This is a genomic window from Streptomyces sp. NRRL WC-3626 (assembly GCF_000718785.1).
Lineage (GTDB): Bacteria > Actinomycetota > Actinomycetes > Streptomycetales > Streptomycetaceae > Streptomyces > Streptomyces edwardsiae.
Window position 1 is genome coordinate 57,672 of record NZ_JOCA01000022.1, and the last position, 57,131, is coordinate 114,802.

General features: G+C 71.6%; 51 protein-coding genes (2 of these 51 cut by a window edge). 17 read left to right on the forward strand and 34 right to left on the reverse strand.

The annotated features are described in order from the left end of the window. Positions 1–342, reverse strand: the start of a protein-coding gene (locus IF28_RS0127760) for a non-reducing end alpha-L-arabinofuranosidase family hydrolase (protein ID WP_030225608.1). It extends 1,086 nt beyond the left edge of the window; 342 of the gene's 1,428 nt are visible here — the first part of the coding sequence; its start codon is at positions 340–342; its stop codon lies off the left edge, out of view. A 447-nt stretch (positions 343–789) separates the two neighbouring features. Here IF28_RS0127760 and IF28_RS0127765 point away from each other — a divergent pair, with 447 nt between their 5' ends. Further along, positions 790–2,226 carry an endo-1,4-beta-xylanase gene (locus IF28_RS0127765; protein WP_030225609.1) on the forward strand — a complete coding sequence of 479 codons (1,437 nt, stop codon included), beginning with the start codon at positions 790–792 and terminating at the stop codon, positions 2,224–2,226. 194 nt (positions 2,227–2,420) lie between these two features. Here IF28_RS0127765 and IF28_RS0127775 read toward each other — a convergent pair whose 3' ends face one another. The 11 genes from IF28_RS0127775 to IF28_RS0127825 form a co-directional block, all read right to left on the reverse strand. After that, positions 2,421–2,927: a flavodoxin domain-containing protein gene (locus IF28_RS0127775; protein WP_030225610.1), complete on the reverse strand. Its 507-nt coding sequence runs from the start codon at positions 2,925–2,927 to the stop codon at positions 2,421–2,423. 58 nt (positions 2,928–2,985) lie between these two features. Then, positions 2,986–3,879 (reverse strand): universal stress protein, encoded by an 894-nt coding sequence (locus tag IF28_RS0127780; RefSeq protein WP_051713908.1) that lies wholly within the window; start codon positions 3,877–3,879, stop codon positions 2,986–2,988. A 39-nt stretch (positions 3,880–3,918) separates the two neighbouring features. Next, positions 3,919–4,824, reverse strand: a complete 906-nt coding sequence (locus tag IF28_RS0127785; protein ID WP_030225616.1) for a universal stress protein — start codon at positions 4,822–4,824, stop codon at positions 3,919–3,921. A 262-nt stretch (positions 4,825–5,086) separates the two neighbouring features. Further along, on the reverse strand, positions 5,087–7,471 hold the full coding sequence (locus tag IF28_RS0127790) for a phosphoketolase (protein ID WP_030225619.1): 2,385 nt from the start codon (positions 7,469–7,471) through the stop codon (positions 5,087–5,089). 216 nt (positions 7,472–7,687) lie between these two features. Then, entirely contained in the window at positions 7,688–8,446 is a 759-nt protein-coding gene (locus IF28_RS0127795; RefSeq protein WP_030225621.1) for a GntR family transcriptional regulator, read from the reverse strand. Positions 8,447–8,552: 106 nt separating this feature from the next. Continuing rightward, positions 8,553–9,266, reverse strand: a complete 714-nt coding sequence (deoC, locus tag IF28_RS0127800) for a deoxyribose-phosphate aldolase (RefSeq protein WP_030225623.1) — start codon at positions 9,264–9,266, stop codon at positions 8,553–8,555. A 116-nt stretch (positions 9,267–9,382) separates the two neighbouring features. Then, positions 9,383–9,838, reverse strand: a complete 456-nt coding sequence (gene rbsD, locus IF28_RS0127805) for a D-ribose pyranase (protein WP_030225626.1) — start codon at positions 9,836–9,838, stop codon at positions 9,383–9,385. Positions 9,839–9,915: 77 nt separating this feature from the next. Then, on the reverse strand, positions 9,916–11,466 hold the full coding sequence (locus IF28_RS0127810) for a sugar ABC transporter ATP-binding protein (RefSeq protein ID WP_030225628.1): 1,551 nt from the start codon (positions 11,464–11,466) through the stop codon (positions 9,916–9,918). Beyond that, on the reverse strand, positions 11,466–12,497 hold the full coding sequence (locus IF28_RS0127815; protein ID WP_030225632.1) for a sugar ABC transporter substrate-binding protein: 1,032 nt from the start codon (positions 12,495–12,497) through the stop codon (positions 11,466–11,468). Before IF28_RS0127815 ends, IF28_RS0127810 begins: the two co-directional genes overlap by 1 nt. Before the next feature lie 117 nt (positions 12,498–12,614). Next, positions 12,615–13,652, reverse strand: a complete 1,038-nt coding sequence (locus IF28_RS0127820) for an ABC transporter permease (RefSeq protein ID WP_030225634.1) — start codon at positions 13,650–13,652, stop codon at positions 12,615–12,617. Continuing rightward, positions 13,649–14,566, reverse strand: a complete 918-nt coding sequence (locus IF28_RS0127825; RefSeq protein WP_030225636.1) for a ribokinase — start codon at positions 14,564–14,566, stop codon at positions 13,649–13,651. Before IF28_RS0127825 ends, IF28_RS0127820 begins: the two co-directional genes overlap by 4 nt. A gap of 442 nt (positions 14,567–15,008) precedes the next feature. Between IF28_RS0127825 and IF28_RS0127830 the strand changes: the two genes are divergently transcribed. The 6 genes from IF28_RS0127830 (at position 15,009) to IF28_RS0127855 (ending at position 20,614) form a co-directional block, all read left to right on the forward strand. Then, the gene (locus tag IF28_RS0127830; RefSeq protein WP_030225637.1) at positions 15,009–16,547 is read left to right on the forward strand and encodes an ATP-binding protein; all 1,539 of its coding nucleotides are present in this window, start codon (positions 15,009–15,011) and stop codon (positions 16,545–16,547) included. Continuing rightward, a complete protein-coding gene (locus IF28_RS0127835) occupies positions 16,544–16,990 on the forward strand; it encodes a roadblock/LC7 domain-containing protein (protein ID WP_030225640.1) in 447 nt (148 codons plus the stop codon). Before IF28_RS0127830 ends, IF28_RS0127835 begins: the two co-directional genes overlap by 4 nt. Further along, positions 16,987–17,346 (forward strand): DUF742 domain-containing protein, encoded by a 360-nt coding sequence (locus IF28_RS0127840; RefSeq protein ID WP_030225648.1) that lies wholly within the window; start codon positions 16,987–16,989, stop codon positions 17,344–17,346. Before IF28_RS0127835 ends, IF28_RS0127840 begins: the two co-directional genes overlap by 4 nt. A gap of 58 nt (positions 17,347–17,404) precedes the next feature. Further along, on the forward strand, positions 17,405–17,956 hold the full coding sequence (locus IF28_RS0127845; protein ID WP_030225651.1) for a GTP-binding protein: 552 nt from the start codon (positions 17,405–17,407) through the stop codon (positions 17,954–17,956). Beyond that, the gene (locus IF28_RS0127850) at positions 17,953–19,302 is read left to right on the forward strand and encodes a cytochrome P450 (protein WP_030225654.1); all 1,350 of its coding nucleotides are present in this window, start codon (positions 17,953–17,955) and stop codon (positions 19,300–19,302) included. The genes IF28_RS0127845 and IF28_RS0127850 overlap by 4 nt, the downstream gene beginning before the upstream one ends. 109 nt (positions 19,303–19,411) lie before the next feature. Next, complete coding sequence (locus tag IF28_RS0127855) at positions 19,412–20,614, forward strand: cytochrome P450 family protein (RefSeq protein ID WP_106982156.1); 1,203 nt, start codon at positions 19,412–19,414, stop codon at positions 20,612–20,614. 128 nt (positions 20,615–20,742) lie between these two features. Here the strand turns inward: IF28_RS0127855 and IF28_RS0127860 are convergent, their stop codons facing one another. The 4 genes from IF28_RS0127860 to IF28_RS0127875 form a co-directional block, all read right to left on the reverse strand. Beyond that, positions 20,743–22,428, reverse strand: a complete 1,686-nt coding sequence (locus IF28_RS0127860; protein ID WP_030225658.1) for a ribonuclease J — start codon at positions 22,426–22,428, stop codon at positions 20,743–20,745. A 464-nt stretch (positions 22,429–22,892) separates the two neighbouring features. Continuing rightward, positions 22,893–27,194, reverse strand: a complete 4,302-nt coding sequence (locus IF28_RS0127865) for a trypsin-like peptidase domain-containing protein (RefSeq protein ID WP_030225661.1) — start codon at positions 27,192–27,194, stop codon at positions 22,893–22,895. Between the two features lie 7 nt (positions 27,195–27,201). Beyond that, a complete protein-coding gene (locus tag IF28_RS0127870) occupies positions 27,202–27,573 on the reverse strand; it encodes a CU044_2847 family protein (protein WP_037894148.1) in 372 nt (123 codons plus the stop codon). A 351-nt stretch (positions 27,574–27,924) separates the two neighbouring features. After that, on the reverse strand, positions 27,925–28,299 hold the full coding sequence (locus tag IF28_RS0127875) for a DUF6223 family protein (RefSeq protein WP_030225666.1): 375 nt from the start codon (positions 28,297–28,299) through the stop codon (positions 27,925–27,927). 235 nt (positions 28,300–28,534) lie between these two features. Here IF28_RS0127875 and IF28_RS0127880 point away from each other — a divergent pair, with 235 nt between their 5' ends. Both IF28_RS0127880 and IF28_RS0127885 read left to right on the forward strand, forming a co-directional pair. Continuing rightward, complete coding sequence (locus tag IF28_RS0127880; protein WP_030225668.1) at positions 28,535–29,662, forward strand: sensor histidine kinase; 1,128 nt, start codon at positions 28,535–28,537, stop codon at positions 29,660–29,662. Continuing rightward, a complete protein-coding gene (locus IF28_RS0127885) occupies positions 29,659–30,321 on the forward strand; it encodes a response regulator (RefSeq protein ID WP_030225670.1) in 663 nt (220 codons plus the stop codon). Before IF28_RS0127880 ends, IF28_RS0127885 begins: the two co-directional genes overlap by 4 nt. A gap of 95 nt (positions 30,322–30,416) precedes the next feature. Here IF28_RS0127885 and IF28_RS0127890 read toward each other — a convergent pair whose 3' ends face one another. Together IF28_RS0127890 and IF28_RS0127895 are read right to left on the reverse strand one after the other, a co-directional pair. After that, positions 30,417–31,745 (reverse strand): class I SAM-dependent RNA methyltransferase, encoded by a 1,329-nt coding sequence (locus tag IF28_RS0127890; protein WP_078621470.1) that lies wholly within the window; start codon positions 31,743–31,745, stop codon positions 30,417–30,419. A 66-nt stretch (positions 31,746–31,811) separates the two neighbouring features. Next, entirely contained in the window at positions 31,812–33,857 is a 2,046-nt protein-coding gene (locus tag IF28_RS0127895) for an APC family permease (RefSeq protein ID WP_030225674.1), read from the reverse strand. 471 nt (positions 33,858–34,328) lie between these two features. On the opposite strand from IF28_RS0127895, the gene IF28_RS0127905 reads away from it, so the two are divergent. Then, entirely contained in the window at positions 34,329–35,000 is a 672-nt protein-coding gene (locus tag IF28_RS0127905; RefSeq protein WP_030225678.1) for a potassium channel family protein, read from the forward strand. Next, positions 35,000–35,668, forward strand: a complete 669-nt coding sequence (locus tag IF28_RS0127910) for a potassium channel family protein (protein ID WP_030225680.1) — start codon at positions 35,000–35,002, stop codon at positions 35,666–35,668. Before IF28_RS0127905 ends, IF28_RS0127910 begins: the two co-directional genes overlap by 1 nt. A gap of 47 nt (positions 35,669–35,715) precedes the next feature. On the opposite strand, the gene IF28_RS0127915 is transcribed toward IF28_RS0127910, so the two are convergent. The 9 genes from IF28_RS0127915 to IF28_RS0127955 all read right to left on the reverse strand — a co-directional run bounded on the left by IF28_RS0127915 (position 35,716) and on the right by IF28_RS0127955 (position 44,386). After that, a complete protein-coding gene (locus IF28_RS0127915; RefSeq protein WP_030225682.1) occupies positions 35,716–36,480 on the reverse strand; it encodes a DUF3159 domain-containing protein in 765 nt (254 codons plus the stop codon). Between the two features lie 3 nt (positions 36,481–36,483). Beyond that, positions 36,484–36,882, reverse strand: a complete 399-nt coding sequence (locus IF28_RS0127920) for an OB-fold nucleic acid binding domain-containing protein (RefSeq protein ID WP_073930701.1) — start codon at positions 36,880–36,882, stop codon at positions 36,484–36,486. Positions 36,883–36,970: 88 nt separating this feature from the next. Beyond that, entirely contained in the window at positions 36,971–37,651 is a 681-nt protein-coding gene (locus IF28_RS0127925) for a response regulator (protein WP_030225686.1), read from the reverse strand. Next, positions 37,648–40,185, reverse strand: a complete 2,538-nt coding sequence (locus tag IF28_RS0127930) for a sensor histidine kinase (protein ID WP_030225688.1) — start codon at positions 40,183–40,185, stop codon at positions 37,648–37,650. Before IF28_RS0127930 ends, IF28_RS0127925 begins: the two co-directional genes overlap by 4 nt. A 164-nt stretch (positions 40,186–40,349) precedes the next feature. Next, complete coding sequence (locus tag IF28_RS0127935; RefSeq protein WP_030225690.1) at positions 40,350–41,042, reverse strand: ABC transporter ATP-binding protein; 693 nt, start codon at positions 41,040–41,042, stop codon at positions 40,350–40,352. Between the two features lie 64 nt (positions 41,043–41,106). Next, a complete protein-coding gene (locus IF28_RS0127940; RefSeq protein WP_030225693.1) occupies positions 41,107–42,318 on the reverse strand; it encodes an alginate lyase family protein in 1,212 nt (403 codons plus the stop codon). A 181-nt stretch (positions 42,319–42,499) separates the two neighbouring features. Further along, positions 42,500–43,255 (reverse strand): DUF3710 domain-containing protein, encoded by a 756-nt coding sequence (locus tag IF28_RS0127945; protein ID WP_030225694.1) that lies wholly within the window; start codon positions 43,253–43,255, stop codon positions 42,500–42,502. 1 nt (position 43,256) lies between these two features. Then, positions 43,257–43,805, reverse strand: coding sequence for a dUTP diphosphatase (dut, locus tag IF28_RS0127950; protein ID WP_030225695.1), 549 nt, complete (start codon positions 43,803–43,805; stop codon positions 43,257–43,259). After that, positions 43,802–44,386: a PaaI family thioesterase gene (locus IF28_RS0127955; RefSeq protein WP_030225697.1), complete on the reverse strand. Its 585-nt coding sequence runs from the start codon at positions 44,384–44,386 to the stop codon at positions 43,802–43,804. The genes dut and IF28_RS0127955 overlap by 4 nt, the downstream gene beginning before the upstream one ends. Positions 44,387–44,444: 58 nt before the next feature. On the opposite strand from IF28_RS0127955, the gene IF28_RS0127960 reads away from it, so the two are divergent. Then, a complete protein-coding gene (locus tag IF28_RS0127960) occupies positions 44,445–44,906 on the forward strand; it encodes a DUF3093 domain-containing protein (protein ID WP_030225699.1) in 462 nt (153 codons plus the stop codon). Between the two features lie 119 nt (positions 44,907–45,025). Here IF28_RS0127960 and IF28_RS0127965 read toward each other — a convergent pair whose 3' ends face one another. The 4 genes from IF28_RS0127965 to IF28_RS0127980 all read right to left on the reverse strand — a co-directional run bounded on the left by IF28_RS0127965 (position 45,026) and on the right by IF28_RS0127980 (position 48,561). Next, on the reverse strand, positions 45,026–45,952 hold the full coding sequence (locus tag IF28_RS0127965; protein ID WP_030225701.1) for a hypothetical protein: 927 nt from the start codon (positions 45,950–45,952) through the stop codon (positions 45,026–45,028). Positions 45,953–45,965: 13 nt separating this feature from the next. Beyond that, positions 45,966–46,262: a DUF4193 domain-containing protein gene (locus IF28_RS0127970; protein WP_003993510.1), complete on the reverse strand. Its 297-nt coding sequence runs from the start codon at positions 46,260–46,262 to the stop codon at positions 45,966–45,968. A 394-nt stretch (positions 46,263–46,656) separates the two neighbouring features. Then, positions 46,657–47,901: a sensor histidine kinase gene (locus tag IF28_RS0127975; RefSeq protein ID WP_030225703.1), complete on the reverse strand. Its 1,245-nt coding sequence runs from the start codon at positions 47,899–47,901 to the stop codon at positions 46,657–46,659. A gap of 6 nt (positions 47,902–47,907) precedes the next feature. Then, complete coding sequence (locus IF28_RS0127980; protein WP_007387794.1) at positions 47,908–48,561, reverse strand: response regulator transcription factor; 654 nt, start codon at positions 48,559–48,561, stop codon at positions 47,908–47,910. Positions 48,562–49,027: 466 nt separating this feature from the next. Here IF28_RS0127980 and IF28_RS39520 point away from each other — a divergent pair, with 466 nt between their 5' ends. Next, a complete protein-coding gene (locus IF28_RS39520; RefSeq protein ID WP_199809045.1) occupies positions 49,028–49,204 on the forward strand; it encodes a hypothetical protein in 177 nt (58 codons plus the stop codon). A gap of 102 nt (positions 49,205–49,306) precedes the next feature. On the opposite strand, the gene IF28_RS0127990 is transcribed toward IF28_RS39520, so the two are convergent. Together IF28_RS0127990 and IF28_RS0127995 are read right to left on the reverse strand one after the other, a co-directional pair. Beyond that, a complete protein-coding gene (locus IF28_RS0127990; protein WP_030225708.1) occupies positions 49,307–50,122 on the reverse strand; it encodes an inositol monophosphatase family protein in 816 nt (271 codons plus the stop codon). An 8-nt stretch (positions 50,123–50,130) separates the two neighbouring features. Beyond that, on the reverse strand, positions 50,131–51,258 hold the full coding sequence (locus IF28_RS0127995; protein WP_030225709.1) for a ferrochelatase: 1,128 nt from the start codon (positions 51,256–51,258) through the stop codon (positions 50,131–50,133). 176 nt (positions 51,259–51,434) lie between these two features. Here IF28_RS0127995 and IF28_RS0128000 point away from each other — a divergent pair, with 176 nt between their 5' ends. The 3 genes from IF28_RS0128000 (at position 51,435) to sepH (ending at position 55,308) form a co-directional block, all read left to right on the forward strand. Further along, positions 51,435–52,673: an MFS transporter gene (locus tag IF28_RS0128000; RefSeq protein WP_030225714.1), complete on the forward strand. Its 1,239-nt coding sequence runs from the start codon at positions 51,435–51,437 to the stop codon at positions 52,671–52,673. Continuing rightward, positions 52,633–53,952, forward strand: a complete 1,320-nt coding sequence (locus tag IF28_RS0128005) for a D-arabinono-1,4-lactone oxidase (protein WP_030225717.1) — start codon at positions 52,633–52,635, stop codon at positions 53,950–53,952. Before IF28_RS0128000 ends, IF28_RS0128005 begins: the two co-directional genes overlap by 41 nt. A gap of 306 nt (positions 53,953–54,258) precedes the next feature. Then, positions 54,259–55,308, forward strand: a complete 1,050-nt coding sequence (sepH, locus tag IF28_RS0128010; protein ID WP_030225730.1) for a septation protein SepH — start codon at positions 54,259–54,261, stop codon at positions 55,306–55,308. Between the two features lie 94 nt (positions 55,309–55,402). On the opposite strand, the gene IF28_RS0128015 is transcribed toward sepH, so the two are convergent. Beyond that, on the reverse strand, positions 55,403–56,254 hold the full coding sequence (locus IF28_RS0128015; protein ID WP_030225736.1) for a sulfurtransferase: 852 nt from the start codon (positions 56,252–56,254) through the stop codon (positions 55,403–55,405). 181 nt (positions 56,255–56,435) lie between these two features. On the opposite strand from IF28_RS0128015, the gene IF28_RS0128020 reads away from it, so the two are divergent. Then, positions 56,436–57,131, forward strand: the 5' portion of a protein-coding gene (locus IF28_RS0128020) for a VOC family protein (RefSeq protein ID WP_030225740.1). The gene runs 108 nt beyond the window's last position; 696 of the gene's 804 nt are visible here — the first part of the coding sequence; its start codon is at positions 56,436–56,438; the stop codon falls past the right edge of the window.

The following is a 57,131-nucleotide window of genomic DNA, read 5'->3' on the forward strand; positions in this document are numbered from 1 at the left end:
GGCCCCGCTGCAGCTCCAGATCTGTACCCGGGTACCGGCCGTGGTCGCGTGGTCCGGGACGTCCAGGCACTTGTTGCCGTACACGGTCAGCTGATCGGCGTCCGTCAGCGTCCACTGCTGGTTGGTCCCGCCCCAGCAGTCGTAGATCTGCAGCTGCGTACCGTCGGTCTGTGCGGCGCCCAGCACATCGAGGCACCGGTTCGAACCGGTACCGCGTAAGGCCCCGGTTTCGGCGGCCTGGGCCGGAGTGGCCACGAGCAGCGCCGCCAGCGCGGCCAGGGCAGCGACTACGGCGGCGAGCACCGCGGACGGATACCGGCGGCTGAAACTTCGTCTACGCATGGAGACTTCCCCAAACTCGAGTGGACGGTCGAGGTGACGACACCCGGGGAGAGTGTTCGATATGTCGAACGAGTGTCGCAGTATCGAGCAGCCTGAATGATAGGGAGCCGTTGAACGGCGTCAATACCCCTCGCATGCGTCGCCATTGACTCCGAAACATTCTCGGGACCGCCCCCATGGAGCACCGCACGTCACGGGGGCTATGGGGCGGGTAACCCGAAGTAAGAACACCGATGCGCGAGCGAAGTACGCAAGTAAAGCCTGTCAACGACACCGTCAACAATTGTTCGAAAGTTTCGGAGTGACGACAGAAACTTTTCCCGTCAGGAGTGTTGACGGAGCATCATCAACGCCTCAATCATTCCTGTCTGAGAAACCGGCCTCGGCTCGATATGTCGAACAGGCGCCGGCCTCCGCCCGCCCCCTATGCCCCCTGGAGGCACAGCCATGGGCTCGTACGCCCTCACCGGACCCGCCGTCCGCGGGAAGATCCGCGGCTTACTGCTGGCGCTGACCATCGGCACCCTCGGTGCGGCCACCGCACTGGCCGCACCACCTCCGGCCGCACACGCCGCCGAGAGCACACTCGGCGCCGCGGCCGCGCAGAGCGGACGCTACTTCGGCACCGCCATCGCCTCGGGCAGGCTCGGCGACTCGACGTACACCTCGATCGCGGGCCGCGAGTTCAACATGGTCACGGCCGAGAACGAGATGAAGATCGACGCCACCGAACCCCAGCGGGGCCAGTTCAACTTCAGCTCCGCCGACCGCGTCTACAACTGGGCGGTGCAGAACGGCAAGCAGGTGCGCGGTCACACCCTCGCCTGGCACTCCCAGCAGCCCGGCTGGATGCAGAGCCTCAGCGGCAGTTCGCTGCGCCAGGCGATGATCGACCACATCAACGGCGTGATGGCCCACTACAAGGGCAAGATCGTCCAGTGGGACGTGGTCAACGAGGCGTTCGCCGACGGTAGTTCGGGCGCCCGCCGGGACTCCAACCTGCAACGCAGCGGCAACGACTGGATCGAGGTCGCCTTCCGCACCGCGCGCGCCGCCGACCCGTCCGCCAAGCTCTGCTACAACGACTACAACGTCGAGAACTGGAACTGGGCCAAGACCCAGGCCATGTACTCCATGGTCCGGGACTTCAAGCAGCGCGGCGTGCCGATCGACTGCGTCGGCTTCCAGGCGCACTTCAACAGCGGCAGCCCGTACGACAGCAACTTCCGCACCACGCTGCAGAACTTCGCCGCCCTCGGCGTCGACGTGGCCGTCACCGAACTCGACATCCAGGGCGCCCCGGCCTCGACCTACGCCAATGTGACCAAGGACTGCCTGGCCGTCGAGCGCTGCCTCGGCATCACCGTCTGGGGCGTGCGCGACAGCGACTCGTGGCGCTCGGAGCAGACGCCGCTGCTGTTCGACAACAACGGCAACAAGAAGTCCGCCTACACCGCGGTCCTCGACGCCCTCAACGGCGGCGGCACCACCACGCCTCCCCCGGACGGCGGGCAGATCAAGGGCGTCGGTTCGGGCCGCTGCCTGGACGTGCCCAACGCGAGCACCGCCGACGGCACCCAGCTCCAGCTGTGGGACTGCCACAGCAACAGCAACCAGCAGTGGGCGCCGACCGACGCCGGCGAACTGCGGGTCTACGGCGACAAGTGCCTGGACGCCGCGGGCACCGGCAACGGCGCCAAGGTCCAGATCTACAGCTGCTGGGGCGGCGACAACCAGAAGTGGCGCGTCAACTCCGACGGTTCCATCGTCGGAGTCCAGTCCGGCCTCTGTCTCGACGCCGTCGGGACCGGCACCGCCAACGGCACGCTGATCCAGCTCTACTCCTGCACGAACGGCAGCAACCAGCGCTGGACCCTCACCTGACGGGACCCCCGGCTCACCGCTTCGAGGCCCGGCATCCGGTCACGCCTCCGTCATGACGGACGCGATACCGCGGTGCCGGGCGACGCCGTGGACGAAGTCCGGTACGCCCCGGCCGGCCGGGTGGCCGGACACGACCGTGCCCCCGGCTCCGGGAGACCGGATGCCGGGGGCACGGGGGCACGGGGCCGCACCGCTCAGGGGGAGGTCATGACACCGAGTTCCCTCGCCACGTCCGCCGCCCAGTGCTCGATGGCGGCGAAGTCGCGGAAGTCACCGCCCTTGCCACTGCGGAGGATCATGCCCGCGACACGGCCGTGCGCGCCCTCGGTGAGACAACCGCCGAAGGTGACGTGCTGCCTGACGTCCAGCCTGTCCATGGCCCTCCTGACGCCCGGTACCGGCGGGATGTCCCGCTGCGAGGCCGTCGCGTCGAGCGGCCCCGAGCTGAAGAACCAGACCGGTCGTCGCGACAGTGCTCCGCGGTGCCGTCGTACGAAGCGCCTGGCGTCCTTGTGCCAGCGCCCCGCGTACAGGGCGCCGCCGACCACCACCGCTTCGTAGCGGTCCGCGTCCGTCACGGTCCCGGCGGGCAGCGCCTCGGCCGTGATCCCCGCCGTCCGCAGCACCTCCGCCACGGTCTCGGCGATCCTCTCCGTCGATCCATTGGCCGACCCGTAGGCGACCAGAACCCTCTCGTCCATGGTGATCCGCCTCCTTCCACGGTCGTCCGCGACGCCCGTGCGCCACGGTCCCGGACCGTCAGTCCGTGTCGGGTACGACCGCGACCGGACAGACGGAGTGATGCAGAAGCGTGTGGGCGACCCGGCCGAGGCGGTGCCCGAACTGCCCGGGACGCCGCCGGCCGACGACCAGCAGGTCCGCCTCGTGCGAGGCGGTCAGCAGCACCCGGCGGGCGGGACCCTCGACCGTGTGCCGCCGCAGCCGCGCATCCGCCGGGACGCCGGCGAGCGCGGCCTCCAGTTCCTTGGCCGCCCGTTCCTCGTGCACACGCTCGGGCGTGCCCGCGAGCAGCGCGTGATCGGCCGTGTCGTGCGTGGGGCACCGCCACGCCCGTACGGCGTCCAGGGCGGCCCCGCGCCGCCGGGCCTCCTCGGCGGCGAAGCGCACCGCCGCCGTGGGGGCGTCGGCCACGCCGACGACGATGCCGCCGTGCCGGCCGCCGACGGCCCGGTTGTCGTGGCTGCCCCGGATGACGATCACCGGGCAGCCGGCCGACGTGGCCACGGTCAGGCTGACGGAGCCGAGCAGGAGGTCGGCGACGCCACCGCGCCCGCGGGTGCCCACGACCACCGCGGACGCGTCGCGGGCCGCACGCAGGAGGACGTACTCCGGTTCCTCGGCCACCGCTTCGGCGGTGACGGTGAGGTCCGGGTGGTGCCGGCGGGCGCGGCGGGTGGCGACGAGGACGACGTCGTCGGGCGTCACCCGCGCGGACGGCTCGCCGTGCTCCCGGGCGGGCGCGGCACCCTCGTACCGGTCCCAGCGGTAGGCGTGGACGATCCGCAGCGGCACTCCGTGCAGGGCGGCCTCGTCGGCCGCCCAGTCGACGGCCCGCAGACTCGGCTCGGAGCCGTCGGCGCCGACGACGACGGGCAGGGGTTCCGTGAACTCCCGGACGACCGATGCCTTCATGGTTCCCGCTCCTTTCGTCCCTCTTCCCGATGGACCGCGTCAGCCGTGTGCGACGACGGCGACGGGGGTGGTGGCGTGGTGCAGGACCGCGTGGGCGACGGCACCGATGTGCACGCCGAACGGGCTGCGGCGGATGCGGCGGCCGACGACGACGAGGGAGGCGTCGTGGGCCGCGTCGACGAGGTGACTGGCGGGGCTGCCCAGCCGGGACCGTTCCGTCACCTCGACCTCCGGGTACTTCTCCCGCCAGGGCAGGAGCACTTCGGTGAGGGCGGCGGCCTGCTCGCGGGCGGCCTCCGCGCAGGGGTCGACGCCGGCGGCCAGGCCGTAGACGTAGTAGGGAGGCAGGTTCCAGCCCGTGACGACGGTCAGCGTCGCCCCGCGGCGCCGTGCCTCCTCGAACGCGAAGGTGAGCACCGTGTCGTCGGGGTTGCCGGGGTCCAGGCCCAGGACCACGGGCCGGAAACCGGTGGCGGCGGAGGGTATGCCGACGGGGTCCTTGACGTGTTCGTCGGCGGCCTGTTCACCCGCGCGGACGAGGACCACGGGCACCTCGGCGCGGGCGATCACCGACTGGCCGACGGACCCGATCAGGAAGCCCGCGAGGCCGCTCAGGGCCCGCGAGCCCAGTACCAGCAGTTCCGCGTCGCGTGCGGCGTCCAGCAGTGCGTCCGCCGGGGCTCCGGCCCGCTGTTCGGTGGTCACCTCGACGCCGGGGTGCCGCAGTCCGAGGCCCTCGGCGGCTTCCCTGGGGATCCGCTCGGTCCAGTGCTGATGCGTCTCGGCGCCGAGGAGCGGGGCCTGGGCCATGGGCTCCGGTACCGGCTGCCACACATGCAGCAGCCGTACCGCCGCCTGGCGCAGCGCGGCCTCGCGGGCCGCCCACTCCGCGGCCGCCCGGCTCTCCGGCGAGCCGTCGAGTCCCACGGTGATCACGCGTGCCATGCCGCCCACCTCCTGTGTCCTTCGTCCTGCTCCCAGCGTCCCTCCCGGCGGTCTCACGGGGCAGGGGCCTGTGGTCCCGGAACGGGGCCGACAGTCCCTGCCGGCCCCGTTGCGGGGGCCACGCGCACAAAACCGGCCCGGTATCCGGTCCACCGGCGCCGCGTCGGGGGCCGGGGTGTCGCGCAGCGGGAACGGGATGCCCGGCGCGTCGTTCGGTCGGCCTCGTGGCCGTAGGCCTTCAGCCCGTTCTCCGCAGTGCGGGTCAGCCGTCCCACGACCAGTCGGCGACCTCGGGCAGGTCGACACCGTGCTCGCGGATGTACGCGTGGTGGCGCAGCCGGGTGTCCTCCATTTCCTGGCGTACGGCCGCGGCGCGCACCGCGAGGCCGGGGACGCGGTCGATGACGTCCATGACCAGCCGGTAGCGGTCCAGGTCGTTGCGGACCACCATGTCGAACGGTGTGGTGGTGGTGCCGATCTCCTTGTAGCCGCGCACATGCAGATGCGGGTGGCCGGTGCGGCGGTAGGCCAGCCGGTGGATCAGCCACGGGTAGCCGTGGTAGGCGAAGACGACCGGCTTGTCGGGGGTGAAGAGGCCGTCGTACTCGAAGTCCGTCATCCCGTGCGGGTGTTCGCCGCTCGGCAGCAGCCGGGCGATGTCGACGACGTTCACGACCCGGACCGCGAGTTCCGGCAGGTGGTCACGGAGCAGCTGCGCGGCGGCCAGTACCTCCTGCGTGGGCACGTCACCGGCCGCGGCGAGCACCACGTCCGGTTCCCGCTCGCCGCTCTCGGTGCCGGCCCAGTCCCAGACGCCGGCGCCGCGCGCGCAGTGCGCCCTGGCCTGCTCCATGGTCAGCCAGTCGAAGCAGGGCTGTTTGCCGGCGACGACGACGTTGACGTAGTCCTTGCTGCGCAGGGCGTGGTCGGCGACGGAGAGCAGGGTGTTGGCGTCCGGCGGCAGATAGACCCGTACGACCTCGGGGCTCTTGTTGAGGATGTGGTCGACGAAGCCGGGGTCCTGGTGGGAGAAGCCGTTGTGGTCCTGGCGCCAGACGTGCGAGGTGAGCAGGTAGTTGAGGGAGGCGATGGGGGCGCGCCAGGGCAGGCGGCGGGTCACGCGCAGCCATTTGATGTGCTGGTTGACCATGGAGTCGACGATGTGGACGAACGCCTCGTAGCAGGAGAACAGTCCGTGCCGGCCGGTGAGCAGATAGCCCTCCAGCCAGCCCTGGCAGGTGTGTTCGGAGAGGATCTCCATCACCCGGCCGTGACGGTCCAGGTGTTCGTCCACCTCGAGGGTGCCGGCCTGCCAGGCCTTGCCGCTGGCCGCGTAGACGGCCTGGAGGCGGTTGGACGCCGTCTCGTCGGGGCCGACCAGCCGGAAGTCGCGCCGGTCGGCGGTCCCGCGCATGACGTTCTCCAGCAGGTCGCCGAGGACGCGGGTGGGTTCGTGCAGGGTCGCGCCCGGTTTGTCGACCGGGACGGCGTACCGCTCCAGGGACGGCAGCGGGAGTTCGCGTACCAGCAGGCCGCCGTTGGCGTGCGGGGTCGCCCCCAGCCGGCGGGAGCCGTCGGGGACGCACGCCAGGACGTCGGGACGGGGCGCTCCGTACGCGTCGAACAGTTCCCGCGGCCGGTAGGAGCGCAGCCACTCCTCGAGCTGCCGCAGATGCTCGGGGTTGTCCCGTACGGCGGACAGGGGGACCTGATGGGCTCGCCAGGTCCCTTCCACGGGAAGGCCGTCGACCTCGGCGGGGCCGGTCCAGCCCTTCGGGGTGCGCAGCACGATCACCGGCCAGCGGGGCCGTTCGGTCGCCCCGTCCTCGCGGGCGGCGCGCTGGATGCCGGCGATGCGGTCGGCGGCGGTGTCCATGGCGTGGGCCATGGCGCGGTGCACGGCGGCCGGTTCGTCGCCGGTGACATGGATCGGCTCGTGCCCGTACCCCTTGAGGAGGTCGTCGAGTTCGGATTCCGGCAGCCGGGAGAGCACCGTGGGATTGGCGATCTTGTAGCCGTTGAGGTGCAGGACCGGCAGGACGGCGCCGTCGTGCACCGGGTCCAGGAACTTGTTGGAGTGCCAGGAGGCGGCCAGCGGCCCGGTCTCCGCCTCACCGTCGCCGATGACACAGGCGACCAGCAGGCCGGGGTTGTCGAAGGCGGCGCCGTAGGCGTGCGAGAGGGCGTACCCCAGTTCGCCGCCCTCGTGGATGGAGCCGGGCGTCTCCGGCGCCACATGACTGGGCACACCCCCGGGGAAGGAGAACTGCCGGAACAGCCGTGCCATCCCGGCGGCGTCCCGGGTGACGTCCGGGTAGGTCTGCGTGTACGAGCCCTCCAGCCAGGAATTGGCGACCACGGCGGGTCCCCCGTGGCCGGGGCCCCACACGCAGAGCGCTTCCAGGCCCCGGGAGCGGATGAGCCGGTTGAGGTGCGTGTACACGAGATTCAGGCCGGGCGAGGTACCCCAGTGACCGAGCAGCCGCGGCTTGACGTGCTCCGGGCGCAGCGGTTCGGTGAGCAGGGGGTTCGCCATCAGGTAGATCTGGCCGACGGACAGATAGTTCGCGGCACGCCAATGGGCGTCCAGTGCCCTCGCTTCCTCGTCGGTGAGCGAACCGGGCCTCTGTTGCGGATCGACGGACATGCTGGGTTCCCCTTGCGGATCGATGATTCGGCCGGCGGAGGGTCCTGCGGAGCCTTTCGTCCCACTCTTCCCCGGTTCCCCGGGTACCCGACAGGGCCGACCGGGCCCTTCCGCCCTCACCGTCGGCCGGTTCCGCCGCCCCGGCGGGCCCCAGCGCCGCGGCCCCGCCCTCCCCGGTGCGGCGGGGTGGACGGGGCCGGACGGGCTGCGCCGGGGTCAGCGGCGGAGCAGGAGGGAGGTCACGCGGAGGCGGCCGCTGTGGATCCAGACGTCGGAGTACTCGACGGGCCGGTCGTCGGCGAGGTAGGTGACCTGCTGGAGGTACTGGACCGGGGCGCCCTCGGCGAGGTCGAGGGCGTCGGCGACGTCGGCGCCGGCCGCCTCGGCGCCGAAGGTGCGGCGGGCCGTGGCGATCTTCAGTCCGTAGGTGCCCTCCAGGACGCCGAAGAGACTCGCCGAGGTGAAGTCGACCTCCTCGATACCGGGCGCGAGGTCGGTGCGTACGAAGTTGAACAGCAGGGCGACCGGTCCCTGCTCGGTGCGCCGTACCCGCACCAGACGCAGGACCCGGGTGCCCGGGGTCACGTCCAGGAGGGCCGCTACCGGTTTGGGCGGTGCGATCAGGGCGCACTCGCGCACCGTGGTCGTGGTCACCACGCCCTGGTCGGCGAAGTCCTCGGAGAGGGTGCTGAGTTTCTGGGCGATGGCGGGTTCGATCGTGGTCGAGGTCACGAACGTGCCCCGGCCCCGGACCTGGCGGAGCAGGCCCTCCTCGATCAGCGTGGTCAGCGCCCTGCGCAGCGTGCCGCGGCTGACGCCGAACTCCCTGGCCAGCTCCGGCTCGCTCTTGAGACGGTAGTGCGGCGGCCACTCGCCGCCGGCGATCCGCAGCCGGATGTGCTCCGAGATCTGGACGTGGATCGCCGTGGGGACGTCCCTTCTGATGCCTGGGACTCCGCCTTTGTCGGCCGTCACAGTGGTCGCATCTCCTTCTCCGCTCTCACCGGGGGCGGGTGTCGCTCCGGCGTGGAAGCCGTCCCCCGGCCGCGGTGGGCGGCCCGGGGACGGCGGTGCTGTCCGGTCAGTAGCTGACGGTGGACGCGTCACCGGTGTCGGTGATGATCGCCAGCCCGGCGCTGGTCCCGAGCAGGGAGGCGCCCGCCCGCAGGAGCTCCAGGCCCTGGCGGTAGCTCTTGATCGAGCCGGACGCCTTCACCCGGACGCCTTCCCGCGCCCGGTCAACAAGGTAACGAACACTGGTCGGATTCGCAGTCTCGATCTGGCCGCTGCTGGCGTTCTTCAGGAAGGACGCGCCCGCCTCCATGGCGAGTTCGACCGCGGCCTCCTTTTCGGCATCGGTCAGCAGCGGCAGTTCCAGCATGACCTTGACGGGCAGGCCCGAGGCGCGCACGACGCCCGCGATGTCCTCGCGGAAGTCGTCGTAGCGGCCGCTCTTGAGCCAGCCGACCTGTACGCCGATGTCGAGCTGGTCGGCGCCGAGCCGGGCGATCTCGGCGGCCTCGGCGGCCTTCCCGGCGCTGGTCATGACGCCGACGGTCGGGAAGTCCAGGGCGGACGCCACCTCGACGCCGGTGCCCTTGAGCTCGGCGACGACGAGCGGGAGCCAGGAGGCGGGGACCATCGCCGCGTTGAAGCCGTGGGTGACGGCCTCCTGCGCGTGGGCGATCATCTCGTCGCGCGTCGCGTCCGGGTCGATCTTGGTGTGCTGGATGAACGGCGCCAACTCGGCCGGGGTGAGGCTGAGTTCGGCGAGGTTGACGGTGGTTTCGGACACGGGGTGATCTCCCTTGGGTGGTGGCGGCAGGAGCCCGGCGGATCGGCCGCCGGGTCTTCTCCGTGGGCTGCCGCCGCGAGTTGACGGTGCCGGGCCCGTCTGCCGGGCGGCGCGGCTCAGACCTTGGACGCGTACTGCTCCGGGACGACGACGCCTTCGCCGCCGAACCAGCGGGGCGCGTCGACGCCGCAGTAGAGGCCGATGTTTCCCCAGGGCTCGAAGGCTCCGGTGCGCACCACGGCCTTGGCCTCGCGGGCGAGGTCGCCGAGGACCTCGGCGTGCGGGCGGGTGGTGAACTCGGCGCCGGCGAAGCGCTCGTGCAGCCACGAGTCGAGGCGGGGGTTGTGGCTCGGGACGTCCTCGGCGCGGACCACACCCTCGACGACCAGTTCGTCGGCGATCAGGCCGAGGACGGTGCGCAGATCGGGCAGGTTCTCGGCGAGGGCCAGGTCGATCCGGTGCGCGTCGCGCGGCACGGGGAAGCCGGCGTCGACGACGAGCAGCAGGTCGGTGTGACCGAGGGTGGCGAGGACTCCGCTCAGTTCGGCGTTGAGGATGCCTGAGCGCTTCATGGTGGGTTCCTTTCGGGTGGGGCCCCGAGGAGGGACGGGGCCCACGGGGGTGCTGCGGGCGGACGGGGTCCGCGGGGTCAGGCCGCGGCCGGTGCCGCTCCGGTGGCGAGGGTCATCACGGATTCCTCGGTGGCGTCCGCGGAGTCGACGACGGCCACCAGGCGGCCTTCGCTCATCACCGCGACACGGTCGGTCAGGGTGAGCAGTTCGGGCAGGTCGGAGGAGGAACAGAGGATCGCCAGGCCCTTGTCGGCGAGCGCGGTGAGCCGGTCGTAGATCTCGGCCTTGGCGCCGATGTCGACGCCGCGGGTGGGCTCGTCGAGGATGAGCACGCCCGGGTCGATGGCGAGCCAGCGGCCGAGGACGGCCTTCTGCTGGTTGCCGCCGGACAGGCTGGTGATGGGCTGGGTCATGGTGGCGGTCTTCACCCGCAGCCGCTGGGCCTGTTCGGTGGCGGCCGCGTCGAAGGCCCGGCGGCGGATCAGGCCGAGCCGGCTGAACGCCTTCGTGGTGAGGGCGCCGACGTTCTCGCCGACGCTCATCGTGGTCAGCAGGCCCTGGGCGCGGCGCTCGCCGGGGACGAACGCCAGCCGGCGTTCCACGCTGGCGATCGGGTTGCGCCGCTCGTAGGGCTTTCCGAGCAGTTCCACGGTGCCGCCGGTCGCGGGGTCCGCTCCGAAGATGTTGTGGAGCAGTTCGACTCGGCCGGAGTCGGGGAGTCCGGCGACGCCGAGGATCTCTCCGGGGCGCAGTTCGAAGGAGACGTCCCGGTGCCGCCTGCCGCTCAGCTCCGTGACCTTGAGGGCTGGTTCGGCGGTGGGCTCGGCGGCGCCGGCCCGGCGGGTGAACCGGCCCAATTCACGGCCGACCATGGCGGCGACGGCCTGGTCGGGGGTGGTGTCCTCGCTGCGCCAGGAGGCGACGTGGCCGCCGTCGCGCAGGACCTGGATGTGGTCGGCCAGGCGGAAGACCTCCGGCATGCGGTGGGAGACGTAGAGCATGGTCGTGCCGTTGGCCTTGAGCCTGTCCATGAGGGCGAACAGCCGGTCGGCCTCGGCGGGGGTGAGCATCGCCGTGGGTTCGTCCAGGATCAGGACGCGGCAGCCCCGGGCGATGGAGCGGGCCACCACGATGAGCTGCTGGGTGGCCAGGTCCAGGGTGCGGACGGAGGCGTTCGGGTCCAGGTGGAGGTCGAGTTCGGCGAGGAGTTCGGTGGTGCGCTCCAGCATGCGGCGCCGGGAGGGGAACCAGCGGTTGCCCGGTTCGACGCCGCTGAGCACGTTCTCGGCGACGGTGCGGTCGGGCAGCAGCGACAGTTCCTGGGGGACGATCGCGACGCCGTGCCGGCTGAGCATGGAGGCAGGCTCGAAGGAGGTGACCTCCTCGCCGAACACGGTGACGCCGCCCTCGCTGGGCGGCTGGAGACCGGCCAGGATCTTGAGCAGGGTCGACTTGCCGGCGCCGTTCTCGCCGAGGAGGGCGGTGATGTCACCGGCGGGGACGTCGAAGGAGACGTCGCGCAGGGCGCGGACCGGCCCGAAGTTCCGGGTGAGGCCGCGGACTTGGACGGCCGGTCCGCCGGGGCGGTCCTGGCCCCCCGGGGAGGCGGCGTGGGGTGCGGGGGTCATCAGTCCTCCACGGTCGCGTCGGCGAGGTTGTCCTGGGTGATGAACTGGGCGCCGGTGTCCACACCCTTGATCTCGGTGCCGTCGACGAGGAAGTCGTGCAGCACCTTGACGGCCTGGTAGCCCTGCTCGGACGGGTTCTGGCTGATGCTGAAGTCCAGGACGCCGCGTTCGATGTACTCGGCGGTCTGGGTCAGCAGGTCGAAGCCGCCCATGGTGATGGTGTCGGCCTTGCCGGACTGGCCCACCCACTTGGCGGCGGCCGTGGTGGAGCAGCAGTCGAGGCCTGCGACGGCGACCACGTCGGACTGGCCGGACATGGTCGACTCGACCGTGTTGTAGGCGCTGTTGGGCTCGTTGCCGACGTTGACCGGGCCGACGATCTTCAGCCCGCTGCCGTCCAGGCCCTCCTTGAAGCCGTTGAAGCGGTCGTGCGACCAGCCGGCGCCGGTGTCGACGGAGAAGACCACGACGGACTTGCCGTTGACCTCACCCTTGAGGTCCTTGCGGAGCTGTTCGGCCTGGGCCTTGCCGGAGCCCTTGAGGTCCTGGCCGACGAAGCCCATCTGCTCGGAGTCGGGGTTGTCGGTGTTGAAGGAGATGATCGGGATGCCCGCCTTGTACGCCTGGCTGATCACGGGCTTGAGGGCGTCGCTGGAGGCGGAGGAGACGGCGAGCCCGTCCACGGCCTTCTGCTGGATGAGCGTCTGTATCTCGGAGACCTGCTTGGCCGCGTCGCCGCCGGTGGGGCCGATGAGGGAGACGTCGGCGCCCAGCTCCTTGCCGGCCTTCTTCATCCCGGCGCCGATCGGGGTGGCGAAGGCGAGGGACGGGTCGTGGTAGCTGAGCTTGATGCGCATCGGCTTGTCGTCGTCGATCCGCTGCTGGATGTACGAGGCGAGCTTGAAGGAGCCGTCACCGGATCCGCCGGATCCGCTGTCGGCGGCGGTGACGGCGCCGCAGGCGGTGAGGGAGAGGGCCGCGGCGACGGCGGTGGCGGCCGTGAGGCCTCTGAGGAGGGTGCGCGGGGACATGAGGGCTCCTTCGTCGAGTCCGTGGATCGGGAGGCGTTCGGGGAGGAAGGGCCGGTGGGGCGGCGTTCGGGCGTACGGCGGTGTGCGGGGTGAGGGGGCGCGCCGGGCGGCGCGGGTTCAGGCGCGGGTCTTCCGCTTGCGCTGCCAGGTGTCGGCCGCGACGGCGGCGACGATGACGAGGCCGGTGACGACGGTCTGCCAGAAGGACGAGATGCCCTTGATGTTGAGGATGTTCTGGAGGAGGCCGATGAAGGCGACGCCGATGACGGTGCCCCACATCGTTCCGGAGCCGCCGAAGAGGGCGGCGCCGCCGATGATGACGGCCGAGATGACGGTGAGTTCCAGGCCCTGGCCGGTCACGCCCTGGACGTAGGAGAGGAAGGACAGGCCGAGGACGCCGGCGAGGCCCGCGGTGAAGCCGGAGAGGACGAACGCGGTCAGCTTGACCCGCTTGACGTTGACGCCGACGAGCCGCGCGGCCTCCTGGTTGCCGCCGACCGCGTAGGTGTTGAAGCCGAAGCGGGAGCGGGCCAGCAGGACGACGCCGATGGCGGCGACGACGGCGAAGAAGACGAACTGCATGGGCACGATGCCGAACAGCCGCCCCTGGCCGAGCAGGTTGAACTCGGCGACGCCGGGCTGGGAGGAGCTCAGCGAGATCGGGGCGCCGTCGGAGATGAGCAGGGCGATGCCGCGGAAGACGCTGAGCGTGCCGAGGGTGACGATGAAGGACGGGACGCCGAGGACCACCACGGCCAGACCGTTGAGGAGTCCGGCGAGGACACCGACCGCGAGGCCGACGAACATGGCCGCGGGCCAGCTCCAGCCGTCCGATATGAGCATGCCGGTGGAGATCGCGGAGAGGGCGTAGGTGGAGCCGACCGAGAGGTCGATCTCCCCGTTGAGGATGACGAAGGTCGCCCCTACGGCCATGATGCCGATCTGCGCGATCTGCTGGCCCACCGAGAGAAGGTTGTCGGACTGCGCGAAGGTCGGCGAGAGCACGGTGCCCAGCAGGAAGAGCAGGACGAGCGCGGCGAAGACGCCGGCCTCCCGCGCGTGCAGCAGTCTGCGCAGCGCGAGCGGGAACTGCCGGGTGCTCGCGTCGGACGACGGGGCCGCGGTCGCGGGCGGCTTGGTGGCGGTCGAGGTCACGAGGCACTTCCAATCAGGGCGTTCAGCTGGGCTCTGGTGGGCAGGGCGGGGATGACACCCGCGATCGACACGGTGTGGGCGCCGGCGACGGCGGCGAACTCCACGGCCCGGTCGACGGGCCGGCCCTCGGCCAGGGCGACGGCGAAGGCGGCGGTGAAGGAGTCCCCGGCGCCCGTGGTGTCCACGACCGTCCGGGCCTGGTGCGGGGGCACGGTGGTGACGCCGGTGTCCCGGGCGACCAGCGCGCCGTCGCCGCCCCGGGTGATGACGACGGTGCCGCCGGTGCGCTCGCGCAGCGCGCGGGCCAGTTCCTCGTCGCCGAGTCCGTGCCCGTCGTCGAGGCCGAGGAGGACGGGGGCCTCCGTCTGGTTGGGCGTGAGTACGTCGATGAGGGGCCAGCACGCGTCGGGCAGCGGCCGGGCGGGCGCCGGGTTCAGCAGGGTGCGGGTGCCGCTCTCGCGTCCGGCGCGCAGGGCGGCGGCGACGGCTTCCTCGGGGATCTCCATGGAGACGACGAGGATGTCGGCGGAGGCGATCTCGGCGCGGAAGGCGTCGACGGCGGCGGCGTCCAGCTCGTCCAGGGCGCCGGGGGCGATGGCGATGCGGTTCTCCCCGGACGGCTCGACCAGGATGAACCCGACCATGGTGGGCGCCTGCGCGGTGACCACGTGTTCGGCGCCGACCCCTTCGCGCCGCCACAGCTCACGTGCCGAGCGGCCGAACTCGTCGTCGCCGACGGCGGTCAGCAGCGTGACCTCGGCGCCCAGCCGGGCGGCGGCGACGGCCTGGTTGCTGCCCTTCCCGCCGGCGCCCGAGTCGAAGAGGCCGCCCGAGACGGTCTCACCGGCCGCGGGTGCCTTGGGGACCCGCATGGTGAGGCCGGCGCCATAACTTCCGACAACCGCGATCTTCATCGGCACACCACTTTGTGTATGGACAACCATGGACAAGGCAGAGCGTAGGTACAGGGATGTCCCTAGTCAATGGGTGACCGTGAGGTGAAATTTCGACCACGGGGACACCCGCTCTCACCCGGGTGACCGGAAGGAGCCTTCAGGCCGGTGCCCCGTGGCGGGCCGCGGTCGCCGACGCGCGGTGGTGCGGGGAGGCGCGCGGCACCGCCCGGGGGCACTCCCGGTCCAGGTGCTGTCCGGGGCGAGATCAAGGGCGTCAATGCGCCATATCCGGTGGCCTGGTGTGACTGGAACTGAACGATGTCTCAACAATTCCGACCGGTAGGCCTACGCTCTGCATGCTCCCAACCCCCCAAAAGGTGGGGTTCGACGTGTCGTGAAAGGTTTCGCTTCTCGTGGCTGGCACCGGTGTCTGCAGCGTCGTCGGATCAGGACCGCTGTGGTGAGCGGACCGTTAGGGGAGCCACGCGGCGGCCCCGGTGTGGGCGCCTCCGTCGCCGGAGGGGCCGTCACCCTGTCGGCCGCCGCTGGTGCGGTGTGGGCGGCCGTCACCGCGGACGCCCAGTGGCACCGGGCCGTCGCGGGAGCCTGTGCCGCGGCCGTCGTCCTGCTGGTCGCCGGCGTACTGGTCCTCACCCGGCGGCTGTCCACCGAGCGTGCGCACCGTGCCCGGGAGGCCGCCGTCGCCACCGCCCGGGGCACCGAGGTGGCGCATCTGGCCGCGGTGCGCGTCCCGGCCATCGCCGGGCGGCTGCGCACCGGACAGCGGCTGGAAGGTGTGCCGGGGCCCGTGACGTCGCCGGAGGAGACCGGCGAGGAGTTCGCCCGGGCGCTGGACTCGGTCGTCGTGGCGCTCGGCTCGGACGCCGCCGTGCACCGCGAGCGGTCTCTGCGCGACTCGGTGCAGGCCGCCTTCGAGTCCGTGGCGCGCACCATGCATGTGATGGCGACCGTGCAGCAGCAGGTCCTGGACGAGGTCGAGCGCTCCATCGAAGACCCCCGTCTGATGGCGGACGTGATGAAGGCCGACCACGCGGCCTCGCAGATGACCCGCAAGGCGCAGACACTCCTGGTGATGTGCGGAATCTGGCCCGCTCGCCGGGAGACCCGGCCGGTCTCGCTCTACGACTGCGTACGGGGCGCCCAGTCCAGGATCGTGGAGTTCGGCCGGATCGAGGTGCACGGCGGACAGACCCTGTACGCGGTGCCCCCGGCGGTGGAGGGGCTGATGCACTCCGTCGCCGAACTGCTCGAGAACGCCACGGTGTTCTCACCGTCCAGCTCCCCCGTCGTCGTCGGCGTGCGGGAGGTGGGCGCCGGTGCGGTCATCGAGATCGACGACGCCGGGCTCGGGATGCCGCCGGACGTCCTGCACCAGGCCCTCGGCCAGCTCCGCGACGACCTGGACCTGACCCGCCTGGGTGCGGTGCCCCGGCTCGGCCTGGCGTGTGTCGGGCGCTGGAGCCGGGAGCTGGGCTTCCACGTGGAGCTCAGCGGGGCTTCGGCGTACGGCGGCACACGGGCGGTGATGTTCGTGCCGTTCCGGCTGCTGACCGAACCGCTGCCGAGACCCGCCGCACACCGCCGCCCGGCGGTCGAGCACGCCGGGCCCGTCGTACCCCCGGCAGGCGCGCGCGACGACGCCCCCGTAGTGGCCGGGCACCCCGACGACGCCGCCGAGCCGGCCCGCGCACCCGCCCCGGCGACGGCCGGTCTGCCCCGGCGGCGCAGCCGGCGCGGTGCCGCCCGGGCCGCGGCGTCCGCACGGCACTCGGCGCCCGACCCGCCGCCCGGTGCCGAGCCCGCCGAACCCTGGACGCCGGAAGCGGCACGCGCCTCGATCACCAGTGTGATGTCCGGGACGCTGCGCGGCCGGGCCGCCGTCGACACGGACGGCGACACCGAACCGGTACCGCCCCCGCACGGCGGACAGTCCCTGCCCAGCACCCCGCACGACGAGCACGCCGGAGGCCGACCGTGACCGGAACCATCACCAGACTCCCCGATCTGGGGTGGATGCTCCGCCCACTGACCGAGATTCCCGGCGTCCGGCACGCCGTGGTGGTGTCCGAGGACGGGTTGCGTCTCGGGCACGCCTCCGCCGAGAACCTCTCGGGTCCGGTGGCCTGCCTGAGCGTCGCCGACGCGGAGTCGCTCTCGGCGGCCGGCGCGGCGATGACCATGACGGGCCGGTCCACCGGCGCGCTCCTGTTCGGGCCGGGTGTCGGGACACGCCAGCTGATGCTGGAGACCGACCAGGGGTTCGTGCTGTTCACCCATGCCGGGGTGGGCGCGCACCTGGGGGTCGCCACCGATCCGGACGCCGACGTGGGCCTGGTGGCCCAGCAGATGCAGTTGCTGGTGGCGAAGATCGGCGCGCACCTCAGCAGCCTGCCCCGGGACGAGGCCGCCGCGACGTCATGACGGAGCGGCCCGAGGCGCCGAGGGTCTCGGCGATCCGTCCGTACGTCATCACACGCGGCCGCTCGGAGTCCGAGGGCGAGCCGCTCTCCTGGGAATCCCTGGTGATGACGGCGGAGACGGCGTTCCCCGCCGCCCTCCAGCCGGAGCACCTCGCCATCCTGGAGCACTGCGAGGGGCTCATCTCGGTCGGAGAGGTGGCCGCTCACCTCGGCCAGCCCCCGTCGGTCACACAGGTGCTGCTCTCCGATCTCCTCCGGTGGGGGCTGATCGTGACCCGCCCGCCCATTCCGCCGGCCGAACGCACCGATGTGACCATGCTCAGAAAGGTCCTCCATGGTCTCGAAAGCTGCCTCTGAAACCTTGACCGAGGCCGCCCCGCCGCCCGCCGCCGACGGGAAGTACCTCGACTCGAACGTGTCGGGCGCGGCGAAGATCCTGGTCGTCGGCCCGCTGGGCGTGGGCAAGACGACGCTGATCGGTACGGTGTCGGAGATCCGGCCGCTCTCCACCGAGGCGTCGATGACCCGGGCGGGCGCCCGGGTCGACCCGTACGCCGGGGACAGCGGCAAGAAGACCACCACGGTCGGCCTCGACTTCGGCCGGCTGACCATCGACGGCGACCTGGTCCTGTATCTGTTCGGTACGCCGGGCCAGCAGCGGTTCCTGCCGGCCTGGCAGGACCTGGCCAAGGGGTCGCTCGGCGCGCTCGCGCTGGTGGACGCCCGCGACCTGACGGCGTCCTTCGACGCGCTGGGGAATCTGGAGGACCTGGACCTCCCCTTCGCGGTCGCCGTCAACGTCTTCCCGACCGGCCCCCGGTACGACGCCGACGACGTCCGCACGGCCCTCGATCTGCTGCCCGACACCCCGCTGGTGATCTGCGACGCACGGGACCGGGCCTCGTCGATCCGGGCGCTGATCGCCCTGGCCCGCCACCTCATCGACCTCGCCACGGAGTCCTCATGAGTACGCCGCACCCCTCGGCGGGCCCGGCCGTCGGCTGCCCCGTGACCGGCGCCACCGGCACGGCGGCCGCGCTGTACGGGCCCGGCCTCGACGGCGACACGATGCCCGCGCTGTACGAGGAACTGCGCGGCACACACGGCCCGGTGGCGCCGGTGTCCATCGCCCCCGGCATCGACGCCTGGCTGGTCCTGGGCCACCGCGAACTGCTCCGGCTCACCCGCGAGGAACAGGACTTCTCACACGACCCGCGCCGGTGGAGCCTGCTGCGCGAAGGCCGGGTGCCGGCCGACTCGCCGATCCTGCCGATGGTCGGCTGGCGCCCCGCGCTGCTCTTCGCGGACGGGCAGCAGCACCGCAGGATGCGCAGCGCCGTCTCGGACGCGCTGGCCGGAATCAACGGGCACGAGCTGCGACGCAGTGTCCGGGCCACCGCCGAGGCGCTGATCGCCGGATTCGCGGCGCACGGCGAGGCCGACCTCGTCGCCGCGTACGCGCGCACGCTGCCGATGCGGGTGATCGCCGGGCTGCTCGGCCTGGACGACCGGACCGGCCGGGAGCTGGTGAACGCGGTGGCGGGCCTCGTGTCCGCCACCGGCGGGGCGGGGGACGCCAGCCGCAGGATGGGCGCCATCCTGAAGGGACTGATCGAGGAGAGGCGGCGGGCGAGGGGCGACGACATCGTCTCGGCGCTGCTGCACCACCCGGCGCGGCTCACCGACGAGGAAGTGCTGCACAACCTGGTGGTGATGTTCGTCGCGGGCAACCAGACCACGGTGAACTGGATCGCCACGACGCTGCGCATCCTGCTCTGCGACCCCGCGCTGCGCTCCTCGCTGAGCGGCGGCCACCTCGGCGTGGACGACGCGCTCGACCTGGTCCTGTGGCGCTTCCCGCCCACGCAGAACTTCCCGGCCCGCTACGCCACCCGCGACATGGACTTCGGCGGCCAGGACATCCGGGCGGGCGACATGCTGATCCTGGGCCTGGCGGCGGCCAACGCGGATCCGGAGGTCCTGCCGGCCGACGGCACCCCGGTGGCCGGCAACCGCTCCCATCTGGCGTTCGGCGCGGGCCCGCACATCTGCCCCGCCCAGGACCCGGCCCGGCTGATCACCCGGACCGCGGTCGACACGATCCGGCACCGCCTGCCCGACCTGGAACTGGCCGTCCCGGAAGACGAGTTGGAGTGGATCAAATCGCCGTGGAGCAAGGGACTGGGCACGCTGCCGGTGCGCTTCACCTCGCCGCAGCTGCCTCAGGGCGCGGTGCTCCCTCGGACGGCCGAGGCTCCCGCCCCCGCCTGGGCGCACCGCCACGCGGTACAGCCACAGGCCGGTCCGCACTGACCCGTTCCGAGCCCGCCCCTGCCCGGCTCGTCCCTCCTCCCCCTCCCCGAGAACTGGAGCCCTGTTGAACACGTCACCGGCGAACCCCGCGGCCGACCGTCCGCACCGTCTGGACCCGGGGGGAGGCTGCCCGCACGCGGCCAACGCCCGGCTGCTGGCCCAGGGGGCGGTCACCCCGGTGGTCCTGCCCGGCGAGGTGCGGGCCATGGCGGTGCTGGGCCACGACGCGCTGAAGGAGTTCCTCGCGCACCCCGACGTCGCCAAGAACGCACGGCACTTCACGGCGCTCCAGGCCGGGGAGATAGCCGACGGCTGGCCGCTGAAGACGTTCGCCACGGTGCAGGGGATGACGACCGCGGACGGCGCCGACCACCGGCGGCTGCGGTCGCTGATGGGCAAGGCGTTCACAGCCCGCCGGGTCGAGGAACTCCGCCCGTACATCGTAGAGTTGACGTCCCGTCTGCTGGACGGCCTGGAGACGGCCGCCCTCGAGGACGGTGTCGTCGATCTGCGCACCCACTTCGCGCTGCCGCTGCCGATGGGCGTCATCTGCGAACTGCTGGGCGTGGACGAGGTCCATCACGACCGGCTGCACCACCTCTCCAACCAGATCGTGGCCACGGACATCGGCCCGGCCGAGGCGATGGCGGCCAACCGGGAGATGGTGGAGGTGCTGAGCGAGGTCGCCGCGGCCCGGACGGCCGATCCGGGGGACGACCTCACCAGTGCGATGATCGCGGCCCGTGAGGAGAGCGGCGACCGGTTCAGCCCGCACGAGCTGATCGGCACGCTGATGCTGACCATCATCGCGGGGCACGAGACGACGCTGAATCTGATCACGAACGCCGTACGCGCCCTGTGCGCCCATCGGGACCAGCTCGACCTGGTCCTCTCCGGCCGGGCGAGCTGGTCGGACGTGGTGGAGGAGACCCTGCGCTGGGACAGCCCGGTCAGCTACTTCCCGTTCCGCTACCCGACCCGCGATCTGACCCTGGACGGCACCCTGATCCCCCGGGGCACCCCGGTCCTCGCCGGATACTCGGCCGCCGGCCGCGACACGCGGGCCCACGGCCCGGACGCCGCACGCTTCGACATCACCCGCTCCGGCGAGTCCCGCCATCTCTCTCTGGGACACGGCGCGCACTACTGCATGGGTGCGCCCCTGGCCCGCCTGGAGAGCACCACCGCCCTGGAACAGCTCTTCAGCCGCTTCCCGGCCCTGGACCTCGCGGTCCCGGAGCCGGAACTGCCGCGCCACGCCTCGTTCGTGGGCAACAGCGTGCGGAGGCTTCCGGTGCGGCTGAAGGCCTGAGGGAGCACCTTCCACCTGGCGGACCCGTCAGGTGGCGTACCCTCCCGCGGCCGCCCGGCCTCCCCTCCCTTGGAGGGGAGGCACGAGGGCCGCGATGATGCGTACGGGCCGACCCGGCGGGCCGCGGCTCAGGCGTCGATGATGACGGGGATGATCAGGGGCTTGCGGCGGTGGGTGCGGAACGCCCAGTTCGCCACGGCACGGGCGAGGAGCTGTTCGAGCTGGCGCGCGTCCCCGACGCCTTCCTCCGCCGCGGTGGCCAGGGTCTTCTCGATGACCGGGATGACCGGTTCGAAGGTGGTGTCGTCGTGGACGAAGCCGCGGGCCAGGAAGTCGGGGGCTTCGGTGAGGGCGCCGGTGTCCGCGTCGACGATCGCCACCACCGTGACGACGCCTTCCTCCGCGAGGGTGAGGCGGTCCTTGAGGGACGCCTCCGTGGCGCCGCCCACCTCCATGCCGTCCACGTAGACGTTGCCGGCGGGGACCTTGCCGGTGATGGACGCGCGCCCGTCGACGAGGTCGACGACGACGCCGTCCTCGGCGATGACGACCCGCTCCGGGGCGACGCCGGTACGGATCGCGAGGTCGCCGTTGGCCCGCAGATGGCGCCATTCGCCGTGCACGGGCATGACGTTGCGGGGCTTGACGATGTTGTAGCAGTAGACGAGTTCGCCGGCACTGGCGTGCCCGGAGACGTGCACCTTGGCGTTGCCCTTGTGGACCACGTGGGCGCCCCACCGGGTGAGTCCGTTGATCACCCGGTAGATGGCGTTCTCGTTGCCGGGGATGAGGGAGCTGGCGAGCAGGACGGTGTCACCCTTGCCGATGCGGATCACGTGATCGCGGTTGGCCATCCGTGACAGCGCGGCCATCGGTTCGCCCTGGGAGCCGGTGCACACCAGAGTGACCTTGTGGTCCGGGAGCTTCTCCAGCTCCTTGGTGCTCACGACCAGACCGGACGGGACCTTCAGATAGCCCAGGTCACGGGCGATGCCCATGTTGCGGACCATCGACCGGCCGACGAAGGCGACCTTGCGGCCGTGCTGGTGGGCGGCGTCCAGAACCTGCTGGATGCGGTGCACATGGCTGGCGAAGCTGGAGACGATGACCCGCCGCGGCGCGGTGCGCATCACCTGCTCGATCGCCGGGTTCAGCTCACGCTCGGAGGTGGTGAAGCCGGGCACCTCGGCGTTGGTGGAGTCGGTGAGGAACAGATCCACGCCCTCCTCGCCGAGGCGGGCGAAGGCACGCAGATCGGTGATGCGCTCGTCGAGAGGGAACTGGTCCATCTTGAAGTCGCCGGTGTGCAGCACCATCCCGGCACCGGTTCGGATCGCGACCGCGAGGCTGTCGGGGATGGAGTGGTTGACGGCCACGAACTCGCAGTCGAAGGGCCCGAAGCCTCGCCGGTCGCCCTCACGCACCCGTACCGTGCGCGGCCGGATGCCGTGTTCCTTGAGCTTGGCCTCCAGGAACGCCAGCGTCAGCTTGGAGCCGACGACGGGGATGTCGCGCCGCTCGCGCAGCAGGTACGGCACGCCGCCGATGTGGTCCTCGTGGCCATGGGTGAGGACGATGCCCACGATGTCGTCCAGCCGGTCCCGGATCGAGGTGAAGTCCGGCAGGATCACGTCCACGCCGGGCTGGGTCTCTTCGGGGAACAGCACGCCGCAGTCGACGATGAGCAGCTTGCCCGCGTACTCGAAGACGGTCATGTTGCGGCCGATCTCACCCAGGCCGCCCAGGGCAATGACCCGCAGCCCCCCTTCGGGCAGGGCAGGGGCGGCTTTCAGCTCAGGGTGCGGATGACTCATACCCTGACGGTACCCGGAGAGCCGGACGAGATGATCCACTGCCTGTGTGATCTCTTCCGCCCGACGGAGCGGGGCAGCGGCTGCTCCGGGAAGACCGTGACGCCGCCGGCGCCCGGTCAGGGCGGTACCGCCTCCGGTGGCTCAGCCGTGAGCCCGCCAGTTCGTCGACGGCCGAGAGGACCCGCTGCCGTGGATCGCATCAGGCTGCGGTCGATGGACTCGGCGACCCGGTTTCCGGACTCCCTGACCACGACGGCTTTCGTCTCCGCTGCCAGCCCGCCCCGCCGCAGGGGGCAGAGCGGGGTACCGGGACCGGCGGCATGATCACCATCGGACCGTGACGGACGCCTCCGTCCGTTCGGGTGAAGCGAGAGAGCATGAGCGGCCGGTCGCCTCACCCTGCGGGTTCCGACGCCCCGGTCCGGGGGCGACCCGCCGGAAGCCGGCGGCCCGGACCCGCCGGCTCAGTCAGGACAGATCTCGTCCGGCAGCGGACCCGACAGCGCGCTCCGTTCGTCATGGGTCAGACCGCGGCCGAGGACCTCGCAGAGGTGCCGCTTCCAGAGGGCGGGGGCGAGGCGGGTGAGGGTCAGGGCACCCGCGCCCTCCGCGGGAGCACCGAGGAGCGCTTTGCCGTCCCTGGTGTTGGTGGCGGCGAAGCGCTGGTCGGCACCGAACTTGTAGGTGTCCCGGTACAAGGGATCGTCCGCTTTGAGGAAGACGGCGGTACTGCCATAAGCCACGAAGAAGTCGGCACCCACGGGATTTCCGACCGTGAATCCGCCGAGTTCCAGCGGCCCGAGCGGGCCCACCACTCTTCGTGGCGCCCGCCCCCGCTCAGCGGACCACAGTTCCACGATACGGCCGGTGGTGAGCACGGCCACGTACCGGCTGTCCTCGAGGAAGCTCGCCGTGAGAAGGTCCTCACCGAAAGCGAGCCGGAGGTCCTTTCGCTCCCGGCCGGTCCGCAGGTCGACGGCGTACAGGTTCGGCTCCCCGGATGCGTGAACCGCGATTACTCCCGGGACGCGATGCTCGTCCACGGAATACGCCGGTTCGTCCTGGGAGGTCAGACGGAGGTCCCTCAGGTCGATCGGCGCGCGCAGACGGCGTCCCTCACTGATGCTCCAGTGCTCGATCCGTGTGCCGGAAAGCGTGACGAGCCGGTCGTCGGGCTGGATTACGAGCGATACGGGCTCCCGCTGGTCCTTCCCTTTCTGCAAAGGCGGGCGCGCCACCGTGAATGCGGAGACCTTCTTCAGTGAAGGCAGTCGGCGGACCGTCACCCGGTTCTCGTCCGAGACATCAGCCATGAGCGTCTTCGGCCGGTTCACCATGAGGAGCTGGTCCCTGGCGGGCGGAGTCTCGAACGTACTGGACACCTCGGACAGGACCCGGTTCTCCCCTTCGGTCTCCACCACGACCAGCCTGCTGCCCTCCTTCCCCGTACGGACCAGCATCGTGCTCCCGTCTCCCAGCAGTTGCGGGGCCCCGTACGCGGTGTCGCCCTCGGCGGAGACCAGCTTCTGTCCGGTGATCGCGGTCTCTCCCCGGACAGGCACCACCAGGTCGTGGCCGGTGCCGAGCAAGGAAAAGGGCGCGCCGGCGCGGAAATCGACGACCGGGCCCACGAACTTCCGGGGGCGGGCGTCGCCACTCGTCTCCAGGACCTCCCACTTGGTGTCGTAGCTGCTGCCCCGGGCGAACCGCTTCCCCGACGCGTCGAGGAGCGTGGTTCCGCAGCCCCAGCCGTCGTTCCAGCGGTAGGTGCGCAGGGTGCGCCCGTCAGCCACGCGTATCGCCTTGTAGTGGACGCTCAGCGGCGCATCGTCCTCGTTCCGGACCCGGCAGGAGAGCGCCACGGTTCCGTCGGCGGAAACCCAGCTGCCGCCGTCCGACCTCGTGGACACGGTGTCGGACTCGTCGGTCAGCCGGCGCATCTCTCCGGTCCGGGTGTCGACGGCGATCAACGATCTACTCGCCGACTCCAGCACCAGCGTGTGGTTGTCGGGACCGAACCACGCGGACGTGGCGATGGAGTACTTCTTCGGCAACGCGTACGCGCGTCCCGTATCCAGGTTCCACACCCGCACGGGAAACCCCGGCTGATCGAACACCCCGCTGGTCCAGGCGTCGTTCGCCGACTCGACCAGGAGGCGGGCGTCGCGGGAGAAGGCGGTCGTCTTGAATTGACGCAGGGCACCGCCGCTGTCGTCCGGACCGGGGCCGGCCGGTTCCGGCGTGTCCAGCGGATGTGCCCGCCCCACCAGTCGTTTCGCCGCAGGGGTGACGTCATGCCAGACGATCACTCCATCGTCCTTGCGCACGTAGGAGATGCGCCGTCCGTCGAAGCTCACCCCGGGTGATCTGACGTTGGGGCGAAGCCGGAGACTCTCCTGGCGCACTGTGCCCTGCGCCGAACGTACGAACAGCAGGGCACGCCCGCCGTCGGTCGTCACCAGCGTCACCCCGCCATCCGTACTCATCGCGGCCTCCTCGAACTTTCCCTCCGCCCCCGACAGACTCCACTCCAGGTTCCGGTTCTCGGTGTACCGCCGCAGCAGCGCGTTACGGGCTTCCTGCGTCGGCTCGGTCTCGTAGGCGGCCACCGCGGCCAGGGCGGCGTGGCCGGGGTTGGTGTCGACCAGGTCGTCCGACTGCACCGCCAGCGCCCGGGAGCGGGCTTCGCCGGCCCGCTGGGCGCTGACCCGGGACTCCAGGATGTTGAAGGTGAGCAACGTCGCGACGAGCGCCAGCACCAGGGCGCCGGCCGCCCAGCCGGCCCGTTTCCGCCAGCGGAACCTCCATCGCCGTCGACGTGCCGCGGCCAGGAACTCCCGGTGGTCCTCGCTCAGTTCGCTTTCACGTCCGTGCAGTCGCTTCGTGAGGGAGTCGAGCTGGAAGCCCCCCGGCAGGAGGTCCGGACGACGTCCCATTCGCTCCCATCGGTCCAGGTCGTGCTGGACTTCGGCCCGTGCGTTGAGGAAGTCGGCGTCGACGCGGACCACTTCGGCCAGCTCGGGCCACTGCGTGATCAGTGCCTCGTGCGCCAGCTCGGCACTCTCGGGCCTGCCCTCTCCACCGTGCAGGACGAGCAGCCGCTGGTCCTTCGCGGCCATGGCCTGGGCCAGACGCCAACGCTTCTCGCCCGCCTCCTCCCGCGTCAGCGCGCGCCTCAGCATGGCCTCCCCGCCGGGAACCACACGCACCAGCCCGGCCAGCAGACGCCGTGCCTCCTGTTCCGAGCCGGTCGGCACGCAGCTCTTCCACACCTGTTCGGCGTGCTGGAGCAAGGCGCCCCTGACCCCTCCGATCTCCTGGTACGTCGCGGCACTCAGCCGTCCGCCGTGTTGTCGCTCCCACAGCTGTTCCAGCACGAACCCCAGGAGGGGAAGGACGCCCGGGTCGGTGCCGGCGTCATCCAGGATCCGCAGGTCCAGGCCCGGGTCGTACGTCACCCCGGGCGTCCTTTCGAGAGGGCGTGTGATGACGGTGTGCAGCTGGTCGCGGGTCATCGGCGACAGGGGCAGGGTCACCCCGGCCGTCAGCACGGGGGCCAGACGGGGGTGTTCCAGCGCGGTGTTGATGACGTCGGCACGCAGGGTGGCCAGTACCCGCAAGCCGTTGCGGCGGGGCGGGAACAGCAGGCTCAGTGTTTCGGTGAGGTCCGGCTCGGGCAGGCCGAGGAGCGCTTCCGCCTGGTCGAGGACGACGAGGAGACGTTCCGCGGTACGGCCGGTGGCCCGGTGGAAGGCGTCGATGAGCCCCAACTCCCGCAGCCATGCCTCCACCTGGTCCGCGTGCTTCACCCGCGCGGGACCGGAACCGCCCGCCGCGCGCTCGAAGAGCTCCGTGGCCAAGGCGGCCCGGGGCAGGCCCACGCCGCTGCAGTCGATGACCAGGATTTCCCATCCGGACCGGCGTAACCGGGGCACCACGCCGGCCAGCGCGAGGGAGGACTTGCCGCTGCCCGAAGGGCCGCACACCGTGACCACGGGGTGGTCACCCCTGAGGGCGGCGACCACCCGGTCGATGTCGCCGTCCCGGCCGAAGAACACATGCCTCGAGTCCTCCCCGAACGGCTGGAGACCGAGGAACGGCTTGGCGGGGAGCAGGATCCGTGCAAGACCGGGTACCTCCCCGGACAGCGCCTCCGTGCGCATCACGAACGCCTGCTGCGCCTCCCGCACCGGCTGCGACGCGACGACCATGCCCACCGCCACGCCCAGGGCCTCGTCCCAGACCGGACTCCCGCTGAACCCCGGCCTCACATGGACGGCCTGGCCGTCCGCCCGCGAGAGCTGGACCAGAGAACTCCCCACAGGACCGCGAAAACGCCCCTTCTGCCAGTTGCCGTCGGGCGCGTCGTCGGTGAAGCCGACCGTCCGGGTCTGGTGGTCCCAGACATCCCTGACGTCGGCCATCGGCAAGGGGCGGGCCCCGGGCAGAGGAACGCGCAGACGCAGCACGGCCACGTCACCGCCCTGGTCCTCCCGGACAGGCACCCACTGCACGACCTTCGCCGTCCCACTCGGGTGGCCGGCGGCGAACGGCAGGTCGAGTCCGACCACCGCCCCCGCTTCCACGACGGCGTCCCGGGGCTGTTCCAAGGCGTCGGACACCACATGAGCGCAGGTCAGTACGGTGTCCCCCGCGACGAGGAAGCCCGCGCCCACGATGGCGCCGTCCCTGCCTCTGACCCGTACGACCGACGACGCCATCGCGGGTTCGCGTGCCTCTCCGACCACCGGTCCCCCTTCGGCCATGACTGTCTCAGCCTGCCGGCGTCCGCGACGCGTCCGCTTCGTCGTTGTGCCAGGTGAGGGTGACCGCGAAGTTCGCGGTGGCCGACGATCCGGCGATGAGGATCTTCGCGTCGGCCGACAGCGACATGCCGAACTCGATCGTGGCCTCGTCAGGCTGCCGCGCCATGTCCCGGCAGCGCCCGACGAACGCGTCCGCCACCGGCCGGACCACTTCCAGCATCCGCTCCAGGGACTCGTCGGCACGAGCCGCCGTCCGGCTGCCCCGGCCGACCCGGACCACGGACTCGTCGGTCTCGTCGACCTGTACCCGTACGACGCCTCCCCCTTCGCCCAAGGGCACTTCGACCACGTGGAAGGGACGGCGTTCGTTCAGGGCCATGGGGGTTCCTCGTCTCAGGTCCGGTGCATGGGGTACGGGCAAGCGTATTCATCCCTGTCCGGACGGGAGGCGCAATCTCCTTTTCGGGCGAAGAGCACCCCGTCCTTTGAGGACCGGCTCAACGCCGACGCCCAAGCCGATGGCCTCCTCCGCACCTTCGTACAACCGCACGCGGCTACGGAAGCATCCGCGCCGGGGCTGCCCGAGCCCGCTGAAGATGCGGCAGTGAGCGGGGTCGGCAGCCTCGGTGGTGCCCACCGCGGTCTCCGGAACTGCGGTGCCGGCCCTCGGTGTCACCGCTGACGGGCTCCGGTGCGCGGTGGCCGCAAGCGCACCGTGACCGGGTGGCGCTCAGCCGGTCGTCCGATCGGCGGGCCGGCCGGCGCGGCGGCAGCGGGTCAGAGCCCGGCGGCCGAGGAGTACGGCGCCCAGCCCCAGCGGGACAGCCACAAGGGCGCCGACGAGTCCGTTGCCGGTGCCGGGCCCACCGCTGGCGGTGGCCAGGTGCAGCACCGCGAGAACCGTGCCGACCGCTCCCACCGCGATCGCCGCCACCCCGCCGGTGCGCGCGTTGCCAGTGCTGATCCCGTGGCCGACGCGGGCCAGGGCAAGCCAGCCGATGGCCAGTCCGAACGCCCCTACTGCGAGGGCCAGGTTGGCCCCTGTCCGCCCGTCGCCGATGATCCCGCCCTCGGCGGCCGTCATCAGTGCTGCTGAAGCGCTCATGCCGCTCTCCTCCTTCTTCCTTCGTCGCCACTTCCGGAGTTCGATGTCCCTGGAGAGCATGCGCGCCGGCCTTCCTGCCGGTCGTCCGGCAGATGCGGGCACTTCCCACTGCCGCCGCCGCGGCAGCCGGATACCGCGGCGGCGGCACGCGACGGCCGGCTACCGCACGCGCGGTAGCCAACTGCTCGTCCACGAGCCGGACTCGCCCGCAACCGCATCCGGCTACGGTGCACCCATGGACAAAGGACGGTTCGCTGTCCCGGCCGCGGTCACCGACTGCGCAACCGCCCTGGGCGTGACTGCACTGCTGCTGAGCACCGGGCTGTCCGGGCCACACCCGTCCGGGGAACGCGAGTTGCTCGGCTCCGCGCTGCTGGCGGCCGGCGGGCTGGCACTGGCCGCACGCAGCCGGGCGCCGCTCGTGGTCCTCGTCGTCACCGGGCTGTGCGCGGTGGGATACCTGGGGACCGGGTTCGAGGCCCTCGCCGTCTCCTACCTGGTCGCGGTCTACGGCACGGTACGCGCCGGGCACCGCGCCGCCACGCTGGCTGTCTCCGTGGGTCTGCTGGCCATGCTCCACCTGACGGCCCTGGTCCTTCATGACGGAGCCCCGCGCGAAGTCGTGGCGCAGGCCCGGAGCACCCTCGAGCTCGCCTGGCTGATCGCCGCCTTCGCCGCCGGAGAGGCGGTACGGCAGGCCGAACGGCGGGCGGACGAAGCCGAGCGTACCCGCGAGGAGACCGCGCGCCGCCGGGCGGACGAGGAACGGCTGCGCATCGCGCGGGAGCTGCACGACTCGCTCACCCACCAGATCTCGGTCATCAAGGTGCAGTCCGAGGTTGCCGTCCACGTGGCCAGACGCCGCGGCGAGCAGGTGCCGGAGGCCCTGCTCGCGATCCAGGAAGCCGGCCGGGAGGCAAGTCGGGAACTGCGCGCGACCCTCGAGGCGCTGCGCGACGACGACACCACCCCGCCGCACGGACTCCACCACATCCCCGACCTGGTGGAACGGTTACAGGGGACCGGACTGGCTACGACGCTGACGATCGAAGGACATCCGCACGCCGTACCGGCGGCGGTGAGTCGCACCGCTTACCGGATCGTTCAGGAGTCGCTCACCAACGTCACCCGGCACGCCGCCGCCACCACGGCCTCAGTGCTCATCGACTACCGGCCAAACGCCCTCGCCATCCGCGTCGACGACAACGGGAAGGCCACCTTTCACCCCGCGCCGACGCCCGGACTCGGCCTGCTCGGCATGCGCGAACGCGTCACGGCCCTGGGCGGCCGCCTGCGCACCGAGCCGCGCAGCGCGGGCGGCTTCACCGTCCAGGCCGAACTCCCCACGAACGGAGCCCCGTGATCCGGGTCCTGCTGGTCGATGACCAGCCGCTCATCCGCAGCGGCTTCCGCGCGCTGCTCGACCTCGAGGACGACATCGAGGTGGTGGCCGAGGCCGCCGACGGCCAAGAGGGCCTCGCACTCCTCAAGGAGCGGCTGCCCGACGTCGCTCTCATCGACATCCAGATGCCCGTCATGGACGGCATCGAAGCGACCCGGCGCATCGCCGCGGACCCGGCCCTGGCCGGCGTGCACGTCGTCATGCTGACCAACTACGGCCTGGACGAGTACGTCTTCGACGCGCTGCGTGCCGGCGCCGCCGGCTTCCTGGTCAAGGACATCCTGCCGGAGGACTTCCTGCACGCCGTACGCGTCGCCGCCCGCGGTGACGCCCTGCTCGCCCCCGCCATCACCCGCAAGCTCATCGACCGGTACGTCACCCAGCCGCCGCCCGCCCGCATCGGCAGCGGGCTGGAGGAACTGACCGGCCGCGAACGCGAGGCGGTCGCCCTGGCCGCACACGGTCTGTCCAACGACGAGATCGCCGACCGCCTGGTCATCAGCCCGGCGACCGCCAAAACCCACATCAACCGGGCCATGACCAAGCTCCACGCCCGCGACCGCGCCCAGCTCGTGGTCCTCGCCTACGAATCCGGTCTGGTGACTCCGCGCAGCTCCTGACTCCCGCACACCGCCTGCTTCCCGGCCTCGGTCGCCCCGGTGCACGCGGCGGGTAGGCGTTGCCCCTGCAAGCGCCGCGCTCACTGATCCGCAGGTCAGGACGCCTTGCTCGCCGGCTCAAGAATCGCCACGCACTCCACGTGGTGCGTCATCGGGAACAGGTCGAACACCCGGAGCGTCCGCACCCGGTAGCCGCCGTCGCGGAAGTAGGCCAGGTCCCGGGCCAGGGCCGCCGGGTCGCAGGCGACGTAGGCGATACGGCGGGCGGAGAGGGACGTCAGCTGCCCCACCGTCTTGCGGCCGGCGCCCGCCCGGGGCGGGTCGAGGACGATGAGGTCGACCTCGTCGATGCCCGTACGGGGCAGGACCGTCTCGACCTTGCCCTGTTCGACGCGCACGCGCGGGAAGTCCGCGAGGTTGTGGCGGGCGTCCTCCACCGCGCGCTTGCCGGACTCGATGCCGAGGACCGCGCCCGCCTCGCCGACCCGGTCGGCGAGGGCGCCCGCGAAGAGGCCGACGCCGCAGTACAGGTCGAGGGCCATGTCGCCCTTGCGGGGCAGCAGGCCCTGCATGACGGCGGTGACGAGGGTGTCGGCGGCCTTCGGGTGGACCTGCCAGAAGCCGCCGCCGGCGACGCGGTGGGTGCGGCCGTCGGCGCGTTCGCGGACGAAGGGGCGGCCGTGGACGCGGTGGAGCTGCCCGTTGCGTTCGTCGACGCGCATGACCGAGACGGGACGGTCGAGCTCGACCAGGGGGAGGCGGGCGCCGGGCTTCGGGGTGAGGACGACCTGGCGGTCCTGGGAGCCGGTCGCGGCGATGGCCTCGACCGAGTCCATGCCGGTCCAGTCCCGCTTCTCGACGCCCAGCTCGCTGACCCCCTCCGCGGCGATCATGCAGTGGTCGATCGGCTCGACCTCGTGCGAGCGGTGCCGGCGCAGTCCCGCGCGGCCGTCGGCGGTGACGGCGTACTGCACGCGTGTGCGCCACGCCGGGACCTGCCCGGCGGGGACCTTGTCGCCCTCGGCCGGCATGACCGTGCCGTCCCAGCCGGCCTCCTCCGGGGTGAGTCCGGCGAGGCGCTGGAGCTGCTCGGTGACGACCTCGCCCTTCAGCCGGCGCTGGGCGCCCGGCTTGGCGTGCTGCCAGTCGCAGCCGCCGCAGCGGCCGGGGCCGGCGTACGGGCAGGGGGCGTCGATGCGGTCCTTGGAGGCGTCCAGCACCCGCACGGCGTCCGCGCGCAGGAAGCGGGCCCCCTCCTCGCCCTCCGTGACCTGCGCGACGACGCGTTCGCCGGGCAGCGCGTGCCGGACGAAGAGGACCTGCCCCTCGGAGGTACGGGCGATGCAGTGGCCGCCGTGGGCGACGGGGCCGATCTCGACCTCGTACTCCTCCCCCACCAGTGATTTCCTCGGTTCTGCCTGCATGGCGGGGTGACTCCACAACATCGAGAGCGGAAAGGCCCGTAAGGACCTGGACAACAGCCCACCAGTCTACGTGTGCGAGGACGAGTCCTTCGCCCGCTCCGCCGGACCGCGGCGCACCGAGCCGGGGGCGACCCAGTTCTGCCGCTTGCGGGCGCGCTTCTTGGCCGCCTCGGAGGACTGCAGCTGGTACGGCACCGAGGTCACCATCACACCGGGCGTGAACAGCAGCCGGCCCTTGAGCCGCAGCGCGCTCTGGTTGTGCAACAGGTGCTCGTACCAGTGGCCGACCACGTACTCGGGGATGATCACCGACACGACATCGCGCGGGGACTCCTTGCGCAGGCCCTTGACGTAGTCGATGACCGGTCGCGTGACCTCCCGGTACGGCGAGTCGAGCACCTTCAGGGGTACGTCGATGCCACGCCGTTCCCACTCCTCGCGCAGTGCCCTGGTGTCGGCGGCGTCCACGTTGACGCTGAGCGCCTCCAGGCTGTCGGTGCGCATCAGCTTGGCGTAGCCGAGGGCGCGCAGCGCGGGGCGGTGGATCTTGGAGATCAGGACGACGGAGTGCACCCGAGAGGGCCGCACCATGTCGTCGGCGGACGCGTCCGGGGCGGCGATCTCCTCGGCGACCCGGTCGTAGTGCTTACGGATCGCCGTCATCGTCGCGTAGAAGATGCACATCCCGAGCAGCGCGACCCAGGCGCCGTGGGTGAACTTGGTGACGAGGACGACGACCAGGACCAGGCCGGTGAAGAAGGCGCCGAAGGTGTTGATGCCCCGCGAGCGGACCATGTGCCGGCGCTTGGCCTGGTCCCGCTCGGTGGCCAGCAGCCGGTTCCAGTGCCGGACCATGCCGATCTGGCTGAGCGTGAAGGACACGAACACGCCGACGATGTAGAGCTGGATCAGCCGCGTGGAGTCGGCGCCGTAGATCCCCACCAGCAGTCCGGCGGCGCCCGCGAGCAGCACGATGCCGTTGGAGAAGGCGAGGCGGTCGCCGCGCGTGTGCAGCTGGCGGGGGAGGTAGCGGTCCTGGGCGAGGATCGAGCCGAGCAGCGGGAAGCCGTTGTAGGCGGTGTTCGCGGCGAGGAACAGCACCAGCGCGGTGGCGGCGGCGAGGATGACGAACAGGAAGCTGCCGTGGCCGAAGACGGCCTCGGCGACCTGCGAGATCACCGGGTCCTGGACGTAGCCGGAGCCGAGCGGGACGCCGTCGTGGATCAGGTCCTTGGCGGGGTTCTCGGCCATCCGGACGTCGGTGGCGGCGGCCAGGGCGATGATGCCGCAGAACATGGTGACGGCGAGCAGGCCCATCATGGCGAGCGTGGTCGCCGCGTTGCGCGACTTGGGCTTGCGGAAGGCCGGTACGCCGTTGGAGATCGCCTCGACGCCGGTGAGGGCGGCGCAGCCGGAGGAGAAGGCGCGCAGCAGGAGGAAGACCAGGGCGAAGCCGGCGAGGCCCGGGTGTTCGGGTTTGATCTCGAAGTCCGCTGTCGGTGCCCGCATGTCGTCGCCGAGCACGACCCCGCGGAAGGCGCCCCAGGCGATCATGGTGAAGACGCCCGCGACGAAGACGTAGGTGGGGATCGCGAAGAGTGTGCCCGACTCCTTCACCCCGCGCAGGTTCATCAGCGTCAGCAGCACGATCACACCGATCGCGCAGGCCACCTTGTTCTCGACGACGAACGGGACCGCCGAGCCGAGGTTCTCGATCCCGGAGGAGATCGACACGGCGACGGTGAGGACGTAGTCGACGAGGAGGGCGCTGGCGACGGTCAGACCGGCCTTGGGGCCGAGGTTGGTGGTGGCGACCTCGTAGTCGCCGCCGCCGCTCGGGTACTCCCGGACGTTCTGCCGGTAGGAGGCGACCACGGTGAACATCAGCACGACGACCGCGACGGCGATCCAGGGGCTGAAGTGGTACGCCGAGAGGCCCGCGATCGACAGGACCAGCAGCACCTCGCCGGGGGCGTACGCCACGGAGGACAGCGGGTCGGAGGCGAAGACGGGAAGTGCGACTCGCTTCGGCAGGAGCGTCTCGCCCAGCCGGTCACTGCGGAGTGCGCGCCCGATGAGGATGCGTTTGGGCACGTCGGTCAGTTTGGACACAAGAGTGGATCGTAGGCCGTGGAACAGGGCACGCCCCACCCGCCACCCCACATCCATACGGCATCCATACGGCCGCTGCTCTCCGGGTGAAATCACCGTGGTCCGGGATGCGGATTCCGCAGGTCGCGGAAGTTCCATGCCTATATGACTGATCCGGCCGTAGTCGCCCTGTCACGTGGAGGTCCCATGCACACCACCGCAGAACTGATCGGCGCCGCGGCCTCCCTCGTCGGCCTCGGCATCCTGGCCGTGGCGAGCGTGCGCAGCATCACCCGCCGCTGAGCCGCGCCCCGCGCGGGCGGCGACGGACGGGCCCCGGAGGGCGTCACCGGTGCGTTCCCCCGGCATGATGTTGCCTTGCGTCCCGCACTCGGGCCGCGATGTACGCCTTGTCGCCCGCGAGCCGAAAGAGAGACATGAGCACGAAGGTCATGAAGGCCGTACGGCCTGCAGGAAGCGCGGTGTGACGCGATGCATATTGTCATCATGGGCTGCGGGCGGGTGGGTTCCGCGCTCGCCCAGACCCTGGAGGAACAGGGGCACACGGTCGCCGTGATCGACCGGGACCCCACCGCCTTCCGCCGGCTGGGCTCCTCGTTCGGCGGCCGCCGGGTCACCGGCATCGGCTTCGACCAGGACACGCTGCGCGAGGCGGGCATCGAGGAGGCCGGCGCCTTCGCCGCCGTCTCCAGCGGGGACAACTCCAACATCATCGCCGCGCGGGTCGCCCGCGAGATGTTCGGCATCGAGAACGTCGCCGCCCGCATCTACGACCCCCGCCGCGCGGAGGTCTACCAGCGCCTCGGCATCCCCACGGTGGCGACCGTCCGCTGGACGGCCGACCAGATGCTGCGCCGGCTGCTCCCCTCCGGCGCCGAGCCGCTGTGGCGCGACCCGACCGGCGGGGTACAGCTCGCCGAGGTGCACACCTCCACCGCGTGGGTGGGGCACCGGATCAGCAGGCTGCAGGACGAGACCGGGGTGCGCGTGGCCTTCCTGACCCGGCTCGGCGAGGCGATGCTGCCCAGCTCGCAGACGGTGCTGCAGGAGGGCGACCTCGTGCATGTGATGATGCGCACCGACGAGATCGACCGGGTCGAGGCGGCGTTCGCCAAGGGTCCCGAAGAGGAGGGCGGTCACTGATGAGGGTCGCCATTGCCGGAGCCGGCGCCGTCGGCCGCTCGATCGCGGGCGAGCTGCTGGAGAACGGCCACGAGGTGCTGCTGATCGACAAGGCGCCGACCGCCATCTCGGTCGAGCGCGTCCCGCAGGCGGAGTGGCTGCTGGCCGACGCCTGCGAGATCACCTCCCTGGACGAGGCGGCGCTCCAGCGCTGCAACGTCGTCATCGCCGCGACCGGCGACGACAAGGTCAACCTGGTCGTCTCGCTGCTCGCCAAGACCGAGTACGGCGTCCCGCGCGTCGTCGCCCGGGTGAACAACCCGAAGAACGAGTGGCTGTTCAACGAGTCGTGGGGAGTGGACGTCGCCGTCTCCACCCCGCGTCTGATGTCGGCCCTGGTGGAGGAGGCGGTGAGCGTCGGCGACCTGGTCCGGCTGCTGCGCTTCAGCCACGGCGACGCCAACCTGGTCGAGCTGACCCTGCCGGAGGAGTCGGCGCTGGCCGGGACCCAGGTGGGGGACGTCCAGTGGCCGCAGGACACCTCACTGGTCACCATCATCCGCGGCACACGCGTACTGACGCCGACGCGCGAGGACTCCCTGGAGGCGGGTGACGAACTCCTCTTCGTGGCCGCGCAGGCGCGTGAGCAGCAGTTGGAGGACCTGCTCTCGGTCCGCAAGGAGTCGTGAAAGCGGGGGCGCCCGGAGAAGTCCGGGCGCCCCCGCTTTCGTACGGACTAGGACTCGCGGCGGTGACGGCCGGCCGTCGTGGTCTCGTCGTTCTCCCGCGCGGCGGCGGCCTTGCGTTCCTCTTCCGCGCGCTCCTCCGCCTCCATTTCGGCGAAGACATCGATCGGCGGCGGCGCCTTCGCCAGGAACACCCAGGTCAGATACACCGCGAGCAGGAAGGGCGGGATCTTCAGCGCGATCAGCACCCAGCCCAGCTGGGTCGTGTCCGCCCACCAGTACAGCGGGAACAGGATCGCGCTCTTGGCGAGCAGGATCAGGCCCCACGCCCAGCTGGCCTTGGTGTACGCCTTCTTGCGGCCGGGGTTGCGGGTGCGCCAGGAGAGGTTCTCCTTGAACACCGGGCCCAGCATCAGGCCGATCAGCGGGACGCCCGCGACCGCCGTGACGATGTACGCGAGAGCCAGGCCCAGCGTGTAGAGCATGCCCGGCAGATAGAAGTCCTTGGCGTTGCCCGTCATCATCGCGAAGACCACACCGAAGGCGACGCCGAAGACACCGCTGAAGGCGTGCTTGACGGTGTCCTTCATGGCCAGCCGGACCACGACCATGACCAGCGCCACGGCGAGCGCCGCGATCGCCGACATGTGCAGGTCCTTGTTGACCGTGTAGATGCTGACGAACAGCAGCCCGGGGAGCACCGTCTCGACCATGCCCCGCACCCCGCCGAACGCCTCGAAGAGGGCGGCTTCGGTCACCGCCCGGGCGTCGTCGGCGGATGTGTCTTCGGTTGTCGGCTTGTCGAGTGACGTCACCGGCTACTCCCGTCCGAGGGGTCTCAGTTCGTATTTCGGATTGAACAGCACCCGGCGGCCCCGGCTCATCGAGATCCGGCCCGATGCGATCAGCTTGCGCCCCGGTTCTATGCCCACGATGGAGCGCCTGCCGAGCCACACCACGTCGAGCGCGGCGGAGCCGTCGAACAGCTCGGCCTCCAGGGCCGGCACCCCCGCGCGCGGCCGCAGCGTGACCGTGCGCAAGGTACCAGTAACCGTGACGATCTGCCGGTCACGGCAGTCGCCTATCCGCGTGCAGCCGGCCGTCTCGGCGTCCTCACGCAGCTCCTCGGACTCCAGGTCCTCCTGAGACGAGGAGAGCCGGTCGAGCATGCGCCGGAACCGGCCTGCCGGCTTCTCGGATCGAGGAACAGCACTCATATCTGAAGCGTACCGGGGTGCACTGACGGTTACGTACCCCGTGCTGCCCCGGTCCGAACGGGCCGCTCCCGGCCACCGCCGCCGGCCCTCACCTTTCGAAGCGGTAGCCCATGCCCGGCTCGGTGATCAGGTGCCTCGGGTGTGACGGGTCCGCCTCCAGCTTCCGCCGCAGCTGTGCCATGTACACGCGCAGATAGTTCGTCTCCGTGCCGTACGACGGCCCCCACACCTCCCGCAGCAGCTGCTTCTGCGCCACCAGCCGGCCGCCGCCGCGCACCAGCACCTCCAGGAGATGCCATTCGGTGGGGGTCAGCCGTACGTCCTTGCCGTCGCGGTGGACCTTCTTCGCGGCCAGGTCGACGGTGAACCCGGCGGTCTCCACCACCACGTCCCCCCCGTCGCCCGCGGGCTCCGCGCGGCGTACGGCGGCCCGCAGCCGGGCCAGCAGCTCGTCCATGCCGAAGGGCTTGGTGACGTAGTCGTCGGCGCCCGCGTCCAGTGCCTGGACCTTCTCGCCGGAGGCGTGCCGCGCGGACAGCACCAGGATCGGCACCCGGGTCCAGCCGCGCAGTCCCCTGATCACCTCGACGCCGTCCATGTCGGGCAGGCCCAGGTCGAGGACGACCACGTCGGGGTGGTGCGCGGCGGCCGTACGGAGTGCGCCGGCGCCGTCCTGCGCGGAGTCGACCTCGTACGAGCGTGCTCTGAGGTTGATCACGAGGGCGCGCACTATGGCCGGATCGTCGTCGACCACCAGCACACGGGTCATGAGGGCTGCCTTTCGGGTTCTGCGGCCGCCGCGGCCTGCGGGGGCCCCGGGTGTGCCGCGGCGGCACGCAGGGTGAGCGCCATGGTGAGGCCGCCGCCGGGGGTGTCCTCGGCGTTCAGGGTGCCGCCCATGGCCTCGGCGAAGCCGCGCGCGACCGCCAGGCCGAGGCCGACTCCGGCCCCGCGCGGGGCGTCGCCGTACCGCTGGAAGGGTTCGAAGATGCGGCCCTTGGCCTCGTCGGGGACGCCGGGGCCGCGGTCCACCACCCGTACCTCGACCCGGTCCGCGAGGGCGCTGGCGGCGACGAGGACCCGCAGACCGGCGGGGCTGTACTTGACGGCGTTCTCGATCACGTTGGCCATCGCCCGCTCCAGCAGGCCGGGGTCGACGGCGACCATGGGCAGGGCCTCGGGGATGTCGAGGGTGACGCTGCCCTCGGGCACCCCGCCGAGCGCCATCGGCACCACCTCGTCCAGGTCGATCTCGCGGATCAGGGGGGTGACGGTGCCGGTGTGCAGCCGGGACATGTCCAGCAGGTTGCCCACCAGGTGGTCGAGGCGGTCGGCGCCGTCCTCGATGCCCTCCAGGAGCGCGGCCCGGTCCTCGGGGGACCATTCGACGTCGGCGGAGCGCAGCGAGGAGACGGCGGCCTTGATGCCGGCCAGCGGGGTGCGCAGGTCGTGGCTGACGGCGGCGAGCAGGGCGGTGCGGATGCGGTTGCCCTCGGCGAGGGCGAGGGCCCGGTCGGCCTGTTCGCGCAGCCGCCGGCGGTCCAGGACGACGGCGGCCTGCGCGGCGAAGGCGCCCAGCACCCTGCGGTCCTCGGCGGGCGGCACCCGGCCGGTCAGGGCCAGCGCCATGTGGTCGCCCACCGGGACCTCCACGTCCGCGTCCTCGGGCCGGTCGACCGGCCGTCCGCGGCCGGCCCGGCCGGCGCAGGTCCACGGCTCGACGTCGCCCGCGCGTTCGAGCAGGGCGGCGGACTCCATGCCGAAGGTCTCCCGGACGCGTTCCAGCAGGTCCTCGAGGCCGGTCTCGCCGCGCAGCACGTTGCCCGCGAGGAAGGAGAGGATCTCCGACTCGGCGCGCAGCCGGGCCGCCTGGTGGGTGCGGCGGGCCGCGAGGTCGACCACGGACGCGACGGCCGTGCCCACCGCGACGAAGATCGCGATGGCGACGATGTTCTTCGGGTCGGAGATGGTCCAGGTGTGCAGGGGCGGTGTGTAGAAGTAGTTGAGCAGCAGCGAGCCGACCGCCGCGGAGGCGAGGGCCGGCCAGAGTCCGCCGAGCAGGGCCGCCGCGACCGTCAGGGCCAGGAACAGCAGCATGTCGTTGGCGAGTCCCAGGTCGACGGCGCTGAGCAGCACCGCCACTCCCACCGGGCCGGCCAGGCCGACCGCCCAGCCCCAGGCCCGCCGGGACCGTCCGAGCCGCGCGTCCCGGGCGACGGGCAGTCCGCGCCCCTTGGCGACCTCCTCGTGGGTGACGATGTGCACGTCGAGATCGGGTCCGGAGTCCCGGGCGACGGTGGCGCCGACGCCAGGTCCGAAGACGTACTGCCAGGCCGGGCGGCGGGAGGAGCCGAGCACGATCTGGGTGGCGTTGGCGCCGCGCGCGAAGGCGAGCAGGGCGGCCGGTATGTCGTCGCCGACGACGTGGTGGAAGGTGCCGCCGAGGTCCTCCACCAGGGTGCGCTGTTCGACCAGGGCCCGGGGGGAGGCGGCGGTGAGGCCGTCGCTGCGGGAGATGTAGACGGCGAGCAGTTCGCCGCCGGCGCCCTTCTCCGCGAGCCGCGCGGCCCGCCGCAGCAGGGTGCGGCCCTCGGGGCCGCCGGTCAGGCCGACGACGATCCGCTCGCGCGAGCCCCATATCGCGGAGACCTCGTGCTCGCTGCGGTAGCGCTGGAGGTGGGCGTCGACCCGGTCCGCGACCCAGAGCAGCGCCAGCTCCCTGAGGGCGGTGAGGTTGCCGGGGCGGAAGTAGTTGGAGAGGGCGGCGTCGACCTTGTCCGGCTGGTAGATGTTGCCGTGCGCCATACGGCGGCGCAGCGCCTCGGGGGTCATGTCGACGAGTTCGATCTGCTCGGCCCTCCGTACGACCTCGTCCGGTACGGTGTCCCGCTCCCGTACGCCGGTGATCGACTCCACGACGTCGCCCAGCGACTCCAGGTGCTGGATGTTGACGGTGGAGAGCACGTCGATGCCGGCCGCGAGCAGTTCCTCCACGTCCTGCCGGCGTTTGGCGTTGCGGGAGCCGGGGGCGTTGGTGTGGGCGAGCTCGTCGACCAGGGCGACCTGGGGGCGGCGGGCGAGGACGGCGTCGAGGTCCATCTCCCGGTGCTCGCCCGCCCGGAGCGGCACCTGTTCGAGCCCCTCCAGCAGGGCCTCCGTGCGGGGGCGGCCGTGCGGTTCGGCGAAGGCCACCACGACGTCGGTGCCGCGTCCGGCACGGCGGTGGGCCTCGGAGAGCATCGCGTACGTCTTGCCGACGCCCGGTGCCGCACCGAGGTGAATCCGAAGCTTGCCGCGTCCCATGCCCTCATTGTCTTCCGCTCACCGTCACCACGCGGAATCGACCATACGGCCGCCACCTGCGACGGGAGGCACGGGGCGGGGCAGGGGGCAGGTCCTTGACGGAACTCTGACGCGCGGGCGGCGGGGGCCCGGGACGTCCGCGGCCCCGTGCCGGCGCGTGGACGTCAGTGTTCCGTGATCTCGCCGTCGCCGAGTTCCAGGACGCGGTCGGCGAGGTCGAGGAGGGTGGCGTCGTGGGTGGCGACCAGGGCGGTGACGTTCTCGCTGCGGACGACCGCGCGGAGCAGTTCCATCACGGCGTGTCCGGTTTCCGCGTCCAGCTGGCCGGTCGGCTCGTCGGCGATGAGGAGGGAGGGACTGTTGGCGAGGGCGCGGGCGATGGCGACCCGCTGCTGCTGGCCGCCGGAGAGCTCGCCGGGCCGCTGGGCCGCGTGGTCGGCGAGGCCGACCAGGGAGAGGAGCAGCTCGACGCGTTCCTCGCGCTCGCGCGGGTCGGCGCGGCGCAGCCGCAGCGGGACGCCCACGTTCTCGGCGGCGGTGAGGATGGGGATGAGGCCGAAGGACTGGAAGACGAAGCCGACCTGGTCCCGGCGCAGGGCGAGCAGCCCGTCCTCGTCGAGGTCCGCGAGGTCGCGTCCGTCGACGAGGACCCTCCCCCGGTCGGGGGTGTCGAGGCCGCCGACGATGTTCAGGAGGGTGGTCTTGCCGGATCCGGAGCGGCCCTTGAGGGCGACCAGTTCCCCGCGCGGGACCTCGAAGGAGACACCGCGCAGCGCGTGCACGGCGGCCGCGCCACGGCCGTACGACTTGTGCACGTCCTCGACGCGCACCATGGTCTCGGTGACCACCTGACTCATTGCGACCGCCCTCCCCCGTGAACCGGGCGCCAGTATCCCCGTCCGGCGCCCGGCTGATCAACGGTCAGGCGGGGTTGTCTCCGTGGGTGAGGGTCTCCCAGGCGACGAAGAGGTTGTTGCTGCCGGAGGGGCGGGTGCGCTCGGTGAGGGCCTGGGTGTTGGTCATGGCGTGGCCGAGGCGGTTGTGCAGGGCGTTGTAGCCGACCTCGGTGACCGGTCCGAGGCCGAGGTGCAGGGAGCCCCCGCAGAGCCAGCCCGGGGCGGCCGTGCCCTGCTCGTACTTGGCCTGGAAGCCGAGCGCGTGCCGCAGCCGCTCGCCGACGTCGGTGCCGTAGAGGTCCTGGCCCTGGATGCGGCTGGTCTCGGCGATGTGCGAGATCGAGGAGATGCCGTAGCCGGTGTGGGTGAGGTCGCGGCAGGTCTCCTGGGTGAGGCCGGTGACGAAGGTGGACTGGTTCTGCCAGTACTTGACGATCTTGTCGCGGGTGTTCAGGTTCTGGCTGGGCACCGTCTTCGGCAGGGCCCCGTCGGACTCCAGATAGACGTAGGCGGCGGTGCGGGTGCTGAACGTCGCCATGGCCTTGTCGTAGGAGGACCGGTCCTCCAGGAAGACGGAGATGCCTACGGCGGCCTCCATCATCGTGAGCTCCCAGTTGCCGTTGGAGTTCGAGCCGTTGATGACCTCGGGCAGGTAGACGTCCCGGAGCATGGTGGCGAAGCGGCCGGAGTTGGCCCAGCCGCCGGTGTAGGTGTGCTTGATGATCTCGGCGGCCCTGGGCCAGGAGGAGCCGGCCCAGCCGGTCTGCAGGGGCGCGTTGCTGTTGGTGTGGTCCCGGATCACGGCGGACCAGGCGTCCATCAGCTCGATGGACTTGCGCGCGTAGCGGTCGTCCCGGGTGATGTACCAGGCCAGCGCGTTGGTGTACGCGGCGATCGCGTCCTCGCGCTCGTCGGTGCAGCCGTGGTTCGGGTTGGAGTACGAGCCGCACTCGACGACCGCGCGGGGCTTGGGCGTGCGGTTCGGGTCGGCGTACTTGCTCGCCATCATCCGGTCGAAGGCGTTCTTCCAGGGCTGGGCACCGGCGTCGACCCTGCTCCTCGCGAAGTCGAGCTGGGCCCGGGAGACGGTGACTCCGGGGTGGGCGAAGGCGGCGGGGGCGGCTTCGGCGGGTGCGGCGTCGGGGCGGAGAACGAGGGTGCCGACCAGCGCCGTGGTCAGGAGTGCGAACAGCGCGGTGCGGGCTCTGCGGCGGGGGTGCGAGGGTGCAGAGGACATGTGGGGGGTCCATCCGTTCTCGTATGTGAACGAAGGGCGTCTTTTTGAACGCCTGGATGGCCCGAGACGGTAGGTCCAGACCAATACCGCGTCAAGGGTCCGCGCACGGGAGAGGGCCGCACCCCCCGCGCGGGGACACGGCCCTTCTTGTTCTCGACCGACGTGATCCGCCGGACAGGTCCTAGCGGACCTCGGTGATCTCCGGTCCGCGCTGGAGCTGGCCCATGCCGCCGGCGAAGCGGGAGCCCTCCTCCTCCTGCTGCACGTTCTCCGGCACCATCTGCGCGTCGTTGGGCAGCTTCAGGACGATCGGGTCACGCGGGGCCATCGGGCCCTCGCCGCGCACCACGACCGTGTCCCGGAAGATCTGCTCCAGGAGCCCGGCGGCCTGCGGCTGCACCGCGCCCTGGCCGGAGATCACCCCGCGCAGGAACCAGCGGGGCCCGTCCACGCCGACGAACCGCACGACCTGGAAGCCGCTGGTGCCGTCCGGCAGCTGCACCGGCACCTGCGCCCGCAGCTCCCAGCCCAGCGGGCCCTCGACCTCGTCGATGATGCCGCCCTGCTGGGTGATGCCGGACGCGATCTCCTCGCGCACCTCGCCCCAGATGCCCTCGCGCTTGGGCGCGGCGAAGCCCTGCAGCTGGATGGCGCTGTCCCGCAGGACGACCGTGGCCGCGACGATCGCGTCGCCCGCGACCTCCACCCGCAGCTCCATGCCGTCGACCCCGGGCACGAAAAGGCCGCCCAGGTCGACGCGGCCCTCGCCGGGCTCGCTGACCTCGCTGCCGTCCCAGGGCCCGTCGGGCCTCGGCGCCGGCTCGAGCCTCAGCCGCTCGGCCTCCTCGCCCGCCTCAGCGTCGACACCGTCGACGACCTGCTCGGCCTCGCCGGCCGCACCTTCGGCGGCATCCTTCTTCTTGCGACGTCCGAACACGTCACTGTCCTTCCCGGTCGGATACGACCGAAGCGTATCGATTCCCACCCGCTGTACCGCCCGTGGCGGCCTGAACGCTTGTGCCGCTCTTACCTTCGCCCACCGCGGCGTGACCACCGGTGGACCCGAAGCCCCCCTCGGCCCGGACCGAGGGGGGAAGCTCCGCGACCGACACGAAGCGGACCCTCTCGACCTGCTGGACGACCAGTTGGGCAATCCGGTCGAAGCGCTCGAACCGCACGGTCTCGCGCGGATCGAGATTCACCACGATCACCTTGATCTCCCCACGGTACCCGGCATCAACCGTCCCCGGGGCATTCACCAGGGCGACGCCGCAGCGGGCGGCAAGACCGGATCGCGGGTGCACGAAGGCCGCGTACCCATCGGGCAGCGCCACAGACACCCCGGTGGGCAGTACGGCCCGTTCGCCGGGTGCCAGCGCGCACGCCTCGGTGGTGCGCAGATCGGCGCCCGCGTCCCCGGGGTGCTCGTACGCCGGAAGCGGTACGTCGGGGTCGACACGCCTGATCAGCACCTCGAGGGCGCTCACGGGTTCACCTCGAAGGCGCGCGCACGGCGGACCTGGTCGGGGTCGTCCATGGCGGCGCGGATCTCCTCCTCGCGGCCGTGGTCGACGAAGTGGTCGACCTTGACCTCGATGAACAGGGCGTCGGCGCGGACGGCGACCTGGCCGTCGGGGCCGCCGATGCGTCCGGTGGCCGTGCAGTAGATCTTCCGTCCGGCGACGGCCGTCACCTCGGCCGCCAGGTGCAGCACGGTGCCGACGGGCACGGGGCGGACGAAGTCGGTCTCCAGCCTGCCGGTGACCGCGATCGTGCGCAGCAGCCAGTTGAGCGAGCCCAGCGTCTCGTCCAGGGCGCTGGCGAGCACCCCGCCGTGCGCGAGTCCCGGGGCGCCCTGGTGGGCGGCCTGCACGGTGAACTCGGCGGTGATCGACACGCCTTCGCCGGCGCGGGCCGCCAGATGCAGTCCGTGGGGCTGCTCGCCGCCGCAGCCGAAACACTGGCCGTAGTGCGCGCCCAGGAGTTCGCCGGGGGCGGGGGCGTCCGGGTGGCGCACCGGTCGCACGGCGTCGGCGGGGGGCTGAAGAGCCGGGGAAGTACCACTCACAGGCGCAGACCTTACCCGCGCGTGAGTGCGCTCCCGACACCGTGCCAAGCTTGGATTCATGCAGCTCTCCGCCACCCCGTACGAAGAACGCCTCACCGCGCCCCGCTCCTGGTGGCTCATCTCCCTCCTGGCGGGGGTCTCCCTCGCGCTGATCCTGCTGCCGTTCGGCACGCTGCCGATGCTCGGTGGCCTGGCCTGCGGCACCGCGGCGGCGGCCGTGATGGCGAGCGCCTACGGCTCGGTGCGCATCCGGGTCGTGGGCGGCCATCTGATCGCGGGCGAGGCGAAGATCCCGGTGTCGGCCCTCGGCGAGCCGGAGATCCTCGACGAGGAGGAAGCCCGGGCCTGGCGCACCCACAAGGCCGACGCCCGCTGCTTCATGCTCCTGCGGGCCTACATCCCCGGCGCCCTGCGCATAGACATCACCGACCCCGAGGACCCGACCCCGTACGTCTTCCTGTCGACCCGCACCCCCCAGCGCCTGGCCGAGGCCCTGCAGGCGGCCAGAAACGCCGCGTAGCCCCAAGGGGCGCGCGGAACTGCGCACATGGGGGTCCGGGGGCGCGGCCCCCGAGGGACGGGAAGGGGCGGCGGGGGGCGGAAAAGGCCCAGCCGCCACGGAACCGGCTCTCGCCGGACCTACGGCATCCGGCGATCATCGCCCGGCACTTCGAGCACCCCCTCGGACAGCGCGTCCGCGGGACGTTCCAGCGCCGGAAGGGCCGCCAGCGCCTCCCAGGGCACCTGGATTCTGCGCAGGTCGCCCCGGATACGCGACGCCAGCTTCCGGGTATCGCGGCGGTTCATCACCGCCCCCACCGCCGCCCCCACCAGGAACGGCATCAGGTTCGGCAGATTCCGCACCGTGCGCTTCATGATCCGCTGCCGGAGCTCACGCTTCATCCGGCTGCTCAGCGCCGCGCCCACCGTCGACGGCTTCGTCGCCTCGACCCCCCGCTCCTCCGACCAGGAGTTGAGATACACGGTGCTGCGCTGAGCCAGGCTCCCGGCCGGGCGCACCCCGTACACCTCATGAAGTTCGGCGATCAGTTTCAGTTCGATCGCGGCGACGCCGGTGATCTCCGCGGCCAGTTCCGCCGGCATCGCGGGCGGTACGGGCATCATCGCCGCCGCACCGACCCCGGCCCCGACCGTCGCCGTGGCCTTCGCGGCGCCCGCCACGAGCTTGTCGGCGAGTTCTTCGGGGCCGAGCCCCGGGAACTGCCCGCGCAGCGTCTCGAGGTCCCGTACGGGCACCCGCGGGGCGATCTCGATGATCCGGTCCGCGAGGTGCGCCAGTCCCGCGCGGGCGCGGGCACCGCCCTTGCGGGCGCCTTCCACGGCCTTCTCGCGGATGACGGCGGCCCGCCTTCGCGCCACGGGCGCGGTGACCTCCAGGGAGTCCGGGAGGTCACCCCGGCCGGCTGCCGCTTCGAGCGAGGCCGCCCCGGTACCGGTTGAGCCCCGCTCTGGTTCACGCGTGTCGTGCTGTGGGCCCTGAGGGGCCCCTTGGTCCGCTCCCTTCGTGAAGAAGCGGCGCTTCCGCGGAGGGGTCGAGCCGGTCACGGCCGACCCCGCCTCAGTCGCAGTCGCGGCAGATCGGCTGGCCGTTCTTCTCGCGGGCCAGCTGGCTGCGGTGGTGGACGAGGAAGCAGCTCATGCACGTGAACTCGTCCTGCTGCTTCGGCAGGACCCGGACGGCCAGTTCCTCGTTCGAGAGGTCGGCCCCGGGCAGTTCGAGGCCTTCCGCGGCCTCGAACTCGTCGACGTCGACGGCCGAGGCCGACTTGTCGTTCCGCCGTGCCTTCAGCTCTTCGAGACTGTCCGAGTCGACGTCGTCGTCGGTCTTGCGTGGAGTGTCGTAGTCGGTTGCCATTGGACGCTCTCCCCCTCTGGGTGTATGCGGTGTCTCCAGCGCACGTAACGCGTGAGAGGCCGGACTTGTGCCCGACCTGAGGCGGAGATTTTGCCTCACATCAAGGTCTGTTACTCAATCGACACCCAACCGCACTCCTCATGAGTGATCGGCTTGGATGGCGATGGGGACCGTACACGGTCCGCATGCCGCACTTCAAAGGCGCCTCACCGTGTACTTCCCGTGATGAGCACCCCTGAAAACCGGGACTTTCGCGACCTTTCGCAGGGTTACATGATCACAGAGCGTCGATGACGGCGAAATCGCCCTTGTGATCGATCACACAGGGGAATACCGGAGCGGCGCCCCGGGAATTCCGCTCAAAGCGAACACCCCGCTATGTCGCGGAATGATCTCAGATCGGAAAGGTGACACGCATCACGAGCCCTCCCCCTTCGCGCGGCTGTGCGTAGATGTGCCCGCCGTGCGCCCGCGCGACCGAACGCACGATGGACAGACCGAGCCCGACGCCCTTGTCGCTGCCCGTACGTTCGGTGCGCAGCCGCCGGAACGGCTCGAAGAGATTGTCGATCTCGTACGCCGGCACCACCGGGCCCGTGTTGGACACCACCAGGACCGCCTGGCCGTGCTCCACGCCGGTGGTGACCTCGACCCAGCCGTCCTCGGGCACGTTGTACCGCACGGCGTTCTGCACCAGGTTCAGCGCGATCCGCTCCAGCAGGACGCCGTTGCCCTGGACGACCGCCGGCTTGCGCCCGCCGCGGATCTCCACGCCCTTCGCCTCCGCCTCCCCGTGCACCTGGTCGATGGCCTGGGTGGCCACCTCCGCGAGGTCCACGGGTCCCCGTTCCACGATCTGGTTGTCGCTGCGCGCGAGCAGCAGCAGGCCCTCGACGAGCTGCTCGCTGCGCTCGTTGGTGGACAGCAGCGTCCTGCCGAGCTGCTGCAGCTCCACCGGTGCCCCCGGATCGGAGAGGTGCACCTCCAGCAGCGTGCGGTTGATCGCCAGCGGGGTGCGCAGCTCGTGCGAGGCGTTGCCCACGAAGCGCTGCTGCGCGGTGAACGCCCGCTGGAGCCGCTCCAGCATGTCGTCGAACGTGTCCGCCAGTTCCTTCAGCTCGTCGTCCGGGCCGTCCAGCTCGATCCGCCGGGACAGGTCCGAACCGGCCACCGCGCGGGCGGTACGGGTGATGCGGCCCAGCGGCGACAGGACCCGGCCGGCCATGGCGTAGCCGAAGGCGAAGGCGATGATCGCGAGACCGAGGAGCGCGCCCAGGGAACGGCTGAGCAGATCGTCCAGCGCGTGCTGCCGCTGGACCGCGTTGCACTGCTTCAGCATGTCGTTCAGCTGGTCGTTGGTGGTCGCGCTGTTCAGCTGGGGGCAGGTCTCACTGGTGATGTCGATGTTGGTGCCGCTCACCCGGAAGGACTGGCCGCTGCCGCCGTCGTGCAGCGCCTGGGCGGCCAGCAGGTAGATGATCGACAGCAGCAGGATTCCCGCGATCAGGAACATGCCGCCGTACAGCAGCGTGAGACGTATGCGGATGGTGGGACGCAGCCAGGGGAAGGGCGGTTCGCCCTTTCTCGGGTCCCAGGTGGGCTTGGGGGGCGCCGTGGGGGGCGCGGGTGTGGCGGCCATGACGCATCAGATCCGGTATCCGGAGCCGGGCACGGTCACGATGACCGGCGGCTCCCCGAGCTTGCGGCGCAGGGTCATCACGGTCACCCGCACCACGTTGGTGAACGGATCCGTGTTCTCGTCCCAGGCCTTCTCCAGCAGCTGCTCCGCGGAGACGACCGCGCCCTCGCTGCGCATGAGCACCTCCAGGACGGCGAACTCCTTCGGCGCGAGCTGCACCTCCTTGCCGTCCCGGAAGACCTCGCGGCGATTGGGGTCCAGCTTGATCCCGGCACGCTCCAGCACGGGCGGCAGCGGCACGCTCGTACGCCGCCCCAGGGCGCGCACGCGCGCGATGAGCTCGCTGAACGCGAAGGGCTTGGGCAGATAGTCGTCGGCGCCGATCTCCAGGCCCTCGACACGGTCGCTGACGTCGCCGGACGCCGTGAGCATCAGCACACGCGTGGGCATACCGAGCTCGACGATCCGGCGGCAGACGTCGTCGCCGTGCACGAGGGGGAGATCGCGGTCGAGGACGACCACGTCGTAGTCGTTGACGCCGATGCGCTCCAGGGCGGCCGCACCGTCGTACACGACGTCGACGGCCATGGCCTCCCGGCGCAGTCCGGTGGCCACCGCATCGGCGAGCAGCTGCTCGTCCTCGACGACGAGTACGCGCACGTCGCTTGTCCTTCCTCATGTCCCGCCCTCGATCGGGCAGCGCCTCAGGACGCACTCGGGCAGGGGTACGGGTGGGTGTTGCCTCCATCCTGCCCTTTTCGGTCATAAGTCGGCTGTAAGGCGGGAGGGGGAGGGCGGCGGACCCGGCGGTGGGCAGGTGGCGGACGGGTGCCGGACCGGGGAACGTCCGGGCGAACGGGGCGGGAATACGAGATTTTCTCGCGCGGTTAGGTTTCCACGGAAGAGAGCTTGGGGAGGACGGGTTTACATCCCGCGATCACGCTCTGCTCGTACCGCGCCACCATGCGGTGCGCTTCAGTCCGCTTCCGCAGAGCGGGCGTGGATGTCCGGCACCGTCGCCTCCCGGCCGGGTGGCGCTGGGCATCCGCTGGACGTGATCGTCCCTTTCCGACCGGCACACCCCCGTGCCACCCGACCCACCCGACCCAGGACGAGGGGGCGCAGCATGGACGCATTCACCGCAGGACTTCTGCAGCGCATAAAGGCGACCGAGTCCGATCTGTCGCGTGCCCGCGACGAAGGCGACGACTTCCTCGTCGACGTCGAACAGGGCGAACTCGACGACCTGCGCCGCCTCGCCGCCGAACACGGCGTGGAGGTCGGCGCGCAGGCCGTCTGCTGAACGAGTGAGCACGGCAAGCCCCGGCGAATCCAGCGCCGGGGCTTGCTCGTTCGTTCGTCACGGCCGACGCACGGGGCGGTGGGCCTCGGCCGAGGTGTCCCGTCAGTCGTGCCAGGCGCCCAGGTCCTCCAGGTGCCGCTGCAGCGGCTCGAAGACACCCGGCGTCGCGGCCACGGTCAGGGCCCAGGACGGGCGGTCTCCGGGGCGGCCGCCCGTCAGCGCGCCCGCCTCGCGGGCGATCAGGTCACCGGCCGCCAGGTCCCAGGGGTGCAGTCCACGCTCGTAGTAGCCGTCCAGGCGCCCCGCCGCGAGGTCGCACAGGTCGATCGCGGCCGAGCCGCCCCGCCGGATGTCCCGCAGCAGCGGGATCAGGCGCTGCGCCACCTCGGCCTGGTGGGCGCGGACCTCGGTGACGTAGTTGAACCCGGTCGACACCAGCGCCTGGTCCAGCGGCGGCGAGGGACGGCAGGCCAGCCGCCGCTCGCCCGCCCAGGCACCGGTCGCCCAGGCGCCGCGTCCGCGCACCGCGTGGTACGCCTCGCCGCGCATGGGGGCCACCACGGCCCCGGCCACGGTCTCGCCGTCCTGCTCGGCGGCGATGGAGACGGCCCAGGTGGGCAGGCCGTACAGGTAGTTCACCGTGCCGTCGAGCGGGTCGATCACCCAGCGGATGCCGCTGCTGCCCTCGATGGAGGCGCCCTCCTCGCCGAGGAAGCCGTCCTCCGGGCGGCGCTCGGCGATCAGCGTGGTGATCAGCTTCTCGGCAGCGATGTCCATCTCGGTGACGACGTCGACCGGGCTGGACTTGGTCGCGGCGACCGCCAGGTCGGCCGGCCGGCCGTCCCTCAGCAGCTCGCCCGCGCGGCGGGCCGCCTCACGGGCGAGCTGCAGCAGTTCCGCGTGCAGGGGGTCGGTCACGGTGCTCCTCAGGCGTAGGGGCTGTCGGCGCCCGCGGCGGCGGGACGCTGGGCGCGGGCCGGACAGCAGCCCACCGGGCACAGGTTGTGGCTCGCGCCGAGCGCGCCCAGGGCGCAGGGCGTGACGTCCTGGCCGCGCTCGGCGCCGGCGCGCTCCACGATCAGGTCACGGATCGCGGCCGCGAACCGCGGGTCGGCGCCGACGGTCGCCGAGCGGCGCACCGGCAGACCCAGCTCCGCCGCCTTGGCGGTGGCCTCGGTGTCGAGGTCGTAGATGACCTCCATGTGGTCGGAGACGAAGCCGATGGGCGCCATGACCACGGCCGGGACCCCGGCCGCGTGCCGCTCCACGAGGTGGTCGCAGATGTCGGGCTCCAGCCAGGGGATGTGCGGGGCACCGGAGCGGGACTGGTAGACGAGCTGCCAGGGGCGGTCGACGCCGGTGCGCTCGCGGACGGCGTCGGCGATCACCTGGGCCACGTCCAGGTGCTGGCGGACGTACGCGCCGCCGTCGCCGTGCTCCTCCACCGGACCGGAGGTGTCGGCGGCGGCGGTGGGGATCGAGTGGGTGCAGAAGGCGAGGTGCGCGCCGTCCCGGACGTCCTCGGGCAGGTCGGCGAGGGACCGGAGGACCCCGTCGACCATGGGTTCGACGAAGCCGGGGTGGTTGAAGTAGTGCCGCAGCTTGTCGATCTCCGGCAGCTCGAGGCCCTCCTGCTCCAGGGCCGCGAGGGCGTCGGCGAGGTTCTCGCGGTACTGGCGGCAGCCGGAGTACGAGGCGTAGGCGCTGGTGGCCAGGACGAGGATCCGGCGGCGGCCGTCGCGGATCATCTCGCGCAGGGTGTCGGTGAGGTAGGGCGCCCAGTTGCGGTTGCCCCAGTAGACCGGCAGGTCCAGGCCGTGGTCGGCGAAGTCCTTGCGCAGCGCGTCCAGCAGGGCGCGGTTCTGCTCGTTGATGGGGCTGACCCCGCCGAAGAGGAAGTAGTGCTCCCCGACCTCCTTGAGGCGTTCCCTGGGGATACCGCGCCCGCGCGTCACGTTCTCCAGGAACGGGACCACGTCGTCCGGGCCTTCGGGACCACCGAAAGAGAGGAGGAGCAGGGCGTCGTAAGGGGTGGCATCGAGCACGTCAGGCATGTCCCGATCCTCCCACCCGTCACCGGCGGCCGGGACAGGGTGGGGTGTCACGTGCCGTACGGCTTTTCCGGCTGCCGTAATCGCTGGTGCGTACGGGTGAACGCGTTAGTAAGCTGTACCGACTGCGGTCGCACCTTACTGAGAGGCGGTCGCACTGAGCAGCCTCCGGAGACCTCGTGCCCAGCCCCTATCGCGCCCTGTTCGCCGCACCCGGCAGCAGGGCTTTCTCCGCCGCGGGGTTCCTCGGCCGGATGCCGCTGTCCATGATGGGCATCGGCGTGGTGACGATGATCTCCCAGCTCACCGGCCGGTACGGGCTGGCCGGCGCCCTCTCCGCCGCGCTCGCGCTGTCCGCCGCCGTGGCGGGCCCGCAGGTGTCGCGTCTGGTGGACCAGTACGGGCAGCGGCGGGTGCTGCGCCCCGCGACGCTGATCTCGCTCGCCGCGGCCGCCCTGCTGCTGTTCGCCGCGCACTACGCGTGGCCGGAGTGGGTGCTGTTCGTCGCGTGCGTGGGCATCGGCTGTGTGCCGAGTCTCGGTTCGATGATCCGGGCCCGCTGGGCCGCCCTGTACCGGGGCACTCCGAAGCTGCACACCGCGTACTCGTTCGAGTCCGTGGTGGACGAGATGTGTTTCATCTTCGGTCCGATCATCTCCATCGGGCTGTCCACGGCCTGGTTCCCGGAGGCGGGCCCGCTGCTCGCGGCCTGCTTCCTGGCGGCCGGTGTCTTCTGGCTGACCTCGCAGCGCGCCACCGAGCCCGAGCCGCATCCGCGTGAGCACAAGGGCGGGGGTACGGCGCTGCGCGCGCCGGGTCTGCAGGTCCTGGTCGCGACGTTCGTGGCGACGGGGGCGATCTTCGGCGCCGTGGACGTGGTCACCGTGGCCTTCGCCGAGGAGGAGGGGAGCAAGGCCGCCGCCAGTGTGGTGCTCGCCGTGTACGCGCTGGGTTCGTGTGTGGCGGGGGTGGTGTTCGGGCTGCTGCACTTCGCGGGGGCACCGGAACGTCGCTGGCTGCTGGGCGTCTGCGCCATGGCCGTGAGTATGATCCCACTCCTACTGGTCGGGAACCTGCCGTTTCTGGCCGTGGCGCTGTTCGTTGCGGGTCTGTCCATCGCTCCGACGATGATCACGACGATGTCCCTCATCGAAGAGCACGTACCACGCGCGCAGCTCACCGAGGGCATGACCTGGGTGAGCACCGGGCTCGCGGTCGGGGTCGCGGTCGGCTCCTCCGCGGCCGGCTGGGTGATCGACGCGGCCGGGGCGCGTGCCGGGTACGGGGTTCCGGCGGTGGCCGGTGCCGTCGCGGTGGCGGTCGGTTTCCTCGGCTACCGCCGGCTCAAGCGGCCGGCGCCGGGACGGGGAGGCTTCGTTGGTCGGCACGACGAGCACGGGGAACGGCACATGGCGTAACTGGGGCGGCAACGTCCTGGTACGTCCCGCGCGGGAGGTCGTACCCGCCTCCGTCGACGAGCTGGCCGCCGCCGTGCGCCGGGCCGCCGAGGACGGGATGCCGGTGAAGGCGGTCGGCAGCGGCCACTCCTTCACCTCGATAGCCGCCACCGACGGTCTGCTGATCCGCCCTCAGCTGCTGACGGGCATACGTCACATCGACCGCGCGGCCGGCACGGTCACGGTGGAGGCAGGCACCCCGCTCAAGCGGCTGAACCTGGCGCTCGCACGGGAGGGTCTGTCGCTGACCAACATGGGCGACATCATGGAGCAGACGGTCTCCGGCGCCACCAGTACGGGCACCCACGGCACGGGCCGCGACTCGGCCTCCATCGCCGCCCAGATCCGGGGCCTGGAGCTGGTCACCGCCGACGGTTCGGTGCTCACCTGCTCCGAGGAAGAGAACCCGGACGTCTTCGCGGCCGCCCGGATCGGGCTCGGTGCCCTCGGTGTCGTCACCGCGATCACCTTCGCCGTGGAGCCGGTCTTCCTGCTCAGCGCCCGCGAGGAACCGATGCCCTTCGAGCGGGTCTGCGCGGAATTCGATCAGCTGTATGCCGAGAACGAGCACTTCGAGTTCTACTGGTTCCCGCACACGGGTAACACCAACACCAAGCGCAACAACCGCAGCGCGGGTCCCGAGCGGCCGGTGCCGCCGCTCAGGGGCTGGTTCGAGGACGAGTTCCTCTCCAACGGCGTCTTCCAGGCGGCGAACTGGGTCGGCCGGACGGTGCCCGCGAGCGTTCCGGCCATCGCGCGGATCTCCAGCAGGGCGCTCTCCGCGCGGACCTACACCGACATTCCCTACAAGGTCTTCACCTCGCCGCGCCGGGTGCGTTTCGTGGAGATGGAGTACGCCGTCCCGCGCGAGGCCCTGGTGGAGACGCTGCGGGAGCTGAAGGCCATGGTCGACCGCTCACCGCTGCGGGTCAGCTTCCCCGTCGAGGTGCGTACGGCGCCCGCCGACGACATCACCCTGTCCACCGCGTCCGGCCGGGACAGCGCCTACATCGCCGTCCACATGTTCAAAGGGACCCCCTATCAGGGGTATTTCACCGCCGCCGAGCGCATATTCACCGCGCATGAAGGGCGGCCTCACTGGGGAAAGATCCATACACGGGACGCGGAGTACCTCTCACGGGTGTATCCGCGCTTCGGGGAATTCGTCGCGCTACGGGACCGGCTCGACCCTGAACGCCGGTTCCGGAACGACTACTTGCGGAGGGTTCTGGGGTCGTAGAGGATTCGTGGCGCGGCGTGCCAATCCACGCAGGTGGCCCAAATGGAGTACTGTTGCCAGCCCTGGGCCGGGTTCCCGTCAGGGTGCCCGGACTTGAGGACCGCCGGGAGGGGACTAGTTGCACAGGGTGAGGCAGTTGGTCACTTAGCGTTGCGAATAAGTAACCGTGCCATAACGGCGATCCAGGGCCCGCGCCCGACACGCCGGGCAACTCGGCAAGGTTGTGGCAGGCTGCACCCGGGCAGGCCACACTCGACTAGCGGAAGCAGCGACGTGACGTCGGCAGGCACCACCCGGGAGGTCCCCATGCCGGAACTGCGTGTCGTGGCCGTCTCGAATGACGGCACACGGCTGGTGTTGAAGGCTGCGGACAGCACGGAGTACACGCTTCCGATCGATGAACGGCTGCGCGCCGCGGTGTGCGGCGACCGTCCCCGCCTCGGCCAGATCGAGATCGAGGTGGAGAGCCATCTCCGCCCCCGTGACATCCAGGCGCGTATAAGAGCCGGTGCGACCGCGGAAGAGGTCGCCCAGATGGCCGGCATCCCCGTGGACCGCGTACGCCGCTTCGAGGGCCCCGTCCTCGCCGAGCGCGCGTTCATGGCCGAGCGCGCCCGCAAGACCCCCGTCCGCCGCCCCGGCGAGAACTCCGGGCCTCCGCTCGGTGAGACGGTGCAGGAGCGACTGCTGCTGCGCGGCGCCGAGAAGGACACCGTCCAGTGGGACTCCTGGCGCCGCGACGACGGCACCTGGGAGGTGCTGCTGGTCTACCGGGTCGCGGGCGAACCGCACTCGGCGAGCTGGACGTACGACCCGCCGCGGCGGCTCGTCCAGGCCGTCGACGAGGAGGCGCGCTCGCTGATCGGCGAGTCCGACGACCTCGCCGCGCCCGAGCCCAGCTTCCCGTTCGTGCCGCGCATCGCCCGGCTGCCGCGGGACCGCCCGCTCGACCGTCCCGGCGACCGCGACCGGCCGGGCCTGCCCGCGCAGGCGTCCGAGCCGGACGAGGAGTCGCTGACGGCCACGGCCTCGGGTGAACGGGACTCGCTGACCAGCCTGCTGGAGGCGGTGCCGAGCTTCCGCGGCGACCTGGTCGTCCCGGAGCGTCCGTCCGAGACCGCTCCCGAGGAGCAGGAACCGGAGCCCGAGGCGGAGGAGCCGCCGGCCCCCGCCGCGTCGGCCGGATCCGCGTACGCGGACGTCCTCATGCCGCGTTCCGTCACCAGTCACCGCGACCGTCTCATCGGCTCGACCGACCGTCAGGCCGAGGCGGACGGCGTCCGTCCGGGCCGCCGGGCGGCGGTGCCGAGCTGGGACGAGATCGTGTTCGGCACCCGGCGGAAGAAACAGGACTAGCCCGTTCGGACGGTTCGCGGTCACGGCGGGTTGACGAGGATTCACCAGGTAAGGGGCGCTCACCATGGGTGGGCGCCCCTTACCTGTGCGTGCTCTACCGCGGATCCGGGCCCACCGCGACCGGCCGCTCCGGGTCCGCCGACCACTCCGACCAGGAACCGACGTACAGCGCCGCCGGAATACCCGCGACGGCCAGCGCCAGCACCTCGTGCGCGCCGGAGACCCCGGAACCGCAGTACACGCCGACCGGTGCACCCTGCTCCACGCCAAGCCCCTTGAAACGGGCGCCCAGTTCACCGGCGGGCAGGAAGCGGCCGTCGGCGCCGACGTTGTCCGTGGTGGGCGCCGAGACGGCGCCCGGGATGTGCCCGCCCACCCGGTCGATGGGCTCCACCTCACCGCGGTACCGCTCCCCCGCGCGGGCGTCCAGCAGCACCCCCGAACGCGCCAGCGCGGCCGCCCCGTCGGCGTCGAGCAGCCCGGACTCCGCCGGCTCCGGTACGAAGTCGCCCTCGGCCGGCCGCGGCACCGACGTCTCCAACGGGCCCTCCCAGGACGGCAGCCCGCCGTCCAGGACCCGCACGTCCGGGTGCCCCGTCCAGCGCAGCAGCCACCACGCGCGGGCGGCGCCCCAGCCCATGCCGCCGTCGTACACGACCACCGGCGTCCCCGACGACACTCCCGCGCGTCGCATCGCGGCGCCGAACACCGCGAGGTCCGGCAGCGGATGGCGGCCGTTGCCGCCCGGCGCGGACGCGAGCTCCCCGTCCAGGTCGACGAAGACGGCACCGGGCAGATGCCCTTCCCGGTACGCGGCCCGTCCGTCGAACGGCGGTTCACCGGACGCGACGGCCGTGCTGAGCTGCCAGCGGACATCGAGCAGCACCGGCGGGTTGGCGCCCTTGAGCGCGCTCGCGAGTGCGGAGGCGGAGATGATGGCGTTCATGGCCACCATCCTCGCGCACGGGGTGGCCGAGCCGCCCACGTCCGGCTACTCTGCTCGGCCGGACAGGACCGGTCACGAGGCGTACGGGAACGGGCACATACTGTGTCGGCGACGGCGCGGGAACGATCCGCCGGACGCGAGAGGACAACGGCCGCCACACCCGGCCGAGAAGAGAGTTGCGATGACCGACGCACGGGGGAACGCCCGCCCGAACGGCGAGGCGCCCGCTCGGCAGACACCCGGCACACCCTGCTGGGTGAGCCTGATGGTGCACGGCCTGGAGACCACCGAGGAGTTCTACGGGGCGCTGTTCGGCTGGGAGTTCCGTCCCGGCCCCGAACAGCTCGGCCCGTATGTGCGCGCCCTGCTCGACGGGCGCGAGGTGGCCGGCATGGGGGTGCTGCCGCCGGACCGTGATCTGCCGATCGCCTGGACGCCGTACTTCGCGTCGGACGACGTGGACCGGACGGCGGACGTGGTGCGGTCGTGCGGCGGCACCATCGGGGTGGGCCCGCTGGACGCCGCCGACGCCGGCCGGCTGGCGATCGGCTCCGACCCCTGCGGTGCCGTCTTCGGCGTCTGGCAGGCGTCCGCGACCCCGGGCACGGCCCTCAGCGGGGTGCCCGGCACCCCCGCCTGGAACGAGCTCGCGACCTTCGAGTCGACGAACATCGCCAAGTTCTACGAGACCGTGTTCGGCTACGACGAGGAGCCGGTCGTCTCCGCCGACCTGGACTACGTCACCCTGCACCTGGACGGCCACCCCGTGGCCGGCGTGCACGGCCTGGGCAACGCCCTCCCCCGCGACCGGGGCCCGCACTGGACGACGTACTTCACGGTCACCGACACCGACGAGGCGGTCACCCGGCTACGCCAC

What these genes read in the sequence shown, in the direction of transcription:
- IF28_RS0127765 (WP_030225609.1), top strand. Translation starts at nt 790, where the DNA reads ATGGGCTCGTACGCCCTCACCGGACCCGCCGTCCGCGGGAAGATCCGC.
- IF28_RS0127920 (WP_073930701.1), bottom strand. Translation starts at nt 36,882, where the DNA reads ATGAGTGCTGTTCCTCGATCCGAGAAGCCGGCAGGCCGGTTCCGGCGC.
- IF28_RS0127910 (WP_030225680.1), top strand. Translation starts at nt 35,000, where the DNA reads ATGAGGGTCGCCATTGCCGGAGCCGGCGCCGTCGGCCGCTCGATCGCG.
- IF28_RS0127925 (WP_030225686.1), bottom strand. Translation starts at nt 37,651, where the DNA reads ATGACCCGTGTGCTGGTGGTCGACGACGATCCGGCCATAGTGCGCGCC.
- IF28_RS0127995 (WP_030225709.1), bottom strand. Translation starts at nt 51,258, where the DNA reads ATGCCTGACGTGCTCGATGCCACCCCTTACGACGCCCTGCTCCTCCTC.
- IF28_RS0127860 (WP_030225658.1), bottom strand. Translation starts at nt 22,428, where the DNA reads ATGAGTCATCCGCACCCTGAGCTGAAAGCCGCCCCTGCCCTGCCCGAA.
- IF28_RS0127785 (WP_030225616.1), bottom strand. Translation starts at nt 4,824, where the DNA reads ATGGCACGCGTGATCACCGTGGGACTCGACGGCTCGCCGGAGAGCCGG.
- IF28_RS0127930 (WP_030225688.1), bottom strand. Translation starts at nt 40,185, where the DNA reads ATGGGACGCGGCAAGCTTCGGATTCACCTCGGTGCGGCACCGGGCGTC.
- IF28_RS39520 (WP_199809045.1), top strand. Translation starts at nt 49,028, where the DNA reads ATGGACGCATTCACCGCAGGACTTCTGCAGCGCATAAAGGCGACCGAG.
- IF28_RS0127935 (WP_030225690.1), bottom strand. Translation starts at nt 41,042, where the DNA reads ATGAGTCAGGTGGTCACCGAGACCATGGTGCGCGTCGAGGACGTGCAC.
- IF28_RS0127890 (WP_078621470.1), bottom strand. Translation starts at nt 31,745, where the DNA reads ATGCAGGCAGAACCGAGGAAATCACTGGTGGGGGAGGAGTACGAGGTC.
- IF28_RS0127975 (WP_030225703.1), bottom strand. Translation starts at nt 47,901, where the DNA reads ATGGCCGCCACACCCGCGCCCCCCACGGCGCCCCCCAAGCCCACCTGG.
- IF28_RS0127790 (WP_030225619.1), bottom strand. Translation starts at nt 7,471, where the DNA reads ATGTCCGTCGATCCGCAACAGAGGCCCGGTTCGCTCACCGACGAGGAA.
- IF28_RS0127905 (WP_030225678.1), top strand. Translation starts at nt 34,329, where the DNA reads ATGCATATTGTCATCATGGGCTGCGGGCGGGTGGGTTCCGCGCTCGCC.
- IF28_RS0127775 (WP_030225610.1), bottom strand. Translation starts at nt 2,927, where the DNA reads ATGGACGAGAGGGTTCTGGTCGCCTACGGGTCGGCCAATGGATCGACG.
- IF28_RS0127825 (WP_030225636.1), bottom strand. Translation starts at nt 14,566, where the DNA reads ATGAAGATCGCGGTTGTCGGAAGTTATGGCGCCGGCCTCACCATGCGG.
- IF28_RS0128015 (WP_030225736.1), bottom strand. Translation starts at nt 56,254, where the DNA reads ATGAACGCCATCATCTCCGCCTCCGCACTCGCGAGCGCGCTCAAGGGC.
- IF28_RS0127815 (WP_030225632.1), bottom strand. Translation starts at nt 12,497, where the DNA reads ATGTCCCCGCGCACCCTCCTCAGAGGCCTCACGGCCGCCACCGCCGTC.
- sepH (WP_030225730.1), top strand. Translation starts at nt 54,259, where the DNA reads ATGCCGGAACTGCGTGTCGTGGCCGTCTCGAATGACGGCACACGGCTG.
- IF28_RS0127875 (WP_030225666.1), bottom strand. Translation starts at nt 28,299, where the DNA reads ATGAGCGCTTCAGCAGCACTGATGACGGCCGCCGAGGGCGGGATCATC.
- IF28_RS0127840 (WP_030225648.1), top strand. Translation starts at nt 16,987, where the DNA reads ATGACGGAGCGGCCCGAGGCGCCGAGGGTCTCGGCGATCCGTCCGTAC.
- IF28_RS0127780 (WP_051713908.1), bottom strand. Translation starts at nt 3,879, where the DNA reads ATGAAGGCATCGGTCGTCCGGGAGTTCACGGAACCCCTGCCCGTCGTC.
- IF28_RS0127865 (WP_030225661.1), bottom strand. Translation starts at nt 27,194, where the DNA reads ATGGCCGAAGGGGGACCGGTGGTCGGAGAGGCACGCGAACCCGCGATG.
- IF28_RS0127880 (WP_030225668.1), top strand. Translation starts at nt 28,535, where the DNA reads ATGGACAAAGGACGGTTCGCTGTCCCGGCCGCGGTCACCGACTGCGCA.
- rbsD (WP_030225626.1), bottom strand. Translation starts at nt 9,838, where the DNA reads ATGAAGCGCTCAGGCATCCTCAACGCCGAACTGAGCGGAGTCCTCGCC.
- IF28_RS0127940 (WP_030225693.1), bottom strand. Translation starts at nt 42,318, where the DNA reads ATGTCCTCTGCACCCTCGCACCCCCGCCGCAGAGCCCGCACCGCGCTG.
- IF28_RS0127970 (WP_003993510.1), bottom strand. Translation starts at nt 46,262, where the DNA reads ATGGCAACCGACTACGACACTCCACGCAAGACCGACGACGACGTCGAC.
- IF28_RS0127870 (WP_037894148.1), bottom strand. Translation starts at nt 27,573, where the DNA reads ATGGCCCTGAACGAACGCCGTCCCTTCCACGTGGTCGAAGTGCCCTTG.
- IF28_RS0127850 (WP_030225654.1), top strand. Translation starts at nt 17,953, where the DNA reads ATGAGTACGCCGCACCCCTCGGCGGGCCCGGCCGTCGGCTGCCCCGTG.
- IF28_RS0127810 (WP_030225628.1), bottom strand. Translation starts at nt 11,466, where the DNA reads ATGACCCCCGCACCCCACGCCGCCTCCCCGGGGGGCCAGGACCGCCCC.
- IF28_RS0127960 (WP_030225699.1), top strand. Translation starts at nt 44,445, where the DNA reads ATGCAGCTCTCCGCCACCCCGTACGAAGAACGCCTCACCGCGCCCCGC.